The sequence below is a fragment of the Acetoanaerobium noterae genome, assembly GCF_900168025.1.
GTDB lineage: Bacteria > Bacillota > Clostridia > Peptostreptococcales > Filifactoraceae > Acetoanaerobium > Acetoanaerobium noterae.
Map to the genome: position 1 here is coordinate 115343 of NZ_FUYN01000006.1, position 57671 is coordinate 173013.

At 34.0% G+C, this 57671-nt stretch carries 61 protein-coding genes and 4 tRNA genes (2 of these 65 running past the window's edge); 18 read left to right on the plus strand and 47 right to left on the minus strand.

Going from position 1 to position 57671, the window contains the following annotated elements:
• The 5 genes from B5X47_RS11280 to B5X47_RS11300 all read right to left on the minus strand — a co-directional run.
• Positions 1-146, minus strand: partial view of a DNA-3-methyladenine glycosylase family protein gene (locus tag B5X47_RS11280; RefSeq protein WP_079590249.1) — the 5' portion only. 772 nt of this gene lie to the left of the window's left edge; 146 of the gene's 918 nt are visible here — the first part of the coding sequence; its start codon is at positions 144-146; its stop codon lies off the left edge, out of view.
• A 59-nt stretch (positions 147-205) separates the two neighbouring features.
• Positions 206-904, minus strand: a complete 699-nt coding sequence (locus B5X47_RS11285) for a lysophospholipid acyltransferase family protein (protein ID WP_079590250.1) — start codon at positions 902-904, stop codon at positions 206-208.
• 52 nt (positions 905-956) lie between these two features.
• Complete coding sequence (locus tag B5X47_RS11290; protein ID WP_207651485.1) at positions 957-1835, minus strand: alpha/beta hydrolase; 879 nt, start codon at positions 1833-1835, stop codon at positions 957-959.
• Positions 1836-2010: 175 nt separating this feature from the next.
• Positions 2011-2976, minus strand: coding sequence for a sugar phosphate isomerase/epimerase family protein (locus tag B5X47_RS11295; protein WP_079590252.1), 966 nt, complete (start codon positions 2974-2976; stop codon positions 2011-2013).
• A gap of 112 nt (positions 2977-3088) precedes the next feature.
• Positions 3089-4000, minus strand: a complete 912-nt coding sequence (locus B5X47_RS11300; RefSeq protein WP_079590253.1) for a PhzF family isomerase — start codon at positions 3998-4000, stop codon at positions 3089-3091.
• A 161-nt stretch (positions 4001-4161) separates the two neighbouring features.
• Between B5X47_RS11300 and B5X47_RS11305 the strand changes: the two genes are divergently transcribed.
• The 3 genes from B5X47_RS11305 (at position 4162) to B5X47_RS11315 (ending at position 5774) form a co-directional block, all read left to right on the plus strand.
• Entirely contained in the window at positions 4162-4515 is a 354-nt protein-coding gene (locus B5X47_RS11305; protein ID WP_079590254.1) for a winged helix-turn-helix transcriptional regulator, read from the plus strand.
• A gap of 145 nt (positions 4516-4660) precedes the next feature.
• Positions 4661-5131 carry a MotA/TolQ/ExbB proton channel family protein gene (locus B5X47_RS11310; RefSeq protein ID WP_079590255.1) on the plus strand — a complete coding sequence of 157 codons (471 nt, stop codon included), beginning with the start codon at positions 4661-4663 and terminating at the stop codon, positions 5129-5131.
• On the plus strand, positions 5112-5774 hold the full coding sequence (locus B5X47_RS11315) for a LuxR family transcriptional regulator (protein WP_079590256.1): 663 nt from the start codon (positions 5112-5114) through the stop codon (positions 5772-5774). The genes B5X47_RS11310 and B5X47_RS11315 overlap by 20 nt, the downstream gene beginning before the upstream one ends.
• Here B5X47_RS11315 and recQ read toward each other — a convergent pair.
• Positions 5764-7572 (minus strand): DNA helicase RecQ, encoded by a 1809-nt coding sequence (recQ, locus tag B5X47_RS11320; protein ID WP_079590257.1) that lies wholly within the window; start codon positions 7570-7572, stop codon positions 5764-5766. The two genes, B5X47_RS11315 and recQ, sit on opposite strands and share 11 nt — an antisense overlap.
• Before the next feature lie 144 nt (positions 7573-7716).
• On the opposite strand from recQ, the gene B5X47_RS11325 reads away from it, so the two are divergent.
• Positions 7717-8043 carry a DUF1904 family protein gene (locus tag B5X47_RS11325; protein WP_079590258.1) on the plus strand — a complete coding sequence of 109 codons (327 nt, stop codon included), beginning with the start codon at positions 7717-7719 and terminating at the stop codon, positions 8041-8043.
• A 260-nt stretch (positions 8044-8303) separates the two neighbouring features.
• Positions 8304-9170 (plus strand): SRPBCC domain-containing protein, encoded by an 867-nt coding sequence (locus B5X47_RS13900; protein WP_200805115.1) that lies wholly within the window; start codon positions 8304-8306, stop codon positions 9168-9170.
• A 164-nt stretch (positions 9171-9334) separates the two neighbouring features.
• On the opposite strand, the gene B5X47_RS14110 is transcribed toward B5X47_RS13900, so the two are convergent.
• The 5 genes from B5X47_RS14110 to B5X47_RS11355 all read right to left on the minus strand — a co-directional run bounded on the left by B5X47_RS14110 (position 9335) and on the right by B5X47_RS11355 (position 14360).
• Entirely contained in the window at positions 9335-9739 is a 405-nt protein-coding gene (locus B5X47_RS14110) for a Fic family protein (RefSeq protein ID WP_408605649.1), read from the minus strand.
• A gap of 214 nt (positions 9740-9953) precedes the next feature.
• Positions 9954-10247, minus strand: coding sequence for a putative quinol monooxygenase (locus B5X47_RS11340; protein WP_079590259.1), 294 nt, complete (start codon positions 10245-10247; stop codon positions 9954-9956).
• 195 nt (positions 10248-10442) lie between these two features.
• Positions 10443-11240, minus strand: coding sequence for an SDR family NAD(P)-dependent oxidoreductase (locus tag B5X47_RS11345; protein WP_079590260.1), 798 nt, complete (start codon positions 11238-11240; stop codon positions 10443-10445).
• Between the two features lie 81 nt (positions 11241-11321).
• Positions 11322-13238: an oxidoreductase gene (locus B5X47_RS11350; protein ID WP_079590261.1), complete on the minus strand. Its 1917-nt coding sequence runs from the start codon at positions 13236-13238 to the stop codon at positions 11322-11324.
• A gap of 18 nt (positions 13239-13256) precedes the next feature.
• A complete protein-coding gene (locus B5X47_RS11355) occupies positions 13257-14360 on the minus strand; it encodes an NADH:flavin oxidoreductase (RefSeq protein WP_079590262.1) in 1104 nt (367 codons plus the stop codon).
• A gap of 186 nt (positions 14361-14546) precedes the next feature.
• On the opposite strand from B5X47_RS11355, the gene B5X47_RS11360 reads away from it, so the two are divergent.
• On the plus strand, positions 14547-14879 hold the full coding sequence (locus tag B5X47_RS11360) for a winged helix-turn-helix transcriptional regulator (protein WP_079590263.1): 333 nt from the start codon (positions 14547-14549) through the stop codon (positions 14877-14879).
• Between the two features lie 464 nt (positions 14880-15343).
• A complete protein-coding gene (locus B5X47_RS11365) occupies positions 15344-15937 on the plus strand; it encodes a cysteine hydrolase family protein (RefSeq protein ID WP_079590264.1) in 594 nt (197 codons plus the stop codon).
• Between the two features lie 86 nt (positions 15938-16023).
• On the opposite strand, the gene B5X47_RS11370 is transcribed toward B5X47_RS11365, so the two are convergent.
• Positions 16024-16401, minus strand: a complete 378-nt coding sequence (locus B5X47_RS11370) for a hypothetical protein (RefSeq protein WP_079590265.1) — start codon at positions 16399-16401, stop codon at positions 16024-16026.
• Positions 16388-16954, minus strand: coding sequence for a DUF6036 family nucleotidyltransferase (locus B5X47_RS11375; RefSeq protein WP_079590266.1), 567 nt, complete (start codon positions 16952-16954; stop codon positions 16388-16390). The genes B5X47_RS11370 and B5X47_RS11375 overlap by 14 nt, the downstream gene beginning before the upstream one ends.
• A 209-nt stretch (positions 16955-17163) precedes the next feature.
• Here B5X47_RS11375 and B5X47_RS11380 point away from each other — a divergent pair, with 209 nt between their 5' ends.
• Positions 17164-17832, plus strand: a complete 669-nt coding sequence (locus B5X47_RS11380) for an AraC family transcriptional regulator (RefSeq protein WP_278278441.1) — start codon at positions 17164-17166, stop codon at positions 17830-17832.
• Between the two features lie 12 nt (positions 17833-17844).
• Positions 17845-18252, plus strand: a complete 408-nt coding sequence (locus tag B5X47_RS11385) for a DUF2000 domain-containing protein (protein ID WP_079590268.1) — start codon at positions 17845-17847, stop codon at positions 18250-18252.
• Positions 18253-18603: 351 nt separating this feature from the next.
• On the opposite strand, the gene B5X47_RS11390 is transcribed toward B5X47_RS11385, so the two are convergent.
• The 10 genes from B5X47_RS11390 to B5X47_RS11435 form a co-directional block, all read right to left on the minus strand.
• Positions 18604-19164: a GNAT family N-acetyltransferase gene (locus B5X47_RS11390; RefSeq protein WP_079590269.1), complete on the minus strand. Its 561-nt coding sequence runs from the start codon at positions 19162-19164 to the stop codon at positions 18604-18606.
• 550 nt (positions 19165-19714) lie between these two features.
• On the minus strand, positions 19715-21340 hold the full coding sequence (locus tag B5X47_RS11395; protein ID WP_079590270.1) for an AAA family ATPase: 1626 nt from the start codon (positions 21338-21340) through the stop codon (positions 19715-19717).
• Positions 21341-21501: 161 nt separating this feature from the next.
• Entirely contained in the window at positions 21502-21981 is a 480-nt protein-coding gene (rlmH, locus tag B5X47_RS11400) for a 23S rRNA (pseudouridine(1915)-N(3))-methyltransferase RlmH (RefSeq protein WP_079590271.1), read from the minus strand.
• A 43-nt stretch (positions 21982-22024) separates the two neighbouring features.
• A complete protein-coding gene (locus tag B5X47_RS11405; RefSeq protein ID WP_079590272.1) occupies positions 22025-23239 on the minus strand; it encodes an MFS transporter in 1215 nt (404 codons plus the stop codon).
• A 106-nt stretch (positions 23240-23345) separates the two neighbouring features.
• Entirely contained in the window at positions 23346-24566 is a 1221-nt protein-coding gene (locus B5X47_RS11410) for a MerR family transcriptional regulator (protein ID WP_079590273.1), read from the minus strand.
• Between the two features lie 39 nt (positions 24567-24605).
• Positions 24606-25007: an FMN-binding protein gene (locus B5X47_RS11415; RefSeq protein WP_079590274.1), complete on the minus strand. Its 402-nt coding sequence runs from the start codon at positions 25005-25007 to the stop codon at positions 24606-24608.
• A gap of 12 nt (positions 25008-25019) precedes the next feature.
• Positions 25020-25439, minus strand: coding sequence for a flavodoxin domain-containing protein (locus B5X47_RS11420; protein WP_079590275.1), 420 nt, complete (start codon positions 25437-25439; stop codon positions 25020-25022).
• Between the two features lie 2 nt (positions 25440-25441).
• On the minus strand, positions 25442-25891 hold the full coding sequence (locus tag B5X47_RS11425; protein ID WP_013362744.1) for a MarR family winged helix-turn-helix transcriptional regulator: 450 nt from the start codon (positions 25889-25891) through the stop codon (positions 25442-25444).
• Positions 25892-26007: 116 nt separating this feature from the next.
• Positions 26008-27303 (minus strand): helix-turn-helix domain-containing protein, encoded by a 1296-nt coding sequence (locus tag B5X47_RS11430; protein WP_079590276.1) that lies wholly within the window; start codon positions 27301-27303, stop codon positions 26008-26010.
• A 30-nt stretch (positions 27304-27333) separates the two neighbouring features.
• The gene (locus B5X47_RS11435) at positions 27334-28425 is read right to left on the minus strand and encodes an alpha/beta hydrolase family protein (protein WP_242951047.1); all 1092 of its coding nucleotides are present in this window, start codon (positions 28423-28425) and stop codon (positions 27334-27336) included.
• 248 nt (positions 28426-28673) lie between these two features.
• On the opposite strand from B5X47_RS11435, the gene B5X47_RS11440 reads away from it, so the two are divergent.
• The 5 genes from B5X47_RS11440 to B5X47_RS11460 all read left to right on the plus strand — a co-directional run bounded on the left by B5X47_RS11440 (position 28674) and on the right by B5X47_RS11460 (position 31924).
• On the plus strand, positions 28674-29546 hold the full coding sequence (locus tag B5X47_RS11440) for a PhzF family phenazine biosynthesis protein (RefSeq protein ID WP_079590278.1): 873 nt from the start codon (positions 28674-28676) through the stop codon (positions 29544-29546).
• A gap of 3 nt (positions 29547-29549) precedes the next feature.
• Positions 29550-29972: a DMT family transporter gene (locus B5X47_RS11445; protein ID WP_079590279.1), complete on the plus strand. Its 423-nt coding sequence runs from the start codon at positions 29550-29552 to the stop codon at positions 29970-29972.
• 8 nt (positions 29973-29980) lie between these two features.
• A complete protein-coding gene (locus B5X47_RS11450; RefSeq protein WP_079590280.1) occupies positions 29981-30427 on the plus strand; it encodes a DMT family transporter in 447 nt (148 codons plus the stop codon).
• 1 nt (position 30428) lies between these two features.
• Positions 30429-31400, plus strand: coding sequence for a helix-turn-helix transcriptional regulator (locus B5X47_RS11455; RefSeq protein WP_079590281.1), 972 nt, complete (start codon positions 30429-30431; stop codon positions 31398-31400).
• A 74-nt stretch (positions 31401-31474) separates the two neighbouring features.
• Positions 31475-31924, plus strand: a complete 450-nt coding sequence (locus tag B5X47_RS11460; protein WP_079590282.1) for a GyrI-like domain-containing protein — start codon at positions 31475-31477, stop codon at positions 31922-31924.
• A 205-nt stretch (positions 31925-32129) separates the two neighbouring features.
• On the opposite strand, the gene B5X47_RS11465 is transcribed toward B5X47_RS11460, so the two are convergent.
• Positions 32130-32738, minus strand: coding sequence for a hypothetical protein (locus tag B5X47_RS11465; protein ID WP_079590283.1), 609 nt, complete (start codon positions 32736-32738; stop codon positions 32130-32132).
• Positions 32739-32909: 171 nt separating this feature from the next.
• Between B5X47_RS11465 and B5X47_RS11470 the strand changes: the two genes are divergently transcribed.
• Positions 32910-33800, plus strand: coding sequence for a DMT family transporter (locus B5X47_RS11470; RefSeq protein ID WP_079590284.1), 891 nt, complete (start codon positions 32910-32912; stop codon positions 33798-33800).
• 86 nt (positions 33801-33886) lie between these two features.
• Here B5X47_RS11470 and B5X47_RS11475 read toward each other — a convergent pair whose 3' ends face one another.
• The 12 genes from B5X47_RS11475 to yycF all read right to left on the minus strand — a co-directional run bounded on the left by B5X47_RS11475 (position 33887) and on the right by yycF (position 46210).
• Complete coding sequence (locus B5X47_RS11475) at positions 33887-34825, minus strand: ParB/RepB/Spo0J family partition protein (RefSeq protein WP_159446472.1); 939 nt, start codon at positions 34823-34825, stop codon at positions 33887-33889.
• Positions 34815-35582, minus strand: a complete 768-nt coding sequence (locus B5X47_RS11480) for a ParA family protein (protein WP_013362753.1) — start codon at positions 35580-35582, stop codon at positions 34815-34817. The genes B5X47_RS11475 and B5X47_RS11480 overlap by 11 nt, the downstream gene beginning before the upstream one ends.
• A gap of 130 nt (positions 35583-35712) precedes the next feature.
• On the minus strand, positions 35713-36504 hold the full coding sequence (locus B5X47_RS11485; RefSeq protein ID WP_013362754.1) for an ABC transporter ATP-binding protein: 792 nt from the start codon (positions 36502-36504) through the stop codon (positions 35713-35715).
• Entirely contained in the window at positions 36497-37693 is a 1197-nt protein-coding gene (locus B5X47_RS11490) for an ABC transporter permease (RefSeq protein ID WP_079590286.1), read from the minus strand. The genes B5X47_RS11485 and B5X47_RS11490 overlap by 8 nt, the downstream gene beginning before the upstream one ends.
• Position 37694: 1 nt before the next feature.
• Entirely contained in the window at positions 37695-38903 is a 1209-nt protein-coding gene (locus B5X47_RS11495; protein ID WP_079590287.1) for an efflux RND transporter periplasmic adaptor subunit, read from the minus strand.
• Positions 38904-39061: 158 nt separating this feature from the next.
• A complete protein-coding gene (htrA, locus tag B5X47_RS11500) occupies positions 39062-40156 on the minus strand; it encodes a serine protease HtrA (RefSeq protein ID WP_079590288.1) in 1095 nt (364 codons plus the stop codon).
• Positions 40157-40169: 13 nt separating this feature from the next.
• Positions 40170-40964, minus strand: coding sequence for an MBL fold metallo-hydrolase (locus tag B5X47_RS11505; protein ID WP_013362758.1), 795 nt, complete (start codon positions 40962-40964; stop codon positions 40170-40172).
• A 24-nt stretch (positions 40965-40988) separates the two neighbouring features.
• Complete coding sequence (gene yycI, locus B5X47_RS11510; RefSeq protein ID WP_159446473.1) at positions 40989-41765, minus strand: two-component system regulatory protein YycI; 777 nt, start codon at positions 41763-41765, stop codon at positions 40989-40991.
• Entirely contained in the window at positions 41746-43098 is a 1353-nt protein-coding gene (locus B5X47_RS11515; RefSeq protein WP_159446474.1) for a YycH family regulatory protein, read from the minus strand. Before B5X47_RS11515 ends, yycI begins: the two co-directional genes overlap by 20 nt.
• A 4-nt stretch (positions 43099-43102) precedes the next feature.
• Positions 43103-43558 (minus strand): hypothetical protein, encoded by a 456-nt coding sequence (locus tag B5X47_RS11520; RefSeq protein WP_079590291.1) that lies wholly within the window; start codon positions 43556-43558, stop codon positions 43103-43105.
• A 142-nt stretch (positions 43559-43700) separates the two neighbouring features.
• Entirely contained in the window at positions 43701-45509 is a 1809-nt protein-coding gene (gene pnpS / locus B5X47_RS11525; protein WP_079590292.1) for a two-component system histidine kinase PnpS, read from the minus strand.
• 5 nt (positions 45510-45514) lie between these two features.
• Positions 45515-46210, minus strand: a complete 696-nt coding sequence (yycF, locus tag B5X47_RS11530; protein ID WP_079590293.1) for a response regulator YycF — start codon at positions 46208-46210, stop codon at positions 45515-45517.
• 139 nt (positions 46211-46349) lie between these two features.
• On the opposite strand from yycF, the gene B5X47_RS11535 reads away from it, so the two are divergent.
• Positions 46350-47639 (plus strand): DnaD domain-containing protein, encoded by a 1290-nt coding sequence (locus tag B5X47_RS11535; RefSeq protein WP_079590294.1) that lies wholly within the window; start codon positions 46350-46352, stop codon positions 47637-47639.
• Between the two features lie 52 nt (positions 47640-47691).
• Positions 47692-48678, plus strand: a complete 987-nt coding sequence (locus B5X47_RS11540; protein ID WP_079590295.1) for an ATP-binding protein — start codon at positions 47692-47694, stop codon at positions 48676-48678.
• Positions 48679-48918: 240 nt separating this feature from the next.
• Here B5X47_RS11540 and B5X47_RS11545 read toward each other — a convergent pair whose 3' ends face one another.
• Complete coding sequence (locus B5X47_RS11545) at positions 48919-49686, minus strand: formate/nitrite transporter family protein (protein ID WP_079590296.1); 768 nt, start codon at positions 49684-49686, stop codon at positions 48919-48921.
• Positions 49687-49886: 200 nt separating this feature from the next.
• Here B5X47_RS11545 and B5X47_RS11550 point away from each other — a divergent pair, with 200 nt between their 5' ends.
• Positions 49887-51623, plus strand: a complete 1737-nt coding sequence (locus B5X47_RS11550) for a GGDEF domain-containing protein (RefSeq protein ID WP_079590297.1) — start codon at positions 49887-49889, stop codon at positions 51621-51623.
• Between the two features lie 2 nt (positions 51624-51625).
• Here B5X47_RS11550 and B5X47_RS13730 read toward each other — a convergent pair whose 3' ends face one another.
• The 10 genes from B5X47_RS13730 to dnaB form a co-directional block, all read right to left on the minus strand.
• On the minus strand, positions 51626-52774 hold the full coding sequence (locus tag B5X47_RS13730; protein ID WP_143215816.1) for a sensor histidine kinase: 1149 nt from the start codon (positions 52772-52774) through the stop codon (positions 51626-51628).
• A 42-nt stretch (positions 52775-52816) separates the two neighbouring features.
• Positions 52817-53746: a CPBP family intramembrane glutamic endopeptidase gene (locus tag B5X47_RS11560; protein ID WP_079590298.1), complete on the minus strand. Its 930-nt coding sequence runs from the start codon at positions 53744-53746 to the stop codon at positions 52817-52819.
• A gap of 133 nt (positions 53747-53879) precedes the next feature.
• The gene (locus B5X47_RS11565) at positions 53880-54578 is read right to left on the minus strand and encodes a response regulator transcription factor (RefSeq protein ID WP_079590299.1); all 699 of its coding nucleotides are present in this window, start codon (positions 54576-54578) and stop codon (positions 53880-53882) included.
• Between the two features lie 99 nt (positions 54579-54677).
• A tRNA-Leu gene (locus B5X47_RS11570) sits at positions 54678-54761 on the minus strand.
• A 3-nt stretch (positions 54762-54764) separates the two neighbouring features.
• Positions 54765-54840 (minus strand) — tRNA-Val (locus B5X47_RS11575).
• A gap of 5 nt (positions 54841-54845) precedes the next feature.
• Positions 54846-54920, minus strand: a tRNA-Glu gene (locus tag B5X47_RS11580).
• A 6-nt stretch (positions 54921-54926) separates the two neighbouring features.
• Positions 54927-55002 (minus strand) — tRNA-Lys (locus tag B5X47_RS11585).
• A gap of 148 nt (positions 55003-55150) precedes the next feature.
• The gene (locus B5X47_RS11590) at positions 55151-56434 is read right to left on the minus strand and encodes an adenylosuccinate synthase (RefSeq protein ID WP_079590300.1); all 1284 of its coding nucleotides are present in this window, start codon (positions 56432-56434) and stop codon (positions 55151-55153) included.
• A 200-nt stretch (positions 56435-56634) separates the two neighbouring features.
• A complete protein-coding gene (locus B5X47_RS11595) occupies positions 56635-57228 on the minus strand; it encodes a GNAT family N-acetyltransferase (protein ID WP_079590301.1) in 594 nt (197 codons plus the stop codon).
• A 9-nt stretch (positions 57229-57237) separates the two neighbouring features.
• Positions 57238-57671: the 3' portion of a replicative DNA helicase gene (gene dnaB, locus B5X47_RS11600; RefSeq protein WP_079590302.1), read on the minus strand. Its footprint extends 892 nt past the window's final position; 434 of the gene's 1326 nt are visible here — the last part of the coding sequence; its start codon lies off the right edge, out of view — the gene reads right to left on this strand; it ends in the stop codon at positions 57238-57240.

Sequence of the window (57671 nt, forward strand, 5' to 3'; positions counted from 1 at the left end):
GTCTTTAAAAGCTTAATCAAATTCCCATCTTTAATTTTGTGCAGCATTTCTTGAGCATCCCTAGCCAAAAAATCTAGGCACTGCTCAAAATCAAATTCCTTTGGTGGATATAGCTCTATATAAGAATCGTGATTTTTCCAGTTCATTTAAGTCTCCTTTAAAAAAGCTAATTTATTCACTAATCATTTTGATTTTGTCAAAAAAACTATTTTTTATAATATCCTCTATATTCTATCGGCAACAGCTTAGCTATACTAATCATTATATGATTCAAGCACCTGTCTTCCCACTCTTCCTTAGTCTCCGAATCATTTTTTGTTGGCAAATGAAATGCTTTACCTATATTTATGTTTATTTCTGCATCATAAAAAACTTCTTTTCCCATATCCTTTTCTATAGGCATAAACTTCTCACTACCACTCATCCCTATAGGAACTATCGGAGCAGTTGTAAGCCTCGCGAAAAGTAGAATCCCTTTTTTTGCTTCAATCAGCTTTGCAGTTCTGCTTCTCGTTCCCTCTGGAAAAATTAAAATACTATTTCCTTCTTTTACTGCATTAATTACACTCTTAATTGCACTTTTATCAGCAGAATTTGGTGATATCGGTATAGTTCTTACAGTTTTGAATCCCAAATTAGTCATTGAATTCGACTCTAACTTCTTGCCTGCTACAAAAATCACTTTCTCATCTTTAAGCACTTTGTTTAAAATTAGCCCATCAGAATTACTCAAATGGTTGCAAACAAATAAGTAGGGTCTTTTATAATCATTTTCTAAATTATCTAACCCATTTATATTCAATTTTGCATGCTTCTTGATTTTGAAATCAACATATAGCTGTGTGAACTTAATTGTCAATACCTCTGGTAATATACTAATTAATACCAATAACAATTTATTCATTACAAATTTTCTCCTTTTAAAAATTTAAAACTAGCGAAATTACTGATTGAACCTACTTAATATTATCATAAAAATTTTTTATAGCATTGCTAAATTCTAATGGATACTGAAGTGCCACATACGCATGACTCCCTCCATTTACAACCTGAACTTGACTCGTATTTAATTGCTTTTGAAAATTTTTTATGCTTTCTTTTACTTCATTTATTTCCCATTCATCTTCACTTGGTAGCATTAAAACAGGACACTTAATATTATTAAAATAGTTTTCAAATTTAATATCCCAATAATCTTCTAAATATTCATCTATGACCCATTTAGGACAACAAGATGTATACTTTCCATCATCAATTTGTATGCTATCATATAGCTCAAATTCTTCAAATCTAAGATTCCATAAAATATCAGCTTGAATATATTTTAGTTTTGCTGCTTCTATTTTTTCATATATTGAACTAAACTCTAGATTTTTCTTAAGTGCTCTCTTGCTTCTCAGTTCTGCTTTTTTATTATGTATCTCTTCTTCTGGTATATCCATTACACCATTTTTCCCAAAAAAACTTTGAATTGCACCTTCAGCAACTACCGATTGTATTTTTTCTGGATAATTAGCAGCTAAGCTAACTGCAATTTCTCCTCCTAAAGAGCTTCCTACTATATGGGCCTTCATTATTTTTAATTCATTCATTACTTCTATTATATCTAATGCCATATTATCCAGTGTATAGCCATTTAAAGATTTTTCTGATTTTCCATGGCCTCTTAGGTCCAAAGTAACTACATTATATTTATCTATAAAATATGGTACAACTCCATTCCATTGTGCCATATTCCCTCCTGAAAAATGTAAAAAAATTATTGATTCTCCCTTATTAGGATATTGAATTACCTCTAACTCTGTTCCATTAACTTTCACTCTTATTTTCTCCATAGCCTCGCCTCTCATTCTGATATTTATATAAACTAATAATCCATTATATAATTCATTGGCATTATTTTCCACTATCTATATAATTAATATTATATATCAAATAAAAAGCTCAACCTGGATCATAAATAGTTCCTTGCTGAGTCTTATAAAAAACATAATCAAAACTATAAATATTTTACAAATAGGAATTTTGAGTCTTAATCCAGTCAGATAACGTATCTTTAGACTGATACAAAAATTCATACACTATAAATTCAGGTGAAATAATATCTATGATGTCCTTTAATATTTCATCCTCAAAAGGTCTATGTACATCAAGCTTACCTACTGTAATCAAATTATGAATGTATCTGTCTTCTAAGGAACTCGATAGTAGTGGAGATTTATAGTCAAAGCCTTCCCTCATTTTTTCTACGCTATTTCCTAAACTACATGCCGATACATGCATTCCATAAATATATTTTCTTAGCTCTCCCATTTGATTAAGAGCTGTATTAATAGATGATATAAGCTCATCTAAGGAATAAACATCGTCCTGTGATAAAGCAAAGTGAGATAAATCAAATAAAAATCCTTTGTTTTTATAGTTAACCTTTTCATAAATTTCTCTCATCAAATCTGGTTTATCAAACCTAATCCCAGGTCCCCACATATTCTCAAAAAGAAGTAATATGTCGCTGTCTTTCGTAAAAGCCTGATTAATTAAATCAACAGCACAGCTTACAATCTCTTCATCTGTATACCTATAATCCCCTGTGTAAATATCATGAATATCCATATCTGCTATATGCATCACCATATACCTTACATTAAGTGATTTAGCAATTTCGAACTCTTTTTTGTACCAATCCACAAGAGCTTTTGAACTCGATCCATTATATAACTCATGTATATTTTCTTTTGAAATAAGATTATGGAGCAAGGCTTCATGATTTCCCTTCCAAAAATCCATCCAGTATGACCAGGTTCTAAGATGAAGTCCATGAACTATCTCTTTGCTTACTTTTATATCTTCTTCATAAAGCATCAGCTCTACTGCATCTATATTGTGATGCTTTAAAAAATCCTCTACGCTTTCTTTTCCTTCGTTAAATTTATCTATAGTCTGAGTAAAGTTTGCAAGGTTAATTAGCTTTTTCATATACTATCCTCATTGTCGAAAATTCATGAACACAAAACCATGTTACTTAAAAAATACCACAAAAAAAGCCTTTCGAAAAAGACTTTTATACATAATAAATATTTACAATCATTTAATCTTCTAATGATAGCTCCGTTTTAAATACTATTACAGCACTTCCAGATACTTTTACCTCTATAGGCTGTTGATTCTCTATTCTAACATCAACTTCAATAATACCAGTTCTTCCTATAGTTTCTCCTTGCTTCGCCTTAAAATTAAACACCGAGTTGTCATGCTTAACAATATTGTGGTGTACTAGATAAGCACCTAAAGGACCATTTGCATTTCCAGTTACAGGGTCTTCATTTATTCCTATTGCAGGAGCAAACATCCTTCCATTTACTAAAATTTCACTATCCTCAGAATTCAAAGTAAAAACATAATACCCATTGCAATTAATGACTTCGCTTAGTTTACATAAGGTCTCATAGTTTGGCTTCATTTTATTTAGAATCTCTATGCTTTTTATTCCTATCATTACTTTTGAGTGTCCTGTTGAAACAATCTGGATTTCTTGATTTTCTAATAAATCTTCCTCGCTTATATGCAAAGCTGAAAGCAGAGTTTTTTTATTTTCTCCTTCGATTATGCTTCCAAGTTCAATTTTTCCTTGTGTCATTATAATTCTATAATCCCCATTTTCTTTTACTATGTCTACTGGCAAAATTCCTGCACCTGTTTTATGATACACTCGCGAACTATCTAGATTATTTTCAATTGCCCTTGCATAGTGAGCTGCAATAGTTGCATGTCCACAAATTGGAACTTCATGTGTAGGAGTAAAAAATCTCACATGAACATCGTATTCATCACTATCTGAAGAAAAAATAAAAGCTGTCTCAGAATTATTAAGCTCTCTGGCTATTTTTTGCATTTCTATTTCTGCCAGACCATCAGCATTTGTTATTACTCCTGCTGGATTTCCTTTTAATTTTTCTTTTGTAAATGAATCTATTTGATATAAATTATACATATTTCTCATAATATTCCTCCCCCTAAAAATTGCTCTTGTCTCTATTACAATTTCCCTAAATATATTAAATTTCATTCATATATTATATAATGAATTATAATTTTGTTGAAATTCAAATACAAGTATGCACTTTCTACTCAGTTACTTACTATTTGGAAAGAGGAGAAAAAATGGATAACGATAACATTAACGAGTTTCCAAACAAAAGAAAAAGACAAAAAGACTTTAACTGCTCTTTGGGATTCGCCATGACGGTGATTGGTAGCAAATGGCGTGCGATAGTCCTTTGGCATATATTAAAGTCTAATCCTATACGATATGGTCAATTAAAAAAATCTATCCCCAAAATAAGTCACAAAGTGCTATCTCAAGAATTAAAAAACTTGGAAAATGATAGCCTTATTAATAGAATTTCTTATGCCACTATCCCTCCTAAGGTAGAATATCTTCCTACAGATAGGGGAAAAACTCTAGAATACATTTTGTCAGAGCTTTGTTTGTGGGGGAAAGAATACATGGACTAATGTTTCATGATAAAAGCTACGAACATTGGATTTACTCCTTATTTACTCCTTTATTACCCCTGTGGGAGTATGTATTTTCTCTTAAATCTAATATACGATTAGAGCATACTTTAAAGTATCACATCAAATATCAGGAGGTATTATTATGTATTTTGTAGGTTTAATATTATTCATAGCTTTTTTGATTTTTTCTACTTTGCTTAGTGGATCTTTAGTATCCTTTATTGACCTAGCTAGTATTGTAGTTGTTTTGGGATTTAGTTTTCCTCTACTTATGGCTTCTGGACTTCTTTCAGATTTCTTGAGAGCTTTTAAAATTATGGGGAGTAGAGTAAATGTTTGGTCTATGATTGAATTAAATAAAACAGAACTAGCACTTCGCCTTGCTATGAAATTATTATTAATTTCTGGCTTGTCTGGAACAATTATAGGTATAATTTCTATAGCTTCACATTTAAGTGATATGAGTGCATTACTTCCAAGCATAGGTGTAGCTTTATTAACTCTTCATTACTCTATATTGCTTGTTTTCATACTTTTACCTATGCAAGCCAAAGTAAAAGCAATGATATTAACTATGGACAAGGACTATAATAATGAAAACTCAACTCATTAAAATAGCTGGATTAGCTAGTTATTTAATAATTCTAGGCGCTTTATTTAATTTCAACTGGATACTCATTTTAAATCCTAAACCTTTTTTTTCGGTTCTACTTGGTATGCTTATATTGACCGCTTCTCAATATAAAAAAGCCTATACCAAAGATGACATCATTTATAGTCTCCGGTGGAACCTTATATTTTCAAGTTTTCTAACTACACTTATATCAATACTTTCATCTATATCGACTATGAAGCTATCAGATACTGGAAGGCTAGATATTACAGAATCTATCTTACCTATGCTCTATGGCAGTATACTATATTTAATCCTCAACATACTTTTTAACAACCCTATAAAGGTAGCTTCAAAAGAAAATAGCTCTGAAGCTGCAGTAAAATCTGTTAATTTATTTGATCCTGCTTTATCACAAAGAATTTTCATAGAATATGGACTGACAAACAGAGAGTGTCATGTAGCCTCAAAGCTATTAGAAAATGCCTCGAATAAAGAAATAGCTGCCCAGCTCTATATCAGCGAGGCAACTATAAAAAAACATATTCAAAATATCTACCAAAAATTTGGAGCAACTGACAGAAGTAGTTACAAGGAGATATATATTAAAGAGGCTTCAAAGGTCGTTCATACTATATCTTAGCTTCCTTAATTATATCAATAAACCCTTCCCCATAATTTTCATACTTCTTCTCACCCACGCCCTTTATTTCTAGGAAAGACTCTTTATTCACTGGCAGATAGGCCGCCATTTCTTTTAACGCTATATCGTGAAATATAACATATGGAGGTAGCCCTTTTTCTTGGGCTATCTTATATCTATATTGCTTTAGCTTTTCAAATAGCTCTATATCAAAATCTATATTTCCACCTTTTATAGATTTACTAGCTTTCTCTTTTTCATCTTTCCTTTGCAATAAATGCTTTTTATGATGAAGCTTAGTTTTTCCGCTCAGTACATCTGCAGATTTGCTGGTTAATTTTAGCACTGGGTATTTATCATGAGTCATATGAATATATCCACTTGATACCAGTGTCATGATTATCTCGCTGATAGCACTATCACTGTACTCTTTCATTATTCCATAGGTGGATACATTGTCTAATCTAGCTTCTAATACTTTTTTATTCTTTGACCCTCTAAGCACCTGTATCACCATGTTGGCTCCATATCTTTGGTTCACCCTGTATATGCAAGAAAGTATTTTCTGAGCTTCTAGAGTAATATCTACCATTTCCGAGCTATCTATACAGTTACTGCAGTTTTTGCACTTATCACTTGCAAAGTCCTCATCAAAATAATTTAGTATTTGATTTCTAAGACAGTCATTTGTATTGCAGTAATTAACTAGGTACTGCAAATTTTTGTACAGCATCTCTTGCCTTTTAGGGTCTATATCATCGTTTTGAATCATGAGCTTTTGCTTTACTATATCTGAAGCAGAATAAAGTAAAATACAATCACTTTTTTCTCCGTCACGTCCTGCTCTTCCTGCCTCTTGGTAATAGGCTTCCATATTTTTGGGCATGTTGTAGTGAATTACAAATCTAACATCTGGCTTATCTATTCCCATACCAAAGGCATTGGTTGCAACTATAAGTCTTTTATTCCCAAGTATAAACTCGTCTTGATTATTTTGACGCTCCTCCGAGTTCATTCCTCCATGATACCCCACTGCCGAAAATCCCTTGTCATTTAAAATCTTAACCAGTGACTCAACTGACTTTCTCGTGGCGCAGTAAACTATTCCAGATTCAGTTTTAAAATTTTCATTTAGATACTCGATTAAAAATTTAGATTTATTGCTGACTTTTAGCACCTGATAATAGAGATTTGGTCTATCAAAACCAGTAGTGACCTCTATAGGATTTCTCAGCCCTATAAGGCGCTTAATTTCCTTAATGATTTCTTTAGTCGCAGTAGCCGTAAACGCTGCTACTGCTGGTCTTTGCTTTAAAGAATTAATAAATCTAGGTATTTCAAGATAGCTAGGTCTAAAATCATGTCCCCACTGACTGATACAGTGAGCCTCGTCTACTGCCACAAGAGATATCCTTATATCCTTAACTAGATTTATAAAAGAGTCAGTATTTAATCTTTCAGGCGCAACATAAACTATCTTGTAGCTATTAGCTCGTATACCCTCTAATATCTGCAAAAACTCATCGTTATCAAGAGTGCTATTTATAAATGCCGCATTTATCCCTAGTTCATTTAATGAATCCACTTGATCCTTCATAAGAGATATAAGCGGAGATATAACTATAGTAATTCCATCAAGTGCTATAGCAGGAAGCTGATAGCAGATAGATTTTCCTCCACCAGTGGGCATAATTCCTAGAGCATCTCTTCCTTTTATTATACTTTCTATCAATTTGTCTTGACCATTTCTAAACTCGTCATAGCCAAAATAGGTTTTTAAAATATTTTGTAAGTCCATATCCTTACCTCACTTTTTAGCTCTACTAAACTTTATGCTACTTATAATTGTACATTAATACTCTCTATTTTCCCTAGTGATATTTATTTTAACTTTTATACCTGCTATAATAAACTACTAGAAAATGAGTAAGGAGTGAAAATTATGCCAGCATTAATAATTAAATCAATCGATGAAAATAAAGCCTGTGCTTTTAGCAAAATCCTAATAGATGACCTTGAAAAGCTTCTAGAGTGTCCTAGAGATTATTTTAGCATAGAGCTATCTCAATCTAAATTCATCCTAGATGGAGAAATTGTAGACGGACATCCTACAGTAGAGGTTTATTGGTTTGATAGAGGGCAAGCTGTCCAAGATACGGCTGCAAAACTAATAACACAGCATGTAAATTCTGCTGGATATAGCAGTGTAGACGTTATTTTTTATCATCTTGATAAAGAAAAATACTATGAAAATGGTGAGCATTATTAAATAAGCGCAAAGCTTTTTAAAAATCCATTCCTATAAAAGCTAGATTTCCTTAATACTTATGCCTATATAAGCCTCTACTTATGTAGGCATATTTTCATTTTAAGCCTTTCTCAGAGCCTTATTTCTTAAAAATTTCGAGTTAGTTTTGCTGCCCTATAAATGGGTATGAAATAAACACGTTTTTCGTGTTAGTTTTCATAAATGGATAGTCATATCGGTAGATTATATTTTATTGCCATTGGATTAAGAGGAGGATTATGATGAACCAAGTTAAATATTCAATCATCATAAATGCAAGACCTGAAGTTGTTTGGGAAACAATCACTGACCCACGTAAATACGAGGAGTGGACCTATATATTTAGCGAGGGCTCCTTTTTTGATGGAGGATGGAATCAAGGCGATTCTATTCGCTTTCTAACAATAAACAGCAATAATAAGCTAGAAGGAATGATATCTGAGATTGCAGAAAGTAAATATCCTACCTATATTTCAATCAGGCACCTAGGCTTTATAATGGATGGTGTAGAGGATACTACTAGAAAAGAGTCAGAGCATGCATATGAAAACTATACTTTAGAGCTCATAAATGAAGACCAAACAAAATTTACAGTGGATATGGATATAGAGGAAGAGTATATAGAAATGTTTGAAGACGTATGGCCTAAAGCCATGGAAAAAGTTAAAGAAATAAGTGAAGACGCTAAGTCTAAGCCTATGAAGATAACAATACGCACTCGCATTTCTCGCCCAATCCAAACAGTCTGGGAGGGATTTACTAAGTCCGAGCATGTTACAAAATGGAACCATGCCTCAGATGACTGGTACTGCCCTCAAGCTGTTAATAACCTTGTAGAGGGTGGTGGCTTTGACTACACTATGGCATCTATAGACGGAAAAGTTTCGTTTCATTTCGAAGGGAAATATACAAAAATAATTCCTCATGAGCAAATCTGCTACGTCCTAGATGATGACAGAGAGATTGTCGTAAATTTTAGCATCATAGACGGCGGTGTTGCTATTGAGGAAACTTTTGATGCTGAAGGCACCCATACTTTGCTACAGCAAAGACAAGGCTGGCAAGCAATTCTCGATAACTTTGCAAAATATACGGAACAAAACCTCTAGATTATACCTTCTCATAGTCCTGTGACCTCAAATAATCTCATAAATAATATAATAGCTGCCTTTACAACGAAAACCACATCTTCTTACTTTGATTAGGTTATCGTTGTAAAGGCAGCTATAATAGTTCGAAATAGAATTAATCATATCAGTTACTTCTTCTTAAACTATTTAAACTTACTACTCATAACTTTCCTATATCTTTGTTTACTGCTCCTTGGCTTATCTGGTATAGTCATCTCAATATAACCTAATTCTAACGCAGGTAATAGATAATTATCTCTAAATGTAGGTCTATGCTTTAACTTAAGTAATTCCATAAGTTCTTTTGTAGAATATTCTTTATCTCCAATAATTTCTAATAGCTTTTCAACTTGTTCGGTAACTTGTTCCCCAACTTGTTCGGTATCTACAATTTCACATAAAGCATCGTATATAGCTTGTAATAAAAATTCAATAAATCTTCCTGAATCAGCACTATGGTCACATTCTCCAAGTACTTTGTAATACTCATCTTGCCTTTCCTTTATTAATGTTTCTATTGGTAGCCAACCAAATATCCCTAGGTGTATTTATTAGAACAGCACTAGCTTTGGATTTCTTTTGATTTTATCCATAATTAAAATACTTGCAGACTGATTATATTTTATCTCAATCCAGATGTGTTATCATACACAAAATTATTTACAGTCTCTAATATTTTAATTATTGCATTAAAAGGTTTTTGCGATAAATCACAACTTATATCTAAAAGCTTTATTTATATGCTTTAGTATTTTTTACTCTTTACTTGAAATAATATTTATCATATAACTCTACTTCACTTTGTTTATAGGAAATCGATTGTATTCGTGGAATAATTTCTTCAAAATGATGTGATTCCATATGATATTTTAAGGATTCAATAGAATCCCACTGCTCTATAAAAGTAAATTCATTAATATTATCTTTATTTCTAAAAAGTTCATATGATATACAACCTTTTTCTTTTCTAGTTTCTTCAATTAGTTGATTACATAACTCCAACATATAATAAACTTTGTTTTCTTGAATATAATTTTTTGCAATCACTGTTATCATACAGTTTCTCCTCCTTTACAATATTACATTTGCATGTCCAAACTAATTTCTAAAATCACTGCTGAAACATTCTGTTTTGTAGACAAATGCAAAAAAAGTAGATAGTATCTAATTATCTTATGAATTCACTCCATAAGTTGGGTATACTTTCAAATGTTGATTTTCTTAGAATATTCTTAGTTACTACTTATATTATCATATATGCTTTATCACTCCACCATCAATTAATACTGCATTACCATTAATGCCACCATTACCAGCAACAAATAATACAGTATTAGCAACTTCTTCAATAGTAACAAACTTCTGGACTAAGCTATCTTTGTCATTTCCTGTTTTAAAATAATCTTTTACAGCATCTTCTAAAGCACAATTATCTTTTTCAGCAATATCCTCAAAATACTTTTTAATTCCTGGTGTCCATGTAGTAACTGGCAAAACACTATTTACTCGTACCTCTGTTCCTTTTGTTAATTCTGCTAACGCTCTAGATAGTCCTATTAAAGCAGATTTTGTAACAGAATAGTGAACCAAGTCTGGATTTGGTCTTAATCCGGCTTCACTTGAGATATTAATGATTACACCATTATTATCTATTAACATTTTAGGTAGTACATTTCTACACATCCTAACTGCAGACATAACATTCATATTCCAGACATGGTTCCATTCTTCATCGGAGATATCAAAGAAAGGTGTAACTGGATATATGCCAATATTATTTACTAAAATATCAAGGTTTCCATTTTTATATACTAGTTCATATAGTCTATTGCAGTCTTCTTCTATAGAGAGATCTGCTATAATACCTTCAATTTTTGCATTAGGATACTTGATTTGAAGTTCATTAATCGTACTTTCAACTTCACTTTCTAAATAACTGTTAATAATGACATTTGCACCTTCTTTAATAAATGACTCTGCAATACCTCTTCCAATTCCACTTGTAGATCCTGTAATGAGAACTCTTTTTCCAGACATATTTAATTCCATAATATTCCCTCCATTTTTGTAGTTATTAAATTAACAATTTGCTTTGGAAAATAGCACCCAGTTTTCTGGGTGCTCAATCTGCTATATTGAAAGTGCTATTTTATATGCTTTGTTCATCCCATCAAGAGCTTTACCAACTTGATGAGCATCACCTATAACACTCACTTTAAACTTACCAATCAACTTTTCTGAAAGTTGATTATTTGATTTTGAGCCAATTGCCATAACTACAAGATCTGCAGGAATAACAAACTGCTTCTCCTCACGTTGTACCAATACGCCATTTTCTAGAATTTCTAATACTTTAGTATTAGTGAAAATATCGACATTATTGTGATTCAATGACTTAATAAGGAAATGTCTCGGTGCACTTACCATATCTGCTGCAAGTTCTGACTGCATTTCAACAATTGACGCCTTATGATTATGCACTGCAATATGCTCAGCAGTTTCAGCTCCAACAAGCCCGCCACCAATTACAACTGCATTTCCAAACAGATCAACCTTACCATTTAACACGTCATTTGCAGTATAAACATGTTTCATATCTGAACCAGGTATTTTGGGTACAATAGGGGTTGCACCTGTAGCAATAATAATCTCGTCAGGTTTTTCCGCTTCAACCAGATTAACATCTACCTCTTTATTAAGTACAACTTTTACACCTGCTCTCTTTAGCTCACTCTTTTGCCATACAGTAAGTGTGTTGAGAAGTTCTTTTCCTGGAGGTATTGCTGCGAGCAACCATTGCCCACCTAACTTTTCATCTTTTTCATATAAGGTTACATCATGACCACGTTTTGAAGCAACAATAGCAGCTTCCATACCTACTGGACCACCACCTATAACCATTACTTTCTTTTTATTATCAGCTTCAACAATTTTATATTCTTCTTCTTTTCCTGCTGTAGGATTCACTAGACATGATACCGCTTCTTGCTTCGCAATTTTGCCCTGACAGCCTTGCCAACATCCAATACAATATCGGATTTCATCAAATCTATTTTCCAACACTTTGTTAGGAAGATGAGGGTCCGCAATTGAAGCACGCCCCATTGCTATGAAATCTGCTTTTCCTTCTTTTAGTAAAGATTCAGCAACATGTGGTTGAACAATCTTATTTACTGCAAAAACTGGTATGGCAACAACCTTTTTAATTTGTTCGGCATAATCTGAGAAAACAGCTGTCCTTATAGCTGTAGGTGCTGAAACAACCGCGCCACTTTTATAAACTCCAGCTGAAGCATGTATCGCTGCAATCCCTTTATGCTCGAGTATTTGTGCTATTACTTTTGTATCTTCTGGAGTTAGACCTCCTTCTACCATCTCATCAACAGACATTCTATAGATAATCGGATACTCATCACCAACCAACTCTTTTGTTCTTTCAATAATTTCCAATGGAAATCTAAGACGATTCATAAAATTGCCACCATACTCGTCAGTTCTTTTATTTGAAAAAGGTGATACAAATTGATTGATTAAATATCCATGAGCCCCGTGTAATTCTACAGCATCATAGCCAGCATCTTTGCATCTACGAATTGCTTGAGCAAATTTTTCAACCATATCCTTTACTTCTTTAGTTGTAAGTTCTTCAGGCACTTCTGGTTGCGTTGGGTCTTGTATTGCTGATGGAGCAAGAGGTCTAAAACCAGTAATAGAACTGTTAGATTCTCTTCCAGCATGATAAACTTGAACAGCAATTTTTGAACCTGCTTTATGAACACGATTAACAAGCTCTTTGTGCTCTAACATAATTTCGTCAGACCAAAGACCAGGAATTCTCTTAAAACCTGCACCTCTTGGTTCGATTACATTGTCTTCACATATAATCAATCCCCATCCACCTTTTGCTTTTTCTTCATAATAACGAATATACCTTTCTGTTAAACGACCATCTTCTGAAGCATACTCCGTTAACATAGGAGGCACAATAAATCGATTTTTAACTGTCAAATTTCCAATTTTACCTTCTTCAAATAATTTCTTAAACATAAAAATTCTCCTTTCAAATTATCTTCTATTAAATATGCAACTATTAGGCTCAGTTTCCCAACATTTATTACAGGAAATACATTTAGGACTGTAGAATTTATTATCTTTCCATTTATTTATCAAGTCAGTTTCACACAATAAAGGCCTTGCTATTGAGAAGTAATTAATTTCACTAGTTTCCAAAATATTTTCCATAACCTCAACAGATCTATTTCCTCCCATTAAAACTACCTTTGCATCTACAATTTGTGCTACTTTTTCAGTTTGCTCTCTAAAATAGGATTGCTCGGCAAGTGTTTTGATTCCTGTTCTAGCTGGTCCAATTCCTTTTCCAGAAGACTCATTAACAGCACTGACTTCAATGATGTCTACCCCTAACTTGTCTACTTTTTCAAACACATATAACGCATCATCCATAACTAGGCCTTCATTTTTATCCATAAAATCATCAAAATTCAGTTTAATCATTATTGGATAATCTTCTCCTACTTTTTCTCTAACCGCTCCAATTACTTCATATATAATCCTTGCACGATTGTTAATATCCCCACCATATTCATCTGTTCTTCTATTATAATAGGGTGTTAGAAATTGACTTAAGAAATAACCATGTGCTGCATGAATCTGTACAGCATCAAATCCAGATTTTTTGGCTCTTTCAGCTGCAAGTGCAAACTTGTCGATCACTTCATGAATATCATCTTTTGTTGCCTCTACTGGTGTAATTCCAGTTACTCGATTTTTAACTGCTGATGGACCTAGAATTCTCATATTTTGGGAATCTGGATGATGATTTTGCGAACCACCTAAAACCATCTGCAAAGCTATTTTACTACCTTCGCAATGGACAGCTTCTGTAAGTTCTTTGTATTCTTCGATAAAACTATCATTGCTAATTCCAAGCATTCTCGGGTTTGGCCGTTCCTCATCTGATATAAATGCGTAACCAGTAATAATAAGAGCCACACCACCTTTAGCCAAAGAAATATAATGTTCAATCAAGTTACTATTTATATGGCCATCTTCGTCTGCCATTTTCATCCATAGTGCAGATCGAATAAATCGATTCTTTAGTTCTATAGATTTGACTTTACTTTTATCCCACAATGATATATTAGACATTTTAATCCTCCTTTTAGTATCTTGACGTTAACATAACAAACTAAAAAACATCAAACAAGTAGGCACTTTTAGGTAAGACTACTTACCTAAAAGTTAGTTTTTAAGCATTTAGCTACCTAGTCATACTCCTTGATTTGTATTTTTTTTTAGTATAGAATGTTGATAAAACATGGAAAGGAGCAACTCATGTTAAAATATAAAAACAAGAAGTTTGTTTGTCATATCGATTTGGGTATGGAACTTATTCGTGGTAAATGGAAAGCTGTGATATTATGCCATTTAAATGATGGTCCAAAAAGATTCCTAGAGCTTCAAAGAATTACTTGTGGTGTTAGTCAAAAAGTACTCAACGAGAAATTAACAGAACTAGAAAATGATGGACTTATTTTTAAGACTACTTATCCAGAAGTTCCACCACGGGTTGAATATGAACTCACTGATTTAGGCAAGGGTCTTTTTCCTGCTCTTGACCTTCTAGAACAATGGACAGTTAAAAATTATCCTTTTGATAAAAAATAAAATAAGAACTCTCCCAGTTAGATAAATAACGAATTGCTATTAAAACTCTAAAAGGTTGATATGTTCACAATTAAAACGGACTTATATTTCAGATATAAGCTTCTGAAATATAAGTCCAAAATAATAAACTTCTATTTTATATTTGTAAAAATATTCTTGTTAAAATAAATTTTTCTTTAAGATAGTTTGAATTGCTTAAACTTGCAAAGATTATCGTTCAATAATAGTGAGGATTATATTCTTACCACTTCAAAGGTTCTCTTTAATAATAGACTATCAATTTCTCTCATAGTCCTGCGACTTCAAATAATCTCATAAATAATATAATAGCTGTCTTTACAACAAAAACCAAATCTTCTTACTTTGATTAGGTTATCGTTGTAAAGGCAGCTATAGTTTTGACTATTAATTTTTATAAGGGTATAATTTTATTTGATCAAACTTACAAAGGAGAGATAACATATATGTTAAATAAAAAGGAAACAGCTTTACTAGTAATCGATATGCAATACGGGGGCGGTGCTCCTGACGGTTCTCTGGTAAAAATGCTAAACGTTGATGTAACAAAACAAGAAGATATAGTGACTCCAATGATAAAATTAAAGGACTACTTTAATGAAAATGAAATGTTGGTTGTCAACATTAAAACAGAATATGAAGAAGATTTTAGTGACTGGAAAATGCTAGCTGAAAGATTTGAAGTGAAAAAATACAATCATTTTGTAAAAGGCTCACCAGATGCAGAAATCATTCCTCCTCTAGCTCCTAGAGAAGGTGAAGAACTGATAATCAAGAATAGATGGAATGCTTTTTTCAACACTAATCTAGATGATTTACTTAAAAGTAAAAACATTAAGAATCTGATACTTGTTGGAGCTGCAACAGATGTTTGTGTATTTGAAACCTGCAGTTATGCTTTTTCTTTAAATTATAACTGTATCGTACCAATTGAAACTACAGCATCTTTTAATGCTGAAAGGAAGCAAATGGGACTTGAAATGCTTAAATTTGGACGAGCACAGGTTGTAAATGTAGAAGAGTTATATAATATGTTTTAATAGAATTTGGTCATATAAAGGGGGCGATTGTAAAATGAGGTCTTTTGACAACTAACCTCATTTTCTGACATCCCCCTTTTAAATTTTTATATCCTCTCTATCCCATCTAAATCAAAATATACGTTTCTTATTCTAAAAGGAGAAGGGTTTGAATATTGTAATTTTAATTTTTCAAAATCACTAATTCTCTTTGAGTGATAATATGGCTTATCGAATTGTAATTTTTCATTTCTAATCCAAATTGGGACTTTAATATTATGCATCTGTAAGTAGTAATCTATTAATGCTGATATCTTGGTTAAATATATTATTTCCTCTTCACTGCATAAATCTATGTCAACTGGATTTATTAAACTGTCTATAAACTTCATATCCTTGTATTTCAACATTTCTAATAGTTGATTTAAACTAGTATCTTCATCAGGATAATTAAATAGCGTTTGTAAATACTTATTTCCAATCATAGCCTAAATCCTCTCCCAAGTATTTAATAAAGGTTACTTGTCTTGGTCCTATAAGAGTCAAAGGTATATATTCTGAGCATATTTCGAGCAGTTTATCCTTAGTGGTAATGTTTAATTCTTTACATAATATATAGGCATCTATAAAATCCTTAGCAGGCTCTGGTCTTGCCGCTAATATTTTCATAGCTAACAGTTGCTTAGCTTTAGGTTTTAATATCTTTAAATTTGAATATATCTTATAGGTTTCTATATCCCCTTTTATAATTGATTTTAGTGGTTCTTTAATTTCTTCATTTATCCATCCATCCGAAAGATTAAATGCAAACTTAGTAAGATCTAATATACTGTCTAATAATTTTAAATTGGTTTCAGCAAATATACAATCTATATCTTTAGTTGCTGGTCTATTATCATAAACCATGGTCATAACAGAGTCACCATAAATTGTTATCTCTAGTTGTAGTTGATTTTCTTTTAATCGTTTATTTAGATAATCAAATATTTCTAAGAGTTTATTCTTATCCATCAAACCAAAGTCACTAAATAGGTCCATGTCTTTATCTCCAATAATTTCTAATAGCTTTTCAACTTGTTCGGTAACTTGTTCTCATACTTGTTCGGTATCTACAATTTCACATAAAGCATCATAAGCTTATCTCCTTTTATCCAAAAGAACATTATAATTGCTATGAACACTTCTTGCCTGTATATGGATATTATTCATTTAGATAATTATATTATAACCACAAAAAATTAGGAATTATTGAAAGCGGAGAAACCATTTTAACAATAGACAGCAAGGACTACCATTTTTCAGTGGGTGATGCAGTCATTATTATGCCCTACGTTATTCATAATTGTCAGCCTGTTGACATTGATAATTGGGCTTTTACTATGATTTATCTCGCTGATTCCTATAAAGAAGCATTTACAAAATTTCTCGGCGAAGACTTAAAAATAGGTATTGCTAAACTTGGACCATATGAATTTTCATTGATAAAAAATTTGTCTAAAACACTCTTGTCGGATAATAACGAGTTTGGGGAAGAAGTTGAGATTATTGATTGTCTCAATTCAATCATTGATTCAATCGAAGTAAAAATCGAAAAGAAAATTAACACTAACATTGAGTCCATACGCAACTATATCAATAATAATTTTCTTGAAGAACTAAGTCTTGATACTCTTCAGGATATGTTTCATATTGATAAATTCAAACTGATTCGAAGTTTCAAAAAGCTCTATAATATCACTCCAAGTGCATATCAGCTACAATTAAAAGTTGATTACTCCAAACAGCTCATGAAAACCGAGCCTGATTTGATTAGTGTAGCATTGGCATCAGGTTTTTATGACCAAGCGCATTTTACTCGTGAATTTAAGAAAACAACAGGGATGACTCCAAGATACTATATTATGTCAATGAAATGAGGATGTATAACCATGAAATGTGTTATGATTGTCAACGAAAATTTACCACGAGGCATTATTGCTAATACAACCGCAGCCTTAGGCATAAGTATTGCGTCCCTACAAGATGGTATGACTGGAAAAAAACTTGTGGATAGAAATGGTAGAATTCATGAAAGCATCACGAATGTACCTATTCCTATTCTCGCCTTGCCTGTTAATGACGTGAAAGTCTTATATGATAATCTCTTAGAGCTAAATGACGAAGACTTAAAAGTTATCGGCTTTAACGATGTTGCCCAAAATTCACATCATTATGAAGAATACGAAGCACGGCTACTACAGACAGCTAAGGATAATATCAATTATCTGGGCATATGTAGATATGGACCAAAGAAAAAAATTAATAGGCTGACAGGCAGTATGAAAATGCTGAGATAAACAGGTGGCAAAAGAATCGATATAGCTTAATATCACTAATCTCTTCAGTCGCTAATTTATAGTATCCCTTTGTTACTCTTTCCAAAACATTACTTTTTATCAACTTGCTCAGCTCATACTTAGTCATGCTATTTTTATAGAGTTCCTCGGTTTTCATAATATCATTCTGATTTTTAAATATACTTTTTATGTTATCTATCTCCATACTTCACCTCAATATTTATCCATTTTGCCGCTTCCTAGATTACCTAGCGGCAAAATAGATAAATATAGTCGAAAATATAGGTCTGTGCTTTAACACAAGTACTTTCATAAGTTCTTTTGTAAAATACTCTTTATCACCAATAATTTCTAAAATTTCAACCACATAACACTCACAGTATCATGTCTTTCTATCTCTTTAAACCCAAGCTCTTTGTACATATTTACAGTACCTCTATATAGCTTTTCTGGTTCATCACTATCCTCTACTGGAAGCGCTAAGACTGCCTCAAATCCTTGTGATTTAAAGTCATCTACAGCTTGCTTAAGTAAAAGTCTCGCAACCCCTTGATTTCTATAATCCTGATGAATCACAAAACAAATAACACAGCCTATTTTCTTACCTTTTATCATATTTTCTATATACTGATGAAGCCTTATGTACTCACTCGCGTTGTTTGCATTACACCATCCAATACATTTCTCTCCATCAAAAGCTAAGTAGCCTCTCATCTTGCCAGCTTTTATCTGCTCTATTGCCTCAATGCGATTTTCTGCCCCAGTTCTTTTACTCCATTGCTCAGCAGAGCAGTCTGTATGGTAAAATCTACAAAAACAACTAGACCAATGAGGCACTCCAAAATCAAGATTTTCGAAATATTCAGTAAATGTTGTTGCTAGCTCTGGACTTAGTGGTTTAATAGTATACATAAGCTTATCTCCTTTTATCCGAAAGAACATTATAATTGCTATGAACACTTCTTTCCTAAATCTGAATATTATTCATTTAGATAAAAATATTATAACCACAGAAAATATAAATACACTTATTTTCAAAATAAAAATGCCTTACTCCTGAATCACTTATAAAATATTTTTCATTATTCTATAGACACTACAAAATGAACAATATCACAAGTCAATACTTCTTCTAACTAAACAAAAAAAGTGGTCACTTATAGTAGAGTTAATCGTACCAATGTATCTATGGTTTTACCATATTTGAAAAAATCAAAAAGAACCGTCCCTATTGGCTAGTCCCTATTGGCTATTAACAGGATTTTTTAACTTAGCAGCATATGTATAATCAGAATTCCCTATGACAAGTGCTATCCTAGAATTCATTATTTCTCCTTTTCCTCAATTTATAGTGCAGATGTAAATAATTGGAACATAATTTGTTAAACACTTATATTAATCTTCTAAACATCTGAATGCTTGTAATCTTTACTAGATAATGATTTAAATAACTATATACTCATTAAGGAAGTTCTGGAATGTATGGTTTTACTGCATCTATTATCTGTTCTTTTACACCATTCTTATTATACTTTAGTAGATTAATTACTCTTTTTGGATATTCACTATCTTTTATTCCAAACTTACTACCTATTTTTTTACTTAAATCCTTGAAATTAAAGATTCTTAAAATATCATCAAGCTCTGTAGCACTTTCAAAGATTTCTCTTTTATCTTTTAAAATACATTCTATAAATTCAATCGTGAATTTTTCATCTAGTGCTTTTTTAACACTCTCCGCTACTAAAGTTTTAGAATCAAAATGCATACAACTCAATTGATAATCAACTTCTTTAGTAAATGCTTCCTTAATCTGTGTCTCTTTTACTCCATTATATAAATCTACAATGAATTTTTTAGCATTATCTACCACATCATCTTCACAACCTAACTGCTTCTGCATTACTAGAAGTAACTCGGGAACAAGAAAAAGATTTTCAACCTCTGAAACTTCTAAACAAAATATTCCGTCGTTTTTAAGTTCATCAACCTCATGCTTCATCCTATAGTCTCTATCTACAACACCATAAACTTCTATATTATCAAATTTTCCATATCCTTTCTTAGCTTTCACATAGTTTACTACTTGCTTGCATCCACCGCATGGTATGACATGGTAATTTTTATCTTTATAAATCTCTTGATACAGTAAATAATCTAAACTACTTTTTGTACCTTCTACAAAAACAATCTTTTTCTTAGTTCCAATTATTTCAAATATTAATTCAGTAGACAAGCTTTCATAGTCTTCAATATTTAAAAACTCATACTCCCACGTATTATCTCCATCAAATGATTTTACCCATAAAATTTCATCTGTATTTCTTGAAACTGCAAAATCTAAATCATGAGTAATATACATAAAAACACAATCTTGCCGTATTTCCTCAAGCTTATCCCATAGTTTATTAAGGATAGCCTTATGTATATGTAACTCCGGCTCATCTATAATCACTAATGTATTATCCTTTACAGTTAGCGCTTGTACTATCATATATAGTATAACTCGTTCTCCATCACTCATTTCTTTCCCATGATATCTATTTTTCCATATTGCATGAACTTCATTACCTGATAAATCAATTTTTCTATTTGGTAATAAATATGACCATATCTCTTCGACTATATCTATAAGAGTTTTTAGTGGTTCAGGTCTTGTTTTTCCTTGAGATACGCAGAGTTTATCCATTTTGTTCTGGTCTTCTAATAGTTTATTGTTCTTAGCAAATAATAGCGATAGGACTTTATCATAATCATTTATCAAAAATGTAGCTGGATTACTACCATACCTATATCCAATTTTACTCGCATATTCATTGGAATTTCCAATATATGCTTCTCTCGTCGATGCTTCTAATCCCTTTATTATTAACGTATCTGATATAGATAATGATTTTTGTGCAGATAATCTCTGTACTAAAAACTGAGAAGGATTGTATGGTCGTTGAAAACTAGTATCATTAAGTTCTTCAATCTTGACACTCAATCTTGTTTTGCCAGCCCCATTAGCTCCTAGCAATACTACTGGTTTTCCTTGTTGCAAATTCCTAATCTCACCATTTGGAAATTTTATCATGAGTTCAGCCATATATAACTCCCCCTTTAAATAATTCTAAAACTTAAATATATCTTAATATAATCAACCTATCTCTAGATAAAAATAAGATAACCCTTATTTATTGCCTTAAGCATATAAATTGGAAACCAATTATACCAGTTAATATTACTACTCTACATCCAAAACCGCCGTCACTTATGGTACGGCTCCCCCTTAATAATCCTATACGCCCTATAAACCTGCTCCAGTAATATCAGCTTCATCATCTGGTGTGGGAATGTCATTTTTGAAAATGATAGCTTATAATCTGCTCTTTTTAGCACAGCGTCAGATAGACCTAGAGATCCACCGATTACAAAAGCTATGTTGCTTTTGCCGGTGATAGCTAGGTCTTCTAGTTTTTCTGCTAGGTCTTCTGATGAGAGCATTTTGCCGTCTATTGCTAGGGCTATGACGTAGGTATTATCCTTTATTTTAGATAGGATTTTATCGCCCTCTTTATCCTTTATCATAATCATTTCTTTGTCGCTGAGGTTTTCTGGAGCTTTTTCGTCATCTACCTCTATGATTTCTAGGGAGCAGTATTTTGAGAGTCTTTTTGTGAATTCCTCTATCCCTAGCTTTAGGTATTTTTCTTTTAGCTTGCCTACTGAGATTACTTTTATATTCATTTTTACTCCTTGATTTTTAGTTTTTATTCTTATTATATCAAGTTTATGCAGGTTTATTTTTTTGATTTAGTATCATTAGGTTTGACAGCATGAGGATGCCTCCACCTGCAAATGTCATGATATATACAGGAACAGAATTTATTATCATTCCTGATATTACTAGCCCAAGAGGTGCTATGAGTTTTACTATGCTCATACTGATGCTTAGTACCTTGCCTCTTAGGTTGTCTGGGATGGATTTTTGCATGAGCCAAAGTATTGGTACGTCTATAAATGATATGGCTATCCCAAATATTACCATTATACTTATATAGTATATCATATATGCTAGGCTACTTGCATCAGCTAGGACAAGTGGAAGACCTAGAAGTGCGATTGCTACAGAAAGCGTAATGCTTGAAAATATAAGGAGCTTGATGTAGTCGATTTTTTCTATTATTTTGCCTACTACTACTGCGCCTAGTATCATGCCTACTGGAAAGGCTCCTTGGATGATGCCATACTGGTTTGAGCTTAGGTTTAGCAGGTTATTTATTATATATGGAAGTGGTACTGTCACGGAAAAGCTTATAAAGAAGTTTAGTATCACGAGCACATTTATCATTTTGACTATTTCTGAGCTTTTTCTTATATAGGTCAGCCCATCCTTTATATCTTCTACAAATCCTCCATCGTCATTTATTTCTGCTTTAGATTTTACATTGTAGTTAAAATCTATCATGGTTTCTATCCCTGCTGAAAAAATAAAGCAGACTGCATTTATGAGGATAAAGGTCTTGATGTCTGTAAATGAAAATATAAGTCCTCCTAATACAGGGGCAAGTATGAGCGCAGTTGAGTCTATTACTTTGCTAAGGGAATTAATGGACATGAGCTTTTCGTCAGCTACGAGGTTTGGTTTTGCCGCTTCAAATGCTATACCGAAAAATGTTGTAAATACTGTAGTCATAAATGTACTGATGTATATCATAGGCTGATTTAGTTCAAATTTTAATGTAAGCAGAAATAATATCGAAAACATCATTCCATTTGCAAAATCCATGAATACTACTATTTTCTTTTTATCAAATCTATCTGACATATAGCCAGCTACTGGACTAAAGATTATGGTAGGTATGAGCCCTACAAATAGAGTAAGTGCAAAACTAAAGCCTGAGCCTGTTTGTTTTAGCACATAGAGTCCTATAGCAAAGGTATAGATTGCTGAGCCAAATACTGAGATGAGCTTGCCTATTATAAATAATCCTAAATTTTTCATAACGAGCCTCCTTTTATATCTTAATGATACAAAGTGAGGCATACTCCACTGCAATAGCTAATTTCATATTTTTTAGGGCAAAAAAAGAGAAAAGGCGGGGTTGACCCTACCTTTTGCCGTAGTAAAGATATGAGTATACCTTTTCGCCTTTTACAAAATAATCCTCGTATTTACCTCCATGCTCTAGGTAGTCAGAGAATTTATCCTCTATGGTTTTAAATCCTAATTCATCAATTGAAAATCTTATGTTATCAAGCAAGAAGTTAGGTTTAAATTTATCCTCTATTATGGAGTTTGCGCTAAAGTTTTTAAACAGGATATAGCTTCCGTTTAGGTAAGCGTTTTGTTTTACATGATGGTCTATCTTGCTAAGAAGAAATTCTTCATGCTCAAATCCAAAGTTACTACTACCCGAAAAATCAAATACTGTGTCTACTAGCTTCTCCCCTATTGGCATTGATAGAAAATCACAGCAGAGGAATATGATTTTTTTCTTTAGTGTTGAGGTTTCCAGCATGGATTTTAGAAATTTATGTCTATTTATATCGTAGTCTACAGCTAGATATACAGAGTCATCTGGAAGCAGGTCATAGATATTTCTAAGGGAAAAGCCCACTCCTGTACCTAGCTCTAGTATTACTTTACCTTCTAGATTTTGAAAATCCAGACGTTTTTTCATCCACTCTATATTTTTGTATATGCTCTCTAGGTAGGATGTATCTGTAAACTTTATATAGTCTGCTATATAGGTGTTTTCCTGTTTGAATCTGCTATCTGCATCTATATAGCCAGGTCCCATTAGTATCCCGTCTTCTATGTGATATTCATGAGACAAGCTACATTTTAAGACCCCATCTATTATTTGATTATCCTTTATGCTTGCATCAGCTACAGTTAGATTTTGAGTGCAGATAGGGCAGGCAAACAAATCAAGTGTATCTAGTGGAATTCCTATGTTATGAGTTTTAGTGCAAGGCTTTTTCTTTAGCTCAGCTAATCTTTGTTCTAGATTTTGGCTTACTGCTGTAAGGTCTTCTAGTTGTTTTTTTACTATAGCTAGCTGATTTGAAAACAGCATTTCATAGTACTGGTCTTCTTGATGTGCTGTTAGGTTTCCAAAGGTTTTGAAAAGAAGTATATCTTTTATTTGATTTAGGCTGAATCCCATATTTTTGAGAGCTAGAATTTCATCTAGGCTTTTTTGGCAGCTCTCATCAAATTCATACTGGGCTCCTTGTTTATCTGGCACCAAAAGACCCATATCTATATAGTGCCTTGCTGTATTCTTTGTTATGTTGTTGATTTGAGAGAATTCACCTATTTTCATATATTTTACCACCTATATTTTTTATGAAAAGCTATATTACTAGTTTTGGTTTAGAAGAGCTGTCTCTACTGCTTTTTTTATGGTCTGGCTTGAGGCAGTCGCTCCCGAAATAGCATCTACATCTATTTTTTGCTCTACTATTATGTCTGCTGTTATTATTTCAGCTGGTTCGCCCTTCATATTGTCGTGCTGTAGCAGTTCTATTTTATTAATTCTGCCGTTTGCTATTTCCACCTCTACTTTAGCATATACTAGTCCCATATCGTATTCGCCTAGGTATTTGCCATTTGGAAGCTCTTTTATATTTATGGTTTCAAATTTTAAGTTCTCTAGCTTATCTGTCATTTTGTTAGCAGTTGATATAAAGCTTCCTGCAGCTATAAATAGTATTACTAAAGGAATTACCCCTGCTATTAACAATATTTTTTTAGTTTTTCTCATTATTTAGCTCTCCTATACAGTCTGGTACAGGTGATTTCTTACAAAATCCACTGCCTCGTCTATTTCTTGCTTGTTCGGATGAGATATTCCCACCACCAAAAATCCACCTTTGCAAGTGTATTCGTCTTTCATCACTTCAATTTGATTGGCTATCAATGCTTCTTTGAGCTTTTCAGGTGTCATTTCTTTCATAGATGAGGTCACAAGAAGCGCTGATTTGATGTTTGCTGGTGTTAGTTTTTTTGCAAATTCAATCAGCTCTGGCTTGCACTCTCCTGAATAAATTCCACTTACGAATATCCCCATGTCATAGCCCTCTATTTTAGGATTGTCTTTTATGTTGAATGCTTCTATTCCTAGCTTCTCTGATATCGCCTGTGCTATTTTTTTACTGTGTCCTGTCATACTTGCATAGATTATTACGTTTTTCATAACTATTTTCCCCCTAGTTTTTTTAAGTTGTTAAAAATTTTAATCTGAGCCTCGCTCATTATACGGATTTCTTCCTCTGAGAGCCCATCATACATCTCGCTGATAAAGTTCATGCCGTATTCTTCATTGTCTTTTGACCACTGCTCACATTTCGAGGTTCTTAGTATTCTCATTGCCCTCTTGTCAGCTTCATCCTTTAGTATATTTACAAACCCCTTTGCCTCGAGCTTGTTTACAATTTCCTTTGTGTTCTGATGAGATGTCTCACACATAGCCGCAAGCTGTTTTAATGTAGGTGGCTCCTCAAATGAGCCTAGCATAGTAAGCACTAGCCACTGCTTTGCTGTTAGATCTTTTTTTGCATTATCCATTACTGTCTGAAGTCTGTTTGCCAGCAGAAATATGTTGCCAAATATGAGATATCTTTTGTCCATCTTCTCGAAATCGTACATTTTGCTCTCCTTTTTTAAAAATATGTAATATGTTATGTATATATGTAGGATATTACCTTTTTAAAAGTTTGTCAAATATTTTTTGTAAATTTTCCCATATTATTTGCAAAAAATATTTAGAGAGCTTCGTCGCTGTTTAGCTTGCTTTTTATAGTCTGATATAGATTAATAGCTTCGAATCTATTGCTAACTCCTAGCTTTGAATAGATGTTGTTAAGGTGCCATTTTACAGTGCCTAGAGTTATGAATTGCTTATCGGCTATACACTGGTTGCTCATACCTTTTGTAAGGTCAAAGAATATCTCTTTTTCCCTGTCAGTAAGCTCGCTTAGGTAGTTCTCTTCTGCTTTGGTATTCATCCATTTTTTATGTAGTCTTTTCATCTGGGTTCTAACATCTGGATATACTGTTTCTGAGAAGTTCTCGTACTTTTCGAATAGTCTATCTATGAGCCTAGCTTCTCCTTCTGACTCTATAAGGTAGTGAACTGCAGTAAGAAGGCTATATACAAAGCCCTTTTCAATTAGCTCTTCAGCTTTTGAGATGAGCTGTTCATAAACGCTCATATCTACTCTTAGCTTATTTTTCAGTGCATATTCAGTTTTCATGCAGTTTAAAAATTGATAGCTTATGAAATGCTCCATATGAGCAATCTGATTTTCGAAGGTTTCGATTAAATTTTTGGCTGAGTTTATATGATTATTGTGGAGGTGGCAAAGTAAAAGATAGTACTCTACCGCTCCATGCATATGAGGATAGTTAAGCTCGTCTATAGTAGCTTTAGTTTTTTCTAGAAGTTTGGATGCATAGGCATATTTTTTTTCATAAAAATATGTAAGGGCTAGAGGAAAATTCATTATGTCCCAGTACCTGCCATCACTTAGCCTTAGATGATATTCCCAGGATTCTCTCACTTGCTCTATATCAGAGACTGCATAAAGGTTTAAGTTTTGGTTTGTATATGCCATGACAGCAAGAAAGCTTCCTTTTGATTTTTCAAAGCAAATTCCAGCTTTTTCATAATAGGTAGCTGCTAGCTTAAGGTTGATTTTCGATGCCTGAATCCTAGCATAGGACATATATACGTTTCCTTTTAGGATGTCATCTTTTGAGCTAGCTACAAGCTTTAAGGCTTCTTCTATCAGCTCTTCAGATTTTGATATGCTTCCACCAAAAAGTGCTACAGCTCTTAGGGCAAGCATATTCGCTCTTAGGCTATTATCTTTTATTTGCTCATCTGGTCTATGTAACAGGGTCTGCTTTAGTGTGACCTGGTCACCTGTTGTAAATGCAAGCCAGGCCGTAGCTATATACTGCTCATCTGTCATATTTTCTATGGTTAAGAGCTTTAGCTCTCTAAATACGGACTCTAGTTCATGGGTATTTGCTATTGTTTGGAATAATTCATACATGGTTTCACATCCTCTATCTAAAAAGCAGAGCTAATTTTTCTCAAGCTCGTTTACCTTTTTATGAATACCCATAATAGTTTCAATAAATAACTGATTTTCATTTCTCCACGGAGTATGTCCTGAATGTTCAAACCAGATGAGTTCTTTGTGAGGGGCTCTTAGACTGTCGTAGTAGGTGTTTACTAGGGATACTGGGGCGTTTATGTCGTGCTTTCCATGTATTATAAATATTGGCACAGAAAGGTCTAATCCTGTTTTTAGCAGGGATTTATCGTATAGCTTTGGGTAGACATTTTCAAAGGTAGTCACTATTCCTCTTATATAATTTACTTTATCAATCACAGAGTACTCCTCGCTCATGATATCCTCTAGGGTTGTGTAGCCTGAGTTGTGTATCTGAGGATTAGAAGACATCTGCTCTGATAGCTTCATAAGGTAGGTCGCTGATTTTTTTGTTACTCCCTTTCCATAGTAAGGCGGCACTCCTTGCTCTATAAGCTTCTTCTCAAGCTTTGTATCGCTGTCCTTTTTAGCCTTTTCAAGTACATACTCATAGCAGATTTTTTCTGTCTCTACAAAATCTACCATCTGACCCGAATTTATGACGGCGTGATAATCGCTAGGGTTTTCTATGGCTGTCCATACTGCAAGTGCAGTTCCCCAAGATTGACCCATGAGATAAATTTTATCCTTGTTTAAATAATCCTTTAAATATTTTGTAAGTGCTATGCAGTCATCTATGTATCTTTCTCTCGTAAGCTCAGCTTTGTTCACTGCTCTGTAGGATTTTCCTGAGCCTGGCTGGTCCCAGTTGACTATAGTAAAGTATTTTTCTAAAGGCTGTAGATACTGCCTAGTTTCTACTAGCTGTGTGCCTCCTGGTCCACCTGCAAGAAATAATATGACAGGATTGCTTTCGTCCTCTCCTCTTATGGTTATCCAATGATTTGAGCCATTCAGCTCAACCTCTATGAGCTTGGCAATGCTGTTTTCTAGCTTATTGCCCTCGCTATCTTTTATTTCAGGTGTGGATGCTGTATATGAGCTCCATGCTGTGCCTAAAACCATTACTAGCAGAATTCCCAGTGCTATATATGATTTTTTCCCTAGTTTTATTTTCATAATCAAACTACCTTTCTTAAAAATTTCATATAGTAAATTGATACCCCTATAACTACTCTCAGTATACATAACCATAGTTTATTTATCCCCTAACCAAAGTTAGGTTTTCTAATTTCAGGGTTTATTGTGTGATTAATGTATTATTTTTGAGGCATTAATTAAGAAGAGATATCAATATATGATAATATAAGAGTAGAGATGAAATTTTATAATAAAAATTCGGTTTTTAGATTTAAGGAGGAGTTTTCATGATTAAGGTATATACATTAAATGCTTTTACTGACGACGTGAGCGGCGGAAATCCTGCTGGCGTTGTACTTGATGCTGATAATCTAACTGAAAAGCAAATGCAAGGTATAGCAAAAAAAGTTGGATTTTCAGAGACTGCTTTTGTTATGAGCTCTGATAGTGCTGATTTTAGAGTGAGATTTTTCACGCCTTCTGATGAGGTAGATTTATGCGGACACGCTACTATAGCTACTTTCAAGCTACTTTTACTAAAAGGAAGAATAGCTACTGGTGTATATAAACAGGAAACTCTAGCTGGGATACTTTCGGTTGAAGCTTTGGCTGATGGAAGTATTTTGATGGAGCAATCTATCCCTGAGTATTATGAAATCATAGAGCCTTCAGAGATTGCTAAAAGCCTAGGACTTTTAGTATCTGAGCTATCTGAGGACTATCCTGTTCAGGTGGTATCTACAGGTCTAAAAGATATAATGGTTCCAGTTAAATCCCTAGAGGCGCTTAAAAACATCGAGCCCGATTTTGAAGCTATAACGGATATCAGCAAAAAGTATGAAAGCACTGGATACCACGTATTTACAACCGAGAGTCTCTCTGGTGCGGATTGTGCTTGTCGAAATTTTGCTCCACTTTATGATATCGATGAAGAAGCAGCTACTGGAACAGCTAGTGGTGCCTTATCTTCTTACCTTTTTAAATACAAGGTTCTAAAGGATAAAACCTATAACAGACTTGCTTTTGAGCAGGGCTACTATATGAACAGCCCATCTAGGATAATTGCCTCTTTACATGTTACTGACGATGAGATAACTGGGGTCTATGTAGGTGGAAACGCTATAGTAACAGGAGAAATTGATATCAAGAGAGGACTTTAGTTTATGAATATAGCTTTGGCTGCGCTTATAGGAGTAATGCTATCTTTTATGGTGCTCACAAACGGAACCTTGGCAGGATATCTTGGAAATTATCCAGCTACTGTTGTAAATCATGCTATAGGTCTAAGTATTGTTCTTATTATTATCTTTTTTAAAAAAATTAAAATTAAAACTTTGCCAAAAGCACCTTTATATATTTACCTAGGTGGTGCTGTAGGAGTTTTTACTGTGCTGTTTACAAATATAAGCTTTAATCATCTAGAAATGTCCCGTACTCTAGCGCTTGGGCTACTCGGTCAATCTATAACCTCTATTTTTATAGATCATTTCGGACTTTTTGGAATGCCACGAGTCAAGTTTAATGCTAAAAAGAGTATTGGACTTAGCTTTGTAGGATTAGGAATATTTTTGATGGATAAATTTTAGGAGGAAGAATGGATTTTTTATATATATTATCGGGTATGCTAGCTGGAACTACTGTAGTTACTTCTAGAAGCATCAATGCCAACCTAGCTAGAAAAATAGGTCTAAACTCCAGCACTTTTTTCAACTTCATAGTCGGCCTTACTGTATCATTTCTAGTTCTCATGGTGCTAGGAGATGGCATGGGTTCCTATTCAAAGGTGGATTTTTCTTCAATCCCATCCTGGGCATATATAGGGTCTGTCCTAGGTGTAGGAGTAGTTTTTTTATCAAATTACATGGCTGTTCGTATCTCAGCTTTTTATTTGACTCTGCTCATTTTTATAGGTCAGCTTTTTAGTGGAGTCATACTAGATTATTTCGTTTTGAACTCCTTATCTACAGGCAAGCTATTAGGTGGTTTTTTGGTGCTTGGCGGACTTAGCTACAATCTTCTTTTAGATAAGAGGGGGATGTAGATTGAGACTTCATAGGCTATTAGGTATCCTTACTCTGCTCGATTCTAGAAAAACCATAACTGCATCAAAGCTCGCTAAGATACTAGAGACCTCTGAGCGTACTATTTACAGAGATATTGATATACTATGCGAATCAGGTATTCCCATAACTTCTTCAAGTGGACCTAGTGGTGGTTTTTCACTTATGGATGATTATGATCTGTCACTTAATACTATGAAAGGCAGTGATGCTCTTTACCTCATGCTTTCAGGCATGGGAGTTCATCCTCAAAAAAATACTCAAATGTATCAATCTGTCCAAAACGCTTTTTTGAAATTAGAAAGTACTGTGTCAGATGAGCATAAGGAAGAAATAATAAGGGCTAAGGAAAAATTTCTCGTAGATTTCAAGCCGTGGTGGGGCGAGGATGTCTGCGAGGACAACATAGATATAATAAAGCAAGCAGTACTAGAGCTCAGAAAGCTCAATGTAAAATACGAAAAGTACAATGAAGAAAGCTCCCAAAGAGTTCTGTCTCCATATGGAGTAGTAGTAAAAAATTCTCAGTGGTATCTAGTTGCAAAATGCCATCTTAAAAACGAAGTGAGGATATTCAAGTGCAGTAGATTGAAAGAAATTGAGCTTTTGGATGAAACCTTTGAGATTCCAAAGAGCTTTGATTTAGAAAGATTTTGGCAGCAGAGCAAGACTATGTTTGTCAAAAAAACTGCTGTAACCGTTTCTGCCCCTTCCTATAGTGTACAGCTAGAGCTAGATGCAAATGACTCAGAAAGTCTGAAGGGCTTTATTGTAATCTCCTCATCTACTTCAAAGGGAAGGCTCACCTACGAGATAGATATGGTTTCTTTTTCTACTGCTTGCAATATACTATTTCCTCTTAGTGACCGTATCAAAGTAATAGCACCAGCTGAGCTTAAGTCCTGGATAGAGGATAAAGCAAAAAATATTTTGAAGCTAAATAGCAGTTTATAATTCATGACATACAGCTGTCAGTAATACCTTGGTATAATGAATGTATCCTAAAAATTGGAAGGGAGATAGTTTATATGCAAAGAAAAATAGTTAGTGTTGATGGATTCAAGGCAGTTGGAATGACTTATTTTGGAGACAATAACAATGGTGAGATTCCTAAAATGTGGCAGATTTTCAATCAGAAGTTTATGGAGATTTCAAACATGAGCAAGCCTGTGCTTTTCTATGGAATCTGTGATTCTGATGTGGATGAACAGGGCAGATTTCATTATGCTGCTGCAGTAGGCGTGGATTCATTTGAAAACGTTCCAGAAACCATGGTTACCAAGACAATCCCTGCTGGAAACTACCTAGTTTACACCTATGAAGGAGATATTAAAAATCTAGGAGAATTTTATGGCAAGATTTTTGAAACCTATCTTCCTCAGTCCGGACATGAGATGGATATGAGACCTCAGCTAGAGGTATATGATGACAGATTTATGAAGACAGGTGCTTTTGATATTTATATCCCAGTTAAATAGGCATCTATCCTGTTAAAGAACTACAGTTTCTCATATATGCCTAAACCTTACTTCATTCACAATCATAATGAAATTTAAAATTAAGCCTCTTGATTCTGTTTTAAGGAATTAAGAGGCTTAATTATTGTAAATAATTCAAAATATATATGACTTATAATCAATCTATTCATTAACTTATGGTTTTTTAATGGCTAATTTTATTTTCTCAATTTACTGTTATGGTTTTAACCAGTAGAATTTCGCAGGCTCCATCTCCAGTATCTGTTCTTGATAGGCTAGTAGACCACGGCCCATCTTCAAAAATTACATTCACAAGATACCCTGAAATTAAGACTACACTGTTTTCTTTTACAGTCTTGAGCTTTTTTAAAACTTCATCATTTGCAGGGATAATATGGGTATTAGAGGAATGCTGACCTACATGAGATACTGTAACTGGAGCATCAGGATTTAGGTTATAGTAGTACCATCTTCCTGATTGTCTGTACTTTACAGTTTCTATTAGCTTAGGCTGATTTAAGTCACCCCATGCTAGAATTAAATCCATAGGTGATATCATTGATGGATAGTCTGAGCAATAATTTTTTCTTCCTCTGACTCCAGCGTGTACCTCGTAGCTAGCTACTAGCTCCACTTTTATATTCCCAGCCTTAGTCTCAAGGTCTAAATATTGTTTTGAGCTTAGATTTTTTTGGATAGGATCAGGCAGATAATCAGGTCCCTTATAGTCTTTTGATAGTAGTTGACTAAAAAAAAGAGCTGATATAGCAATTATAAGTATGACAATAAGCTTTTCTCTATTATTTAATTTCATATCCAGCTCCTATATAGTATATTTTGAACTAATTTTTCTTAATTATATCATTATACTATTATTCCTTTTAGCTTTCCTCCATTATGCTAATAATTTTGAATTATCAGGATTTTTCTAAGATTAATTGATATAATTTATATATATAACAAAAATTTAAAAAGGAGGACTACTATGCACATTAATAATCTAAGTACTGAAGAATTAAAGAAGAGGCGGCTTTACTCTAATCTAGCTCTGTTTCTCGTTGCTTTTTTATGGGGTACTACTTTTACAGTTTCTAAGTATGCCTTTGCTTACTTTACACCCGTATATATGATAGCCTTTCGCTTTACTATAGGGGTACTGGCAATGTGCATTTTTTTCTGGAAGAAGATTTCAAAGATAACGCTTAAGGATTTAAAGGGCGGTATTATAGTCGGAATTATATTTTTTATAGCCTTTGTAACTCAGCTAATTGCACTTCAATATACTGAAGCTGGAAAGCAAGCTTTTCTTGCCGCCACCTATGTAGTAATGGCCCCATTTTTATACTGGATAATTTATCATAAAAAGCCTGATTTTAGAACACTTGCTGGTGCTTTTATTTGTTTTTTAGGTATAGGTCTGCTCACTCTAAATGCTAGCTTAAGTATCAGCTTTGGAGATGGACTTACACTTTTCAGCTCCTTATTCTTTGCACTTCATATCATGTTTAATGGCTATTTTGTAGAAAAGCAAGATCCTGTAATTTTATCTACTGTTCAATTTGCAGTGGTTGCCATTATATCATGGATATTTGCATTCTTTTTTGAGCCTTTTCCTACAGCCATAGGCTTTGAGGGGATAGCCTCAGTACTTTATCTAGGAATTTTTTGTACTGGACTTGCATATTTTCTCCAAACAGCAGCACAGCGCTATACTCTTGCTACACATGCTGCAATCATACTGAGCCTAGAGTCTGTATTTGGAATCCTGCTTGCCGCTTTAATGCTAGGAGAAGTATTTACTCTTCGCATGCTTATGGGATGTATAGCTATATTTGGAGCAATACTTATAACTGAGCTTAGAACTAGCTCAGAATAAATTAAAAACCGACCACCAAAAGTTAGATTTTAGGACTAACTTTTGGTGGTCGGCTCAGATTTTAGACTAGCTACGGTTTTATTCTTTTAATTTAGTTCTTTAAGCCACTGATTCACTTTTTCTAATAGCTCAGCTTTTTTATTTGCTGGTACTTTTATATTTACATTTACATATTCTTCATCTACACTTAAAAGCTTTTCTATTTGAGTTTTGCTCATTTTAGCTTCAATGTTTTTTATGTCTGGGCTTGAAAGCTGTTTTGAAGTAAAGTTTTCATAGAGCCATTTTTGTTTGTCCTTAGAAAGCCTTGATATAGCTACTGCTGATTTTATGGTTATATGGTTTTCTCTAAGTAGACTCTCCATTTCCTCTATTAGCTGATTTAGGCTGAGGTAGTTTTGTACCATTCTTCCACTTATTCCATAGGATTCAGCTATTATGTCCCTAGTTTTTACTCCATCACCTAGGTGTTTTTTTCTTCCTAGTCTTATGTACTTTTCTGAGATAGATTTTGCTTTTTCTACAGTAGAAAGCTGTCTTTGTATCCAGTTGGTATCTATAATTATTTCTCTAGCTTCATCCTCATTTATCTCATTCATTTTTATGAGGTTGCATTTTACAGCTTTGTACTTAGAGTCTTTAGTCTCTTCGTAGAGCATTTCTACGGCTTTTTTCCTATTATGCCCTGAAAGTATCATATAGCTATCCTTTTGCTCCCAAACTACAAGAGGATGCATGAGACCTTTATCCTTAATAGATTCTACTAGCTCTAGCATTTTATCATCTGGAAGTGGCTGATAGAAATTCCACTGCTCTGGTGCAGAGCTAAGCTTAGAAATATCTATTTCGACTACGCTAGAATCCTGTAACTCTTCACTTAGCTTTTCATCTTTTGGTGCAAATCTAGATACTACAGTTTCCATTATCTCATCTTTTACCTCAGATATGTTCTCAGATACTCTGCTTGCAGCTATTTCCAGTGATTTAAATCTATCCTTTTTTATAAAATCCTTTTTATTCGACAAGTGAGATGACCTCCTTAGCCAAGTCTTCATATGCTATGGCTGCTCTTGAGCCTGAGGTAAATACGCTCAGTGGTTCACCTGCAAACTGGCTCTTTTTGATGTTTATATCAATTGGAATATAGCTATTTAGTACTTTGTCCTTAAATAAATCCCTGAGGATTTCGCGAGTGACATCATTTGTACTCTCTCTCAGGTCCACCTTTGTTTCTATTATCCCTAGAAACTGAAGATTAGTATTTATTAATCTTGCTTCTTCAAAGAAATTTGTAAGTGGCTCGAGTCCTTCTATACCAAATGCAGATAGCTCTACAGGAACTAAAACGTAATCGCTTGCAACCAGAATATTGTAATTAAGTAGCCCCAAGAAAGGACAGGTATCTATTATTATGTAATCGTAGCTATTTTCGCTTTTAACAGGTCTTAGTATTCTTTCAAATACAGTTTCTCTAAGTTTTTTTGTAAACAGCTCCATATCAATAGCTGAGAGCATATGGTCTGAAATAATAAAATCTATGTTTGGATATTTAGTGTTTATTATGTAGTGCTGTAGTGAATTTTCCTTGATAAGTGCATCGTAAAGACTTTTTTCAGAGTTTTTCGAAAGGTCATATGAACGTGTTAGGTTTATTTGCATATCTGCGTCTATAAGAAGTACCTTTTTACCTTGCTGCATGAGTGAATATGCTAAATTTCCAGCAACAGTGGTCTTGCCTGATCCACCTTTGTTGTTGGAAACTGCTATAACTTTGGTCTTCATGTAAGCAACCATCCTTTCATCTATAAATCCCCTATCCTTCTTATATTATAGTTTATATTTCTCATGGTTACAAACAAAAAGGAGCTCTCATAAGTAGCCCCTTGTATAAATTGCTATTAAAACATGATATTTAGATATTGTGTGGTTTTGCTATGCCATTTTTTCCTTCATTTTGCTGATAGTAAAGGCAATTATGTGGAGCTAGGCAGTGCCACAGCTCTTCTCCTTTGGAAGCAGTGAGATAGTCTTGATTGATTTTTCCATCTACCATTTCTATAACTCTATCGGATTTTGCGGCTAGATGCCTATCATGGGTTACTATAATAAAGGTAGTTTTGAACTCCTTATTGATGTTTCTAAGAAGCTCATAAACCTGCTCCGTTGACTCGCTATCTAGGTTTCCTGTTGGCTCATCAGCTAGTATCAAAGTAGGGTCGTTTATTAGAGCTCTGGCTATAGCTACCCTTTGCTGCTGACCTCCAGATAAATCTGTAGCTTTGTTGTTTATTCTATCTTTTAGTCCCACTATTTCCAGTAGCTCGATTGCTCTTTGTTGTTTACGCTTTGTAGGAGTTTTATGCTTTATCCACGAGGGTATTATTACATTTTCTAGAGCTGTAAACTCTGGCAGAAGGTGGTGAAACTGAAATATGAAACCTAGGTTTAGATTTCTAAAGCTAGCTAGCTCGTCTGATTTCATTTTAGTTATATCTTTGTTTTGAAAATATATATTGCCAGAGGTGGCATTATCAAGCGCTCCTATTATATTTAGCAAAGTGGTCTTACCTGAACCCGATGGCCCTATTATACTCATAAACTCACTTTTATTTATATCTAGGCTCACTTCATGAAGCACCTTTGTCTGAATTTTAGTCCCATATATCTTGACCAAATCTTTTATCTCAAGTAATTTATCATCCATTTCTGATTACCTCCATAGGATTAAGGGATGAAGATTTTCTAGCTGGAACAAATGAAGATATAAGTCCTGCCATAGTAGAAATAAATACAACTAATATTAGGTTATCTCTTTTTACTACTATATTGAAAATAGGCCCCGAGCCACTAGTTGTTCCTATAATAAAGCCTTGGATGAGCAGATATCCTATTAAGATTCCAAAAATCCCACCTATAAAGCCAAGTACTCCTCCTTGAATCAAAAATATACTGCTGGCAGAATTGCTAGTAGCTCCCATAGCCTTTAATATACCTATCTGCTTTGATTTTTGAACCACTGATACTGCTAGTACGCTAGAGATTCCAAGAGCAATAGCTACTAGTACAAATGCCTGTATAGTAAGTGAAGAGCTAGACTGGCTATTAAGTCCAGTAAGTAGCTGAGCATTTTCAGCTTTCCAGTCACTTGCATCTATTTCAGGATAAAGCGCCGTTAGTCTTGGAGCTAATATATCTGCATCAAAGGGTTCGTTCATTTGGATTTCTATGTTTGATATATATCCATTTAGTCCATATATCCTCTGAGCTCTAGATAGCTCCATAAATATCCATGAACCATTTAAGGCTTCTGATTCTAAATCAAATATTCCACCAACTATAAAGCTTTGAGTGCTACCTCCAGGAAGACTTAGGTTAATTAAATCCCCTGGTGTTAGATTGAACTCATTTGCAAAGGAGGTTCCTATCAGTACTCTATTTGAATCTATATCAGATTCTCCCTGAACGATTCTGCTTTTTAGATCGTAAATTTCATCTGCTAGCTCTAGGTCTATTCCTTTTACTACTAAAGAAGTACTGCTTTCTCCTTGATTGTAAAGAGCTGTCCCTACAACTGATGGTGAAACTGCGCTTATCTCTTTATTTTTTTGAAGCCCCTCTATTATACCTTGGTAATTTCCTAATTTATCTTCTTTTTTAGGCGTATTTATATACTCAAAATCTGGACTATTAATATTTGAATTTGCTTTTGCTGTTATAGTGATGTGAGCTCTATTGCCTATAGTAGTGTCTATTAGATTTTCCTGCAATCCACTTATAAGTGAGCTTAAAAATATCTGAACTGCCACCCCAACAGCTATTCCTAGCAAAATAAAAAGCGTCTGGGCCTTTCCATCTTTTAAAAATCTTAGGGCAATCTTCCATTCATATAGCATATTACTCACCCTCAGACATCAGTTTTATTTTATCGCCTGGCTCTACTTCTTGAGGATTAAGAAGTTTTATATCTTCAGAAAAATCTCCCTCAATTATTCTTTTAGATCCGCTTCCTATTACAGTAACAGGCTGTTTTACAGCTACTGAATCTTTTTCTACTAGAACATACGCCTGGTTCTGTTCATATGAAAGATAGTTGGCATCTATTACATATGCATCTTGATATTCATTTAAGATAAGCTCAGCTGTTATGCTCAAATCTAGAAGAAATTTGTCGCTGTCTATAACTGGAATATCTAATTTTACTGCTACTGTACCTTTTTCGCTATCTACGCTTTTATCTATTTCTCTAACTGTTGTCTCTAGTTTTAAGCTTGTGTCTGATGAAGGGTATATAAAAGCTTTTTGTCCCACAAATACTTTTGTTATGCTTTTTTCATCCACTTCAATCTGTGCATACTTGTCATCCAAATCCACTATCTTCATGAGCGTCTGTCCAGGCTGAACAAATTCTCCTTCAGTTACATTTAGCTCTACAATAGTCCCAGCTATAGGTGATGAATAAGAGTATTTTCCAAATGACTGCTCTAAATTTTTAAGAGTTACTCTGCTTTGCTCTATGCTAGCTGAAGCTTTTTTTGCCTCACTGCCTTCAGGTGCATAGGAATTAAGTGTGAGCTTTGCACTTTCTAGCTGTTTGTTTAGAAGATTAACTTTATCCGTAACAGCTTCTAATTCTATCAATGGAATAGCTCCAGAATCATAGAGGGCTGTTTTTCTTTCAAGCTCCCTAGTTTGCTGAGATAACTCTAGCTCTAGCTTTTCTATATCTGACTGTGCTATTTCATATGAGGTGGTTACTATTTTATTGTAATTTGCTGAAGCTGACCCTACTGAAGCTTTGGCTTCATTGATGTTTTTGCTCAAATCACTGCTGTCTAGCTTTACAAGCAGCGTATTTTGATTTACTGCATCGCCTTCGTTTACTAATAGAGATACTAGCCTTGATGCCACTTCTGAAGTTACTATTCTAGACTCACCTGCTTCTACTCTTCCGCTGGCAAGAACAGTTTCTTGATAGCTGGATTTAGTAAGACCTACATAGCCTACTTCTTTTGGTTTTGTGAAAAATTTATATCCAAAAAATAAAATTGCAAATAAAAGTATTGCAATTATAAGGTTTTTTATTAGTTTCTTATTATCTTTCATTTTATCTCCTCCCTTTAGTTTAATACCTCTTTGATACCCTTTAATACTCAAATTAACCTTGATTTCTAGTGGGCTTCAAAAATCTTTTTTAATCTAAAAAAAATTGTGGAACTCGGTTCCACAATTTTTGAAAGGAAGAAAGACTTTCTTCGTATATTCTAAAAAGTAATATCTACATTTATAGTTTTTCCATCTCTAAATACTTCTACAGAGGCACTATCACCTGGTCTTTTTGAATAAAGCTCTCTTACTAGTTTTGACATTTGATCCATGTCCTTACCATCAAATTTAACTAAGACATCGCCTTCTTTAAGTCCTGCTTTTTCTGCTGCACTTCCTGGCTCTACAGATGCTATATAAATACCTGTTTCAATGTTAAGGTTAGCTCCAGTGGCTTGTTTATAGTAGTCCACATCTACTCCTCTTATTCCTAGATATACTCTTTGGAACTCACCTTTTTCTATAAACTGATCTACTATAGGTTTTGCAATATTAATAGGTATCGCAAATCCAAGACCTTCTGCACTGCTTATTTTAGCAGAATTTATAGCTATTACCTGACCTTTTGAGTTAAGTAGTGGGCCTCCACTATTTCCTGGATTAATTGATGCATCTGTCTGAATCAGATTATCTATGCTTTCAGTTTCACTGATTTGTATACTTCTATTTAATCCACTTATGATACCTTGAGTTACACTTCTTTCAAATTCTAAGCCTAGAGGATTTCCTATAGCAACAGAAATATCTCCTACTTCTACAGTATCGCTATCTCCTAGCTCAGCCACTGGAAGACCTGTTTTTTCAACTTTGATAACAGCTAAGTCAAGAGCTTTTTCATTCCATAGCACCTTGGCTTCCTGCTTACTTCCATCATAAAATAGCACAGTAACTGAAGTTGCAGTTCCATCGTCGACCACATGGGAGTTTGTAAGGATATACCCTCTTTCATCTACTATTACGCCTGTACCTACGCCGCTGGTTTGCCTTGCTCCAAAGAAAAAGTCATTTTGAGTAGATACTGTTGTAATACCTACCACAGATGGCATAGCTTTTTGAACTACAGCCTTGTATATCGTTTCTGGATTGTCCCCCTCAACATTTATCGATGCCGTCTGAGGGTTGTTGTTTTGTGTATTTGGATTTATGTTTTGCATAAACGGAAGTATATTTTGAGATATAACCAGCATGGTTATTACACTCCCAAGTATCGCACCAACAAGTGCTTGAATGAATCCTGAGCCTTTTGAACTCATCATCTCATCCTCCCTATATTATAAAAATATCTGAAACACGACTTCTTTCTAAAACCATCAAATCCATATCTTTGTTTGCGTATACGCCTTGCTCCTCCATAATACTAGCAACAGTTTGATAAGCCAGCACTGGCATATTGTTTTCTTGGCTGAGGTGAGCTAAAAGTACAGCTTTAGTTCCAAGCTTTGCTAACTTTGCAGCTACATCACCTGCATCAGCATTAGAAAGATGTCCAAATTCAGACAGCACTCTTTGCTTTAGATAATATGGATAGCTACCCATTTTTAGCATCTGCTCGTCGTGATTTGATTCCAGAATCACGAGCTCACTGTGACTGATATATTCCATAACTTTATCAGTGACACAGCCTAAATCAGTAGCAATAGAAAGCTTGTTTTTGCCATCACTAATAGCAAATCCACAAGAATCAACAGCGTCATGACTAGTAGAAAATGGATTTATCTCTATATCTCCAATAGAAAAGCTTTCATAGGGAGTAAATACCCTTTTATTTTCAGGTTTAATCTTTCCTAGACAGTTTTCCATGGATTCCCAGGTTTTTATAGTTGCAAAAACAGGCACATCATATCTTCTGGATATTATACCTACCCCTTTGATATGATCTGAATGCTCATGCGTGACCATGATTCCTCCAAGAGTGCTTAAGTCTACATGGTGCTGCCTTAGGTGCTCTTCTATTTTCTTGCCACTAAGACCAGCATCGACTAGTATCTTGGTCTTAGATTTTTCTATATAGTGGCAATTTCCACTGCTTCCAGACGCAACTGATATATATCGTATACTCATAATTACTGCTCCTCATAAGGATATTTAGAACTCCAAGGCTTCTATATAGTAATATTGATTTTCTTTAGTTTTTATTCTCCAGCAAGGAAATGCAGTAGCTGTCTTTGTTTTGGCTATCGATAGGCTCTCGTACTGAGCATAGTTATATCCCAAAACCACTTCAGTGATAGTTTCATTTTCCTCCATCATGTTGCTAGCTCTCATCACAGCCTCAATAGAAGTCATAACTATTTTTTTGTTCTTACTTTCCTCTACTGGATTCATTTTGAGCATTTCAAACTCAAAGCTTTCATCAGGAAAATAAGTAAATTTCATATAGCTGTCTTCCAAAAATCTATTTTTGTAAACAGAATTGTAAACAACTACGAGATTCTCACCTTCAAATGATGCGTATTTCAAATCAAAATCCTTGCCCAAATCGTAGGTGTCAATAAATAGCTTGGTATCTGATTTTGCGTGGTCTGTGTCAAATAAAGCTAGCTTTCGTTTTGCTTTTAAAGTCAGAGTCTTATCGCCCAAAATTTCAATATTACTTTTATATTCCAAAAACCTAGATTCCAAATCTCTGAGGTCAAAGGATTGATATTCAACCTTTAATGTACCCATTTTAGGCGTTTCTTTAGGTAATTCTGTGTGTAAATTTAGGTTTTTTTGTAGTAAAAATTGCTCTAGGCTTTCATAAGATTCTTTAGTAAAATAAGAATTCTCATCAGTTCTATCAGAAAATATACTAAACATCAAAATTATATTTGTAATTGTAAAAGCGATAATAAGATAGGTTTTAGCTTTGCCCCAATCCATAATAGAGTATCTCTCCCGTATATCCATTGAAAACATACTCTTTGCCTTCTATAGTAATCTGCCATGAAGGAATGAGCATATACTGGTTATCCATAAAATATAATAATTCTATATCGTCTATTTTGTCAAACAGCTCCACTCCGTTTTTGACGTTAAACTTGGAGCTAAGTACAGAAAACTGAGTATCTAAAACCTTAAATGGTAAAAGTATAGACTGGTCCCTCGACAAATCATAAGGAAGAATACTCCTTCTTATTCCTGTAAACGAATGTACAGTATCACCTACAACTATAAGGCTTAGCTTGTATTTAGAAGCGTTTGGCATGAGTCTCAAATCATCTATCACTTCTGTAAATACTATTTTATATCCATTTTTACCTTTGACTTTAACTGGAGTAGCTTCTTCATAACCTACTGATTTTAAATCTATATCTAGCTTTGTTAGAAAGTTCATAGCTCCAAGAACAGCATCTGAAACATCAGTGTCCTTTGAAGGCAGATTTTCATTCAAATACTCTATATAGCCGTTGGTTTGAATTTTTAAAAGCTGCTGCCCATAGTTATATGTGTAAATATTGGAGCCGTCTGTTTCAACTATTCTATTGATAAAGTCATATCTTTCATTAAATATATCTTTAGCTATTTCATCGCTTTTTTCAGGAGTCATACTGCTAACCGTATCATAAGCTTTATATAAGATATTAAACTCATTTCCGGGCACTAAAACTTCACTGCTTGATCCGAACAAGTACTTAAGAGAATAGTATTTTATATAGGATGATTTTTCCAGTTCATTTACCATCGCTAAGCTATTTTCATTGGATGTAAGCAATTTATAGGTTTTTCCTGAATCAACTATGTAGATAGCATTTTCATCTACTAGAGGAATTAAAATTTGAGTTATATCATTGAGGCTCTCTATCAAAGACTTCTCTAAAAAAAAACTCCTTGAAAGGAGTTTTCCATTTAATGAAGTAAAGCTAAGTTCTAAGCTTTTGGTCTGCTTGGCTTTTTCATATGCCATAGCATCTACCTCTACTAAGCCTTGGGCTTTTGATAAAGAAAGCTTCAAAAGATTTTTTGACTGCTGATAATATCGTTGTCTGCCGCTTAATATCTTGGTGTTGTTATTTCCTCCAAATCTAACTACTACTTGAATGGGCCTAAGTGTGCTTTGAAGTCCAGCTTCAAGGCTAAGTGAGTAGGAATATGGATTTTTCTCATAAAGATTGAAATTCTCTATAAAATTAAATTTTATAAATGTCAACACCACAGATGAAAGAAACAGAAAGATAAGCAAATTGCTCTTTAGCTTTTCTTTATTCATATTCATCTTCCTATGGTCCACCTAAGACAGATGGAGAATTTTTTACATCTAAACCGCGAATTATCTCATTTATTTCTATAATCTTTTTGATATAGTTAATAAATCTTGACTCCGAGATTTCGCCTTTTGCGTTTGAAAGAGTAACAACTATTTTGTTTTCCCCTGGAAATAGCTGAACTTCCTTGCTAAAAACGCCGAGTGCATCAACCACTAGTTCTATTTCTGCTTGCAATTCAGAAAAGCTTTCGCCTTTCTTAGTGTACAGCTCGATTCTAACCTTGTCGTTTTTTTGACCTGTTCCAGCTATTACAACTGTACTGTTAGTTGTAGAAAAGCTTTCGGTCTTTGGCGCTGTTAATATGGCCTGTTTAGTGTCAGATACCGATGCAGCAAAGGAGTTGATGCTTGTAGACATGAATATAACTGTAATAATTAGTGTTATGATTGCAAAGTTCATTTTTCTCAAATTATAAAGCACCTCCTTTTTCATAAGCCTTTTTCTATATCAATTTGATATAGTTTTCCACAATACCTAATTTATCTATTATAACACTATTGATTATACATAGAATTTGTTACAAAATTATTACACCATAATTAAGTATGAGTTACAAGATATCCACAGAATTATCCACAGGAAAGTAAACAGTAAAAATACTGCCTTTTTCTAGCTCACTCGATACCTTAATACTGCCCTTATGTTGCTTAATTATGTTATGAGCTATAGACAAGCCAAGCCCTGTCCCGCCTTGGGCTCTTGACCTTCCTTTATCAACTCTATAAAATCTTTCAAATATTCTCTTTATATCTTCTTTTGGAATTCCAATTCCACTATCTTGAACTTCAAAAATGGCATTTTTATCCACAACCTGTGCACTAATTCTTATGTTTCCATTTTCAGGCGTGTATTTTATTGCATTTGTAAGCAGGTTAATAATTACCTGCTGAATTTTACCCCTATCTGCATATATAGGCACAGCTTCATCAGAAATTTGCATATTAAGTCTCTGGTTTTTATTTTGGAAATGAACTTCTAGCTTTCTAACCGAATCCGTGACTATCTCTCTTAAATCCAGATGATGCATCTCCCATACTACCTTCTCATAATCCATGTGGGATAGCTGAAGCAAGTCCTTAACTAGCGAGGACATCCTGTCTGCTTCATTTTCAATTACCTCTACAAAGTTCTTGGATAGCTCCTTATCTTCTAGAGCTCCACATAACAAGGTTTCAGAGTAGCTTTTTATTGTTGTTATAGGAGTTTTTAGCTCATGAGATACATTTGCTACAAATTCTCTTCTCATATCCTCCAGTCTTTGGCTTTCAGTTATATCCTGAAAAACTACTATAGCTCCAGATATTCTTCCTGCCTCATCTCTAAAAAGGGCTGGTGATGCCTTTAGAATTCTTTTTTTATTGTTTTCAAATATTATGTTTTCACTGCTGTTTGATATGCTTTTTTGAAGTATTGCTCCATACTCTAAATCCTTTGAGTAATCATCTATTATTTTATCGTAGCTTTTGTCTGTAAGGTCTTTTTCCCTAAGGTTCAGCATGGATAGAAAGCTAGGGTTGTAGTGGATTATTTGGCCTTTTCCATCTATGGCAACTAGCCCATCCTCCATATGCTTTATTATGGCATTTAGCTTGCTCTTTTCTGAGGATATTTCCAGCAAAGTCGTATCTAGCTTTTCAGTAAGATAGTTAAACATGCTTCCTAGCTGACCTATCTCGTCATCTGATTTGACTGTAACTCTTTGCCTAAAGTCCCCTTTAGCCATTTTTAGAGCTTTCATAGTAAGCTGATTTATAGGAACTGTAATAGAGCCTGCCATCAAGTATCCTAAAACTATAGTGACAAGAAGTGCTATAACAGTCGCTCTAAGTAAAATGACAGTAGAATTAGACAGTGTCCTATAAACACTGTCTAAGCTTGCTCTTCCATAAATTATATAATCCAGATTATCAGATTGGTCCTCTTTATAGGAAAAAGCCATATGCTTTATCCTATATGACTCCGCATTATCACTTTGGATATCTTTTTCAGTTACTCTGTTGTTTAGGCTAGATAAAATAACTGATTTTTCAAGTACATCCATAGCATTCTTGTCCACAAAATCGAGATTAGTAGATGCTATTATGTTATATGAGTCTCCCTCAATGATAGATATTTCATATCCTAAGGATATAGTACTTTTTATGAGATTTTCCTGGATATCATCTTTATTTTCTATGAGGTCTACATCTTTTATCATAGTCCTTACGACATTGTTTGCTGTATAGGTTAGATTGTCCTTTACTATATTGAGATGGTATTTCTCAAACTGGTCGGTTATAAACACCCCTACTATGAGCATGGCGATAAAAACCAGCAGAAAATAAAGTATTATCAGTTTATAGCGTATACTTTTAAACAATAAATTTACTCTCCTTTAAAATAATATCCAACGCCGCGTTTAGTCATGATATAGGTAGGATTTGAAGAATCGTCCTCAACCTTTTCTCTTAGCCTTCTAACTGTAACGTCAACTGTACGAATATCTCCATAGTATTCATAACCCCATACTCTTTCTAATAGCTGCTCTCTAGAGAACACTTGGTCTTTTTGCTTTGCCAAAAATTTCAGCAATTCAAATTCTCTAACAGTTAAATCAATGCTAGTTGAACCTTTTTTAACTTCATACTTCATAAGATCTATGCTTAAATCCTTGTTTTTAATTATCTCTTTTTCCTGCTGGTCAGCATTTATGTTCATCTCTTGTCTTCTAACGTTGGCTTTTACTCTTGCAACTAGCTCTCTTATGCTAAATGGCTTGGTGATATAATCATCCGCCCCTAGCTCTAGCCCTAAAATTTTATCTACCTCTTCTTCTTTAGCCGTAACCATAATTATAGGCACTGAAGATTTTTCTCTAACTCTTTTGCAAATCTCAAATCCATCCATAGAAGGCAGCATAATATCTAAGATGATAAGCTCTAGCTGTTCATTTAATGCTTTCTTAAGAGCATCCTCACCGTCATAGGCTGTTATTATTTCATAGCCTTCTTTTTCCAAATTAAATTTTATTATATCGGATATAGGTTTCTCGTCCTCTGCAATAAGCACTCTATTTTTCATAGTTAGCTCCTCCATGTATTTCTTATATTTATATCATTATACCAAAAAAAAGATTATAACAAAGTTTTCCTTTTTTGAGGATAAATTTCCTATGGTATAATAACAATAGCAAGTTAAGACTTAATTAGGATGTGAGTAAATGTTTTTTCAAGAAACAAAAAATCTACAACTGGCTGACATAGATGTTCCAGCTATTTTCTTTGAGCAAATTCTGCCTGTAATAGATGGAAAATTTGCCAAAATATATCTATATGCATATTATTTATTAGTTTCTTCTAAAGAAAATGAAATGATGGATAATCAAAGCTTTGCAAATAAATTGAAGCTATCCCTAGAAGAGGTATTAGAGGCTTGGGATTTTTTAGAAAGCTGTGGAGTAATAAAAAAGCATAGCTCTGACAACGCCTTGGCTTGGGATTTTAGCATAGAGTTTATCGACTTAAAAAACCTTTATCTTAATAAATCCAATCTCAAAACTACAGTAAGCACAGACGAGCTTATTCTATTATCAAAAAATGAAAATCTAAAAGGCATGTTTGATAAAATAGAGGGAATCCTAAAAAGAATACTAAGCTACAACGAGCTTAGAACTATAAATGAGTTCATGAAGGAATACAACGTATCTACGGATTTAGTCATAGAGGCGTTTTCCTTTTCTGCCAGTATAAAAAAAATAAAAACTGTAGCTGGCTCCTTGTCTGTTCTTAGAACCTGGTATCTAGATGGTGTAAGAACCAAGGAAGACTTAGAACAACATCTTGAAAATAGGCATAAAAGGTACTTTACTTACCGCAAAATCCTATCCCTTCTTGGTGAGTACAGACTTCCTACAAAAGCAGAGGAAAAGCTCATGGATACTTGGGTTGACAATATGAACTTCTCTATGGAGGTAATTGAAAAAGCTTTTGAAAAATCTCTAGCAATTAAAAATCCAAACTTAAACTATGTAAATGGTATCCTTAAAAATTGGCATGAGAAGCTCGTAAAAAGAGGCTCTTCTCCTCATGTAAAGCCTGAAATAACAGCTTTAGAACATAGAACTAAGCTTATGGAGGCTATTAAATTAGAAAATAGAATCATAACTGACAGCGAGGATAAAATGCTTCACTACCTGTATACAGCTTTTCCTTTAGATATCTGTCTTAGTGCTGTAGAGCATTTGAAATCCGTTAATGCGCTGCTTAGTATAGAAAGTCTTTTTACATTTTTAAATAGCCCTAGTCAAACTGCAAACGAATCCAGCTCTGAAACTATAAAGCTAGCTGAAAAAGCAGATGGAATAACTTTAAGTGAAATTCAAGATATAATAGATGAAAAACCAGCAAGGCAAGTATCAAAGACTAGACCTACTAAAGCCTCTACTCTTGTAAACTCAAAGCTCGATAACGAGGAGCTAGAAGCGAAGCTAATGAAAAAAAGGCAAAAATAAATCTAGTCAAAATTCATAGAATTTATTTATAGTAAAGAAAGTAGGCGAAATTATGAAGGATCAGATTTTTAACAAAATACTATATGAATATCAGCTAAAAAGAGATAAAGCTCAAAAACAGCATGAGCAAAATATATCTGTACTTCATAGTAGATTTCCTGAGCTTGCAAAGCTAGATGATGAAATTTACGAGCTAAACTTAAGACTGTCAAAGCTAGCTATAACAGGTGAAAGCGATAAGATGCCTGAGATAAAAGCAGCTATAGATGAAAAAATAGCGCAAAAGCATAAGCTTCTGGATTTACATGGGATTACTCCTCAAATGCTGAAGGTTCACCACGATTGCCAGCTATGTAAAGACACAGGGTTCATCGAAAAAAACGGGCTATATGAAAAATGTACCTGCTTAATTAATAGGCTGATACAAGAGGCTTATAAAAACTCAAATATCACCGACAAAATAGAAAACGAAAACTTCAGTAACTTCGATATAAGCCTTTTTGATGATAATATTACAAATGAAGCCAAGTCACCAAAAGAAAATATGAAGTTTCTTAAGCAAATATCCTATGATTTTATTGAGAATTTTGGAAATAAAGACCAAAAGAGCCTTTTATTTTATGGGCCTCCAGGACTCGGAAAAACTTTTTTATGTACCTCTATTGCCAAAGCTCTAATGGACAATAGCAAAACAGTGCTTTACTACAGCTCTTCTGAGCTATTTAACCGGTTATCAGACTATACCTTTTCACGTGAAACCTTCTTAAAAACTAGCTCCAAGGAAATTCACGATTTAATCATGGATACTCAGCTTCTAATAATCGATGACCTAGGCTCTGAAATGACAAATAGCTTTGTAATAAACCAGCTTTTTAATATCTTAAACCTTCGAGAAATGCACGCTAGAAAGCTTATAATATCAACCAATTTGACTCCAAAGGAATTAAACGAGGTCTATGGAGACAGAATATTTTCAAGAATGGTCATGCATTTTGATTTTTATAAGTTCTACGGTAGTGATATAAGGTGGAAGCTTTAGCATGAACCCCCCACCACTGATACATTAGTTCAGTGAGGGTTTCCTATCATTAAAAACTAGGTATTTCAGTGACAAAGAAGGTTTACTTTTTTATTTCATACAGAGTATGTGAATATACTAAGCTTTATAAATACAATTCCGTTTCTAATTTTTCTTGGATCTATATAATTTCATAATACAAAACCCCTTTACTTAAAGACAGCTACAAGCTTCTTTCTTTAGTAAAGGGGTTAGTTTATATTAGCTTTCTTTTCCCATATAGAAGTATGAAGCTCCTAGAAGCAATGCTCCTCCTATAAAGTTTCCTAGTGTAACAGGAATCATATTCTGAAAAACTCCCATAAGTGATACAGTCTCTGGATGAGGCATGAATAGTGCAGTTGCAAATATTGTCATGTTGGCTACACTATGCTCAAATCCACTCGTAATAAAAGCAAACAAACACCAAAACACCATAATAAGCTTGCCTGATTCGCTCTTCATCTTAATTGAGCAAAGCACTGCTAAGCAAACTAGCAGGTTACACAAGATACCATTTACTAAAAGCGGTATAAAATCACCATTCATTTTAGTAGCTGCAGTTTTAAGTATAAAAGCTCCTGTAGGTGTAGCTGCTGCATTTGTAAGTGACAATAAAAGTCCTAGTAATGTAGAGCCTATAGCGTTTCCAATAAAGCTCCAAACCCAGATGTTAGCAGAGTCTTTCCATGTAACTTTTTTATCAAGTGCGCCTACCGTAAGTATCATATTATTTCCTGTAAAAAGCTCTGAGCCAGCCATGATAACTAGACTAAGTGCAATACCAAAGGAAAGTCCCATAAGCATTTTTGTAAAAGGAAAATTACTTTCTGAGCCAAGTCCCCCTATAGTCATAATTAGGAAAATTCCAAAACCAACATAGGCTCCTGCCCACATAGATGCTATCAAATATTTTATGATTCCAGATTTGTAAAAATTAACTTTTTTAACAGCAACCTCTGATAGTAGATTCTTCGTTTCTGTAAACAAATTATTTCCTCCTTTATCGTGATTTTTTTAACGTGACATAATCTTAACATTATTTTTATATCCTTAATGTGATAAAAGTCACACTAAATTGAAAATAATATACATAATTTTAATATTTTTAACAAAGCCATAATAGTTGAGTTCAAAAATATTGATAAAATGAACATGGAATTTACATATATTGTTTCAGGAGGTCAAAGGTGGAAAAGGAAAACGAACTTATAAGGATTTTAGAAGGCGAGTTTATACGCCCAGTATTTCAGCCCATAGTATCACTTCGAACAGGAGATGTCCTAGGCTATGAAGCACTCAGTCGCATAACTCTTCCTGATTCTACACTTAATATAGAAGAATTATTTCATCTAGCTTCTGAAAGAAAGCGCCTTTGGGAACTAGAAAAGCTCTGCAGAAAGAAAGCTCTAGAAGCAGCTATAGACAAACCTTTAAGAACTAAATTATTTCTCAATGTAGATGCAAATATAATTCACGACCCTGACCTTAAAAGCGGATTTACTTGGCAGCAATTAGCTCAGTTTAAAATCGACCCCGAGGATATAGTTTTCGAAATAACAGAAAAAAACGCTGTAAATTCAGTAGATGTTTTCATCGCTTCAATTGAGCATTATCGAAGCCAGAACTTTAAGATAGGAATAGATGATTTTGGTTCAGGATATTCAGGACTAAACAGAGTCTGTGCTTTTTCTCCAGATTACATCAAGCTAGATATGGATTTGATAAGAGACATAGATAAGGATCCTATAAAAAAATCTGCCGTGTCTGCAACTATAAACTTTTGCAAGGAGGCAGGAATAAGAGTAATAGCGGAAGGTGTAGAAACACTAGAGGAGCTGAAAGTGCTTATATACCTAGGCGCAGATTACGCTCAGGGATATTATTTATCAAAACCAAATAGTGAGTTCTTAGCTCCTAACTTCGATACCACATTTCAAATCACTAGCTGTCACAATAAAGCTAAGCCTCATTCAAAGGGACATATATTTGGAAAAATATCAGAAATTGGAACTGTAAATAAAACCGTTCTATTTAATAAGCCTTCTATTTTAGTTTACGATGCCATGAAGGAAGATTCTGCTATATCAGAGTTTTTTGTGGTCGATGAGTCTAATAAAGTATGTGGGATACTTCCTAGGAGGCATATTTTAGAAAAATTCAGTGGTGAATATGGATACAACCTCAATAAAAAAACTAAAATAAGCGATATCATGATAAAGGATTTTCTAGCAGTAGACGAGGCTATGGGAATAGATGAAGTTGCAAATCTTTCTATGGAAAGACAAGCTTCATGTATTTACGACTCCGTTGCTGTCACCAGTAATCAAGAATATAAAAGCACTGTTACAGTTAAGGATTTGCTTCTCGCCGCCGTTTCTCTTCAAGTAAAACGAGCTGCTGACTCCAATCCCCTTACTGGTCTTCCTGGCAATAACCAAATTCAAGAGATGATTATAAATACCTTTGTAAAAACCTCTCCTTGGTCAATTGCTTACTTTGATATGGATAATTTCAAAGCCTACAATGATGCTTATGGTTTTAGCAATGGAGATTTAATGATTAAGGCTCTGGCCGATTCCATGAGAAAATGTTGCTATGAAGGTATCTTTATTGGACATATTGGTGGAGATGACTTTGTTGTTATAGTAAATAACCACAACGCTCAAGAGCTATGTAGCTACATATGTAAGACCTTTAGAGAAGCTATCTGCTTTTTATACCATCCCGACGACTGGAAAAGAGGATATATAGTTTCTAAAAACAGGAGCGGCTTTACTCAAACCTTTCCTATCGTGACTCTTTCTATTGCAATAGTTACAAATAAAGCCTTCCAGCCTTCTGATATAGAAGAGCTCTCAAGTATGATTGCTGAAATCAAGAAAAAATGCAAGCAAACAGATGGAGATGTAATAATAGTCGTATAAAACTATAGGCAGGGAAGCCTTATTGATATTATAAATTCTCCTTCTTCATGACTTAGGCAATAAATGCTCCCGCTATGTGCCTCAATAATCTTTCTTACTATTGAAAGACCCAAGCCTGCTCCCTGAGAGCTTAGATTTTCAGAGCCTTTTAGTCTTGTAAAAGGCTCTGTTAGCATATGTAGATTTTTTAGCTCTATTTTACTCCTATTTGAAAACAAGATATCTACAAAAGCATCCTTACGTTTGCATGAAACCTTAAATACAGCTCCTTCTTGATGATATTTCATTACGTTATCCAAAATATTATAAAAAGCTCTTCTTAATTCCATCTCATTTCCTAATATTAAAATCTCTTCATCTGGTATCTCAAGCTCGGTAGTAAGTCCTTTAAGCTCTAGCTCCCTTAAGTTTTCAATTAATACATTTTTTAATAACTCACTAAAATCTACTTTACTACGCTCCAATGAATACTCTGCTGACTCAAGCTTTGCCAGCTCAAATAAATTCATTACTAGATTATTAGCTCTACTTGAATTTTCTTTTATTATCTCTAGGTACCTTTTCTGATTATAATCTTTTGTCTCTGATAGCATCATATCAATATAGCCGTCAATGCTCATGAGAGGATTTTTTAAGTCGTGCGATATATCCAAAATCAAATTTTTTCTTATCTTCTCACTTGCCTGAGTTTTATTTATTTCTTCATTAATTTTATTTGCCATGATAGAAAAAGCTTCCTTTACCTGAGCAAACTCTGTTATATCTTCCTGATAATCATAAAAATTATAATCTTCATTCCTAATTTTCTGTGTGAGAATCTTCAAATAAGACAAAGATTCTTCTAGTTTTTTTGAAGTATATTTAGAATAGATAAAAGTAAATAACCATAAAAGCCCAATAAGCACAATAAAAGACAAAGCAACTGCTATTCCAACACTAGTTGCACTATTTTGATTTTCAAATACAATTAATATATGACTAGCATGAAAATATACGTCTTTATCTTCTAGCCCTTTACCTTCATAGTACTTCTCAATGTACCTAATTATTTTAGTAAATCCGACAAACCACATAACTAAAAGAGATATAGTAATAGATAAATATATAGTGTACTTCTTTTTGAAAACATCTGATAGCGCAACCATCTTCATTTAGTTCACCCATTTCTCTTTTAGTGGTCTATCTGTTCAAATCTACCCAGCTATATTGGCATTATAACTAGCTTCATTCAGCCTTTTTACTTTTACTTTTCTCATCATAATATAAGCTGAAGCTAATAAACCCAAAGTAAATAATACATACTGGATGCTTTGCGATATAAAATTACTTTGAGTCATTACAGTGAGCTTATCCATCTCATATATTATATCTGATGGAATAAAAATATAAAACGATAACTGGGCAAAATCTATAATAGCGTGAACTAAAATCAAGGCCCAAATATTCTTACATCTAAGATATAATACTGCGCTAAATATCCCAAATGCAGTAGCATATATAACTTGAAACACTATAGCCCATTTATCTGCACCATAAGTGGCACTGGTTAAGTTAATTAAATGAAAAAGTCCAAAAGGCAGCGCAGATATAATTACAGCCTTATATAGCCCCTTACGTGAATTTCCCCATTTTTCTAGCATATTAAGAAATATAACTCCTCGACATAAAGTCTCTTCGAACACTCCAATCATAAGGCAGGTTAGGCTTACTAAAAGCGCTAAACCTATTCCTTTAAAGCTCCAATCGCTCCAACTAAAAACGCCTGCCTCTATGCTGATTTTTAGGGTGTCCATCATAGAATAAGCTACTATTCCCCAGCTAAGCAAAATTACTCCTAGTCCTAATATTAGACCTTTTTTTAGACCCTTTGTTGTTTTTATTCCTGAAATTTCAAATGTGCCTAAATATATCATCATCGGAAAAGTAAATAATCCAATAGCCGCTATTCTTTTTGCATCACTGATTAATAGGTTAAGTGTTGGATTTCCGTTTAAATATAGCTCAAGAGCTTTCTCGCTAGGCATGAGCTTTTCTACTGAAAAATAGATTGCGAGAAAAGCTATACAGCTAATCATTGCAGTGATTATGACATGATTTTTTAAAAATTCTTTAGTTTTATTCATTTTTATCTCCTTTTACAATAAGAACTCTACAAATTAATACGATAAAATATTGCCAGTTGGCTCTAGAAACCTTAATTCACAAATAAAAAAGCAGCTGATGACACTATCTTATCAGCTGCTGATTTCATACAAATTAAACGATTCTTACATCAACCTTAAATTTATATCCCAATCCTCTTATAGTATAAATGTATTTTCTATCCTTATTTTCAATTTTACTTCTAAGCCTGCTAATAGTAACAGTGATAGTGTTGTCATCAAAATAATATTCATCGTCCCAAACCTGCTTATAGAGTTGCTTCTTAGTTACTACTTTATCAGGATTTTTTAAAAAATAAGCTAAAAGCTTAAATTCTTTTGCTAAAAGTTTTATCTCTTTACCGTCAAGGGTGATTTCGCACTTGTCTTCATCCAATATAAACTCCCCTAGCTGGATATTTTCAGATATTATAGTACAATATCCATCATATATCTTAGTTCTTCTAAGCTGAGCTTCTATTCTAGCTACAAGCTCATTAATATTGACAGGCTTTACTACATAATCATCTGCACCTATGCCTAGTCCCCATATCTTATCTACATCGTCATTTCTAGCCGATAAGAAAATTACTGGTATATTACTTGTTTTTCTTATCTCTTTGACTAAACTCAGTCCATCTAGATGAGGCATCATAATATCAGAAACTACAATATCTGCTGACGTACGACTTAGTAATCTAAGAGCCTCATATCCATCACCAGCAGTAAAAGTTTCATATCCCCTTTTTTTCATAGTCTCATCTATGAGATTTCTAATATCTGCTTCATCCTCCACAATCAAAACTTTATACATCCCAACACCCACCTATGTTTTCTTTTTACTTTTTTATACAACAAAAAAGCCCTTGAAATCAAGGACTTTTTTGGTACCATCAATACTGGATTGATTTATTGGTGCGGATGGAGGGACTTGAACCCCCACGCACAAGGCGCTAGATCCTAAGTCTAGTGCGTCTGCCAATTCCGCCACATCCGCATGTGGTGGGCCCAACAGGGCTCGAACCTGTGACCCCCTGCTTGTAAGGCAGGTGCTCTCCCAGCTGAGCTATGAGCCCACAAATGGTGACCCCTAGGGGAATCGAACCCCTGTTACCGCCGTGAAAGGGCGGTGTCTTGACCGCTTGACCAAGGGGCCTTAAGCTGGTGACCCATCCGCGACTCGAACGCGGGACACCCTGATTAAAAGTCAGGTGCTCTGCCGACTGAGCTAATGGGTCTTAGTTGGCACTCGTATAATATATCAAAATCAAAAGACATTGTCAATAAAAAATTTAAAAAACCTCTAAGAGGTTTTTTAAATTTTTGAAGAAATCATATTTTTAGAAGAAAGAAGCTCCCAAAATTAAAAGAATGAAGCTCCCAAAATTAAAAGAATGAAGCTCTCATAATCGTCTGGTCTCTTCTTGGACCTACAGAAATAATCTTAACTGGAACATCGATAAATTCTTCTATTGTCTTAATATATTCCTTTGCATTTTCAGGCAAATCTTCATAGGTTTTCACTTCAGTGATATCACCTTTAAACCCTGGCATTTCCTTGTAAACAGGCTTTGCTTTTTCCAAATCTCCTAGGTATGCAGGGAAATCTGTAGTGATCTTACCATCTATTTCATAGCCAACGCAGATTTTAAGAGTTTCAAAATCTGAAAGCACGTCAAGTAGCATAAGTGAAATAGCCGTAAATCCATTAATCATAGCAGAATATTTAAGCACTACTAAATCAAGCCATCCGCATCTTCTAGCTCTTCCTGTAGTAGTTCCATACTCATGACCTTTTTCACGAATTAAGTCGCCTGTAGCATCTTCTAGCTCTGTAACAAAAGGTCCTTTTCCAACTCTTGTTGTATACGCTTTTGTTATACCTATAACTTCATTTATAGCTCCAAAGCCTACTCCACTTCCCACTACAAAGCCACCTACTGTAGGATGAGAAGAAGTAACATAAGGGTAGGTTCCAAAATCAAGGTCTAGCATTGAGCCTTGAGCTCCCTCAAATAGAACATTTTTATTTGCTTTTAGAGCTTCATTTATAATTTTCTCTGTATTATCCACATATTTCGCTAGTTTTTTAGCGTACTGGTTGTATTCATTAAATATTTCATCATAGCCAAGAGGCTCTGCATTGTATATTTTTGTGATAATCTCATTTTTCTTTTCTAACTCTTGCTTTAATCTATCTGCAAATATATCTTCTCTTATAAATTCAAGAGCTCTTATTCCTACACGCTCAGCTTTATCCATATAGCATGGACCTATGCCTTTTTTTGTAGTTCCAATATCCATAGCGCCTCTTTTTTCTTCCATTAAGGCATCCATAGTCTTGTGATAAGGTAGTATGATATGTGTACGCTCACTGATTCTAATACTTGAAGTATCAATTCCACGAGCTTCGAATTTTTCTATTTCCTCTAAAAACACTTTAGGATCAAGTACTACACCATTTCCTATGATGTTTATAGCTTTTGGGTTAAGTATACCAGACGGAATTAAATGAAGAGCATATTTCTCGTTATCCACAACTACTGTATGTCCAGCATTGTTTCCTCCTTGTGCTCTAACTACAACCTCCGCACTTTTAGCTAAATAATCTATTATTTTTCCTTTTCCTTCGTCTCCCCACTGAGAACCGATAATGGCTAAACCAGACATAAGCGCCTCCTACATACTTCGTAATAAGTCGAACTAAACAAATAATATTTTACCAAACATTCGTATTTATAGCAACCTTAGTTTTTTGTTAAGACTTGCCAATCGTTCAATTATAGATGAATACTCCTAAGCTTAATAAATTTTTATAAATTTCTATTGACGAAATCAAATATATCCACATTATCCACAAATAATTCAAGTTATTCTGTGGATAATGTGGATATCTGCATTTTATAGTAGAGAACTTCTAGCTTATTTCCCTTTTTTCTAAAATATTTCTTGATATGCTTAAAGTCTTCATCTATAAGAGGATTCACTTTTGGATTCATAAATTCCCCAAATTGCTGAGCATATTTTTGAAATCCAACTTTCTTATAGGATTTTATAGCTCTTTCATTGTAAGCTGCCACTGTGAGGATCATCTTTCTATATCCTAGCTCTTTGAAATACCATTTTAATAAAGTAGTAACTGCGTCACTGCCATAGCCTTTAGATAGCTCTCCAGGATCAAACACTATCCCAAGTTCAGCTCGTTTAAATAGCCTGCTTACATTTCTAAGAGACATATATCCCACCATCTGACCTTGCATATCAAAAACACTAAAGCATCGCTTTAAGCCTTTTGTTTTAAGCTCAAACCACTGCTGCCTTTCTTCTATATCCATATATGGGAAATTGTAATCGTAAAAAAGTAAATCGTCATGCAAGGACCAGTGGAGCATTTTTTCCACATCTTCCTTACGCATTGACCTTACACTTACTTTATTTCCCCATAATATAATCTTATCATCCATATTAATGCTTTACTCCCTCATGTGGGCTACATTGTGAAATAACTGGAACTGTCCAAGCCATGTCAGAGGAACCATACCTGTTTCTCCATGTCTGTGCTTTGCAATAATAACCTCTGCTATGTTTTTTTGGTCTGAATCCTCGTGATAGTATTCATCTCTGTATAGAAACATAACAAGGTCAGCATCCTGCTCTATGGCTCCTGATTCTCTCAGGTCTGATAGTATAGGTCTATGATCAGAACGCTGCTCTGGGGCACGCGATAGCTGAGATAGAGCTATTACTGGACATTCTAATTCTTTCGCTAATATTTTTAGTGAACGAGATATCTTAGATATTTCTTGCTGACGACTTTCTCCTTTTGAATCTGACTCCATAAGCTGAAGGTAATCTATAAGAACCATATCCAGTCCTTTTTCCATTTTAAGCCTTCTGCATTTTGACC

Bases quoted from the DNA above. Each gene is read 5' to 3' on its own strand.
- B5X47_RS11395 (WP_079590270.1), bottom strand. From the start codon at position 21,340: ATGGCTGAACTCATGATAAAATTTCCAAATGGTGAGATTAGGAATTTG.
- B5X47_RS11410 (WP_079590273.1), bottom strand. From the start codon at position 24,566: ATGAAAATAGGTGAATTCTCTCAAATCAACAACATAACAAAGAATACA.
- B5X47_RS11515 (WP_159446474.1), bottom strand. From the start codon at position 43,098: ATGAATATGAATAAAGAAAAGCTAAAGAGCAATTTGCTTATCTTTCTG.
- B5X47_RS11425 (WP_013362744.1), bottom strand. From the start codon at position 25,891: ATGTACGATTTCGAGAAGATGGACAAAAGATATCTCATATTTGGCAAC.
- yycF (WP_079590293.1), bottom strand. From the start codon at position 46,210: ATGAAAAATAGAGTGCTTATTGCAGAGGACGAGAAACCTATATCCGAT.
- rlmH (WP_079590271.1), bottom strand. From the start codon at position 21,981: ATGAATATAAAAGTAATCTCAGTAGGCAAGCTAAAAGAAAAATACCTA.
- B5X47_RS11420 (WP_079590275.1), bottom strand. From the start codon at position 25,439: ATGAAAAACGTAATAATCTATGCAAGTATGACAGGACACAGTAAAAAA.
- B5X47_RS11355 (WP_079590262.1), bottom strand. From the start codon at position 14,360: ATGTCTAATATATCATTGTGGGATAAAAGTAAAGTCAAATCTATAGAA.
- B5X47_RS11565 (WP_079590299.1), bottom strand. From the start codon at position 54,578: ATGTATAAAGTTTTGATTGTGGAGGATGAAGCAGATATTAGAAATCTC.
- B5X47_RS11385 (WP_079590268.1), top strand. From the start codon at position 17,845: ATGAAATGTGTTATGATTGTCAACGAAAATTTACCACGAGGCATTATT.
- B5X47_RS11310 (WP_079590255.1), top strand. From the start codon at position 4,661: ATGTATTTTGTAGGTTTAATATTATTCATAGCTTTTTTGATTTTTTCT.
- B5X47_RS11465 (WP_079590283.1), bottom strand. From the start codon at position 32,738: ATGAAATTAAATAATAGAGAAAAGCTTATTGTCATACTTATAATTGCT.
- B5X47_RS11590 (WP_079590300.1), bottom strand. From the start codon at position 56,434: ATGTCTGGTTTAGCCATTATCGGTTCTCAGTGGGGAGACGAAGGAAAA.
- B5X47_RS11460 (WP_079590282.1), top strand. From the start codon at position 31,475: ATGCAAAGAAAAATAGTTAGTGTTGATGGATTCAAGGCAGTTGGAATG.
- B5X47_RS11305 (WP_079590254.1), top strand. From the start codon at position 4,162: ATGGATAACGATAACATTAACGAGTTTCCAAACAAAAGAAAAAGACAA.
- B5X47_RS11290 (WP_207651485.1), bottom strand. From the start codon at position 1,835: ATGGAGAAAATAAGAGTGAAAGTTAATGGAACAGAGTTAGAGGTAATT.
- B5X47_RS11375 (WP_079590266.1), bottom strand. From the start codon at position 16,954: ATGGACCTATTTAGTGACTTTGGTTTGATGGATAAGAATAAACTCTTA.
- B5X47_RS11415 (WP_079590274.1), bottom strand. From the start codon at position 25,007: ATGAGAAAAACTAAAAAAATATTGTTAATAGCAGGGGTAATTCCTTTA.
- B5X47_RS11350 (WP_079590261.1), bottom strand. From the start codon at position 13,238: ATGTTTAAGAAATTATTTGAAGAAGGTAAAATTGGAAATTTGACAGTT.
- B5X47_RS11495 (WP_079590287.1), bottom strand. From the start codon at position 38,903: ATGAAAGATAATAAGAAACTAATAAAAAACCTTATAATTGCAATACTT.
- B5X47_RS13730 (WP_143215816.1), bottom strand. From the start codon at position 52,774: ATGAAGATGGTTGCGCTATCAGATGTTTTCAAAAAGAAGTACACTATA.
- B5X47_RS11365 (WP_079590264.1), top strand. From the start codon at position 15,344: ATGTTAAATAAAAAGGAAACAGCTTTACTAGTAATCGATATGCAATAC.
- B5X47_RS11595 (WP_079590301.1), bottom strand. From the start codon at position 57,228: ATGGATGATAAGATTATATTATGGGGAAATAAAGTAAGTGTAAGGTCA.
- B5X47_RS13900 (WP_200805115.1), top strand. From the start codon at position 8,304: ATGAACCAAGTTAAATATTCAATCATCATAAATGCAAGACCTGAAGTT.
- recQ (WP_079590257.1), bottom strand. From the start codon at position 7,572: ATGGACTTACAAAATATTTTAAAAACCTATTTTGGCTATGACGAGTTT.
- B5X47_RS11540 (WP_079590295.1), top strand. From the start codon at position 47,692: ATGAAGGATCAGATTTTTAACAAAATACTATATGAATATCAGCTAAAA.
- B5X47_RS11440 (WP_079590278.1), top strand. From the start codon at position 28,674: ATGATTAAGGTATATACATTAAATGCTTTTACTGACGACGTGAGCGGC.
- B5X47_RS11345 (WP_079590260.1), bottom strand. From the start codon at position 11,240: ATGGAATTAAATATGTCTGGAAAAAGAGTTCTCATTACAGGATCTACA.
- B5X47_RS11315 (WP_079590256.1), top strand. From the start codon at position 5,112: ATGAAAACTCAACTCATTAAAATAGCTGGATTAGCTAGTTATTTAATA.
- B5X47_RS11390 (WP_079590269.1), bottom strand. From the start codon at position 19,164: ATGTATACTATTAAACCACTAAGTCCAGAGCTAGCAACAACATTTACT.
- B5X47_RS11285 (WP_079590250.1), bottom strand. From the start codon at position 904: ATGAATAAATTGTTATTGGTATTAATTAGTATATTACCAGAGGTATTG.
- B5X47_RS11435 (WP_242951047.1), bottom strand. From the start codon at position 28,425: ATGAAAATAAAACTAGGGAAAAAATCATATATAGCACTGGGAATTCTG.
- B5X47_RS11325 (WP_079590258.1), top strand. From the start codon at position 7,717: ATGCCAGCATTAATAATTAAATCAATCGATGAAAATAAAGCCTGTGCT.
- B5X47_RS11505 (WP_013362758.1), bottom strand. From the start codon at position 40,964: ATGAGTATACGATATATATCAGTTGCGTCTGGAAGCAGTGGAAATTGC.
- B5X47_RS11535 (WP_079590294.1), top strand. From the start codon at position 46,350: ATGTTTTTTCAAGAAACAAAAAATCTACAACTGGCTGACATAGATGTT.
- B5X47_RS11480 (WP_013362753.1), bottom strand. From the start codon at position 35,582: ATGAAGACCAAAGTTATAGCAGTTTCCAACAACAAAGGTGGATCAGGC.
- B5X47_RS11295 (WP_079590252.1), bottom strand. From the start codon at position 2,976: ATGAAAAAGCTAATTAACCTTGCAAACTTTACTCAGACTATAGATAAA.
- B5X47_RS11490 (WP_079590286.1), bottom strand. From the start codon at position 37,693: ATGCTATATGAATGGAAGATTGCCCTAAGATTTTTAAAAGATGGAAAG.
- htrA (WP_079590288.1), bottom strand. From the start codon at position 40,156: ATGAGTTCAAAAGGCTCAGGATTCATTCAAGCACTTGTTGGTGCGATA.
- B5X47_RS11450 (WP_079590280.1), top strand. From the start codon at position 29,981: ATGGATTTTTTATATATATTATCGGGTATGCTAGCTGGAACTACTGTA.
- B5X47_RS11430 (WP_079590276.1), bottom strand. From the start codon at position 27,303: ATGTATGAATTATTCCAAACAATAGCAAATACCCATGAACTAGAGTCC.
- B5X47_RS11560 (WP_079590298.1), bottom strand. From the start codon at position 53,746: ATGAATAAAACTAAAGAATTTTTAAAAAATCATGTCATAATCACTGCA.
- B5X47_RS11370 (WP_079590265.1), bottom strand. From the start codon at position 16,401: ATGATTGGAAATAAGTATTTACAAACGCTATTTAATTATCCTGATGAA.
- B5X47_RS11360 (WP_079590263.1), top strand. From the start codon at position 14,547: ATGTTAAAATATAAAAACAAGAAGTTTGTTTGTCATATCGATTTGGGT.
- B5X47_RS11445 (WP_079590279.1), top strand. From the start codon at position 29,550: ATGAATATAGCTTTGGCTGCGCTTATAGGAGTAATGCTATCTTTTATG.
- B5X47_RS11485 (WP_013362754.1), bottom strand. From the start codon at position 36,504: ATGGATGATAAATTACTTGAGATAAAAGATTTGGTCAAGATATATGGG.
- B5X47_RS11340 (WP_079590259.1), bottom strand. From the start codon at position 10,247: ATGATAACAGTGATTGCAAAAAATTATATTCAAGAAAACAAAGTTTAT.
- B5X47_RS11300 (WP_079590253.1), bottom strand. From the start codon at position 4,000: ATGAGAAATATGTATAATTTATATCAAATAGATTCATTTACAAAAGAA.
- B5X47_RS11470 (WP_079590284.1), top strand. From the start codon at position 32,910: ATGCACATTAATAATCTAAGTACTGAAGAATTAAAGAAGAGGCGGCTT.
- B5X47_RS11405 (WP_079590272.1), bottom strand. From the start codon at position 23,239: ATGAAAAATTTAGGATTATTTATAATAGGCAAGCTCATCTCAGTATTT.
- yycI (WP_159446473.1), bottom strand. From the start codon at position 41,765: ATGGATTGGGGCAAAGCTAAAACCTATCTTATTATCGCTTTTACAATT.